This window comes from Acuticoccus yangtzensis (assembly GCF_001927245.1).
Lineage (GTDB): Bacteria > Pseudomonadota > Alphaproteobacteria > Rhizobiales > Amorphaceae > Acuticoccus > Acuticoccus yangtzensis.
In genome coordinates, this window is the sequence record NZ_MJUX01000003.1 from 227,965 (window position 1) to 284,183 (window position 56,219).

56 protein-coding genes and 1 other RNA gene (1 of these 57 running past the window's edge) are annotated in these 56,219 nt (G+C 68.2%); 37 read left to right on the top strand and 20 right to left on the bottom strand.

Annotated features, from left to right (window positions below; all coding sequences use genetic code 11):
* The 3 genes from BIX52_RS10245 to BIX52_RS10255 form a co-directional block, all read right to left on the bottom strand.
* On the bottom strand, window positions 1–385 hold the start of the coding sequence (locus tag BIX52_RS10245) for a chromosome segregation SMC family protein (RefSeq protein WP_075220970.1). Its footprint begins 3,227 nt before the window's first position; 385 of the gene's 3,612 nt are visible here — the first part of the coding sequence; its start codon is at window positions 383–385; its stop codon lies off the left edge, out of view.
* Between the two features lie 167 nt (window positions 386–552).
* On the bottom strand, window positions 553–1,170 hold the full coding sequence (locus tag BIX52_RS10250) for a DsbA family protein (protein ID WP_075220971.1): 618 nt from the start codon (window positions 1,168–1,170) through the stop codon (window positions 553–555).
* Between the two features lie 30 nt (window positions 1,171–1,200).
* Window positions 1,201–1,731, bottom strand: coding sequence for a DUF721 domain-containing protein (locus tag BIX52_RS10255; protein WP_075220972.1), 531 nt, complete (start codon window positions 1,729–1,731; stop codon window positions 1,201–1,203).
* Between the two features lie 510 nt (window positions 1,732–2,241).
* Here BIX52_RS10255 and BIX52_RS10260 point away from each other — a divergent pair.
* The 7 genes from BIX52_RS10260 (at window position 2,242) to BIX52_RS10290 (ending at window position 7,843) form a co-directional block, all read left to right on the top strand.
* Window positions 2,242–3,285 carry an A/G-specific adenine glycosylase gene (locus BIX52_RS10260; RefSeq protein WP_075221195.1) on the top strand — a complete coding sequence of 348 codons (1,044 nt, stop codon included), beginning with the start codon at window positions 2,242–2,244 and terminating at the stop codon, window positions 3,283–3,285.
* A 145-nt stretch (window positions 3,286–3,430) separates the two neighbouring features.
* Window positions 3,431–4,129, top strand: a complete 699-nt coding sequence (locus BIX52_RS10265; protein ID WP_075220973.1) for a metal-dependent hydrolase — start codon at window positions 3,431–3,433, stop codon at window positions 4,127–4,129.
* 64 nt (window positions 4,130–4,193) lie between these two features.
* Window positions 4,194–4,808 carry a LysE family translocator gene (locus BIX52_RS10270; protein ID WP_075220974.1) on the top strand — a complete coding sequence of 205 codons (615 nt, stop codon included), beginning with the start codon at window positions 4,194–4,196 and terminating at the stop codon, window positions 4,806–4,808.
* A 116-nt stretch (window positions 4,809–4,924) separates the two neighbouring features.
* A non-coding RNA gene (gene ssrS / locus BIX52_RS10275) (6S RNA) lies at window positions 4,925–5,083 on the top strand.
* Window positions 5,084–5,572: 489 nt separating this feature from the next.
* Complete coding sequence (gap, locus tag BIX52_RS10280) at window positions 5,573–6,574, top strand: type I glyceraldehyde-3-phosphate dehydrogenase (RefSeq protein WP_075220975.1); 1,002 nt, start codon at window positions 5,573–5,575, stop codon at window positions 6,572–6,574.
* Between the two features lie 200 nt (window positions 6,575–6,774).
* Window positions 6,775–7,344 (top strand): GNAT family N-acetyltransferase, encoded by a 570-nt coding sequence (locus tag BIX52_RS10285; protein ID WP_075220976.1) that lies wholly within the window; start codon window positions 6,775–6,777, stop codon window positions 7,342–7,344.
* A 106-nt stretch (window positions 7,345–7,450) separates the two neighbouring features.
* A complete protein-coding gene (locus BIX52_RS10290) occupies window positions 7,451–7,843 on the top strand; it encodes a RidA family protein (protein WP_171973585.1) in 393 nt (130 codons plus the stop codon).
* A gap of 78 nt (window positions 7,844–7,921) precedes the next feature.
* Here BIX52_RS10290 and BIX52_RS23240 read toward each other — a convergent pair whose 3' ends face one another.
* The gene (locus tag BIX52_RS23240; RefSeq protein WP_170126419.1) at window positions 7,922–9,274 is read right to left on the bottom strand and encodes a reprolysin-like metallopeptidase; all 1,353 of its coding nucleotides are present in this window, start codon (window positions 9,272–9,274) and stop codon (window positions 7,922–7,924) included.
* 214 nt (window positions 9,275–9,488) lie between these two features.
* Window positions 9,489–9,668 carry a CsbD family protein gene (locus BIX52_RS10300; RefSeq protein ID WP_075220979.1) on the bottom strand — a complete coding sequence of 60 codons (180 nt, stop codon included), beginning with the start codon at window positions 9,666–9,668 and terminating at the stop codon, window positions 9,489–9,491.
* A gap of 259 nt (window positions 9,669–9,927) precedes the next feature.
* Between BIX52_RS10300 and BIX52_RS10305 the strand changes: the two genes are divergently transcribed.
* From BIX52_RS10305 to BIX52_RS10350, 10 genes are all read left to right on the top strand, one after another.
* Window positions 9,928–11,130: a phosphoglycerate kinase gene (locus BIX52_RS10305; RefSeq protein WP_075220980.1), complete on the top strand. Its 1,203-nt coding sequence runs from the start codon at window positions 9,928–9,930 to the stop codon at window positions 11,128–11,130.
* 46 nt (window positions 11,131–11,176) lie between these two features.
* Window positions 11,177–12,211 (top strand): class I fructose-bisphosphate aldolase, encoded by a 1,035-nt coding sequence (locus BIX52_RS10310; RefSeq protein ID WP_075220981.1) that lies wholly within the window; start codon window positions 11,177–11,179, stop codon window positions 12,209–12,211.
* A gap of 65 nt (window positions 12,212–12,276) precedes the next feature.
* Window positions 12,277–12,867, top strand: a complete 591-nt coding sequence (locus BIX52_RS10315; RefSeq protein WP_075220982.1) for a thiamine phosphate synthase — start codon at window positions 12,277–12,279, stop codon at window positions 12,865–12,867.
* Between the two features lie 785 nt (window positions 12,868–13,652).
* Window positions 13,653–15,842 (top strand): SEL1-like repeat protein, encoded by a 2,190-nt coding sequence (locus BIX52_RS10320; RefSeq protein WP_075220983.1) that lies wholly within the window; start codon window positions 13,653–13,655, stop codon window positions 15,840–15,842.
* Between the two features lie 205 nt (window positions 15,843–16,047).
* Complete coding sequence (efp, locus tag BIX52_RS10325) at window positions 16,048–16,611, top strand: elongation factor P (RefSeq protein WP_075220984.1); 564 nt, start codon at window positions 16,048–16,050, stop codon at window positions 16,609–16,611.
* Window positions 16,612–16,793: 182 nt separating this feature from the next.
* Complete coding sequence (locus tag BIX52_RS10330) at window positions 16,794–17,825, top strand: LamG-like jellyroll fold domain-containing protein (RefSeq protein WP_157956242.1); 1,032 nt, start codon at window positions 16,794–16,796, stop codon at window positions 17,823–17,825.
* A gap of 183 nt (window positions 17,826–18,008) precedes the next feature.
* A complete protein-coding gene (locus BIX52_RS10335) occupies window positions 18,009–18,977 on the top strand; it encodes a hypothetical protein (protein WP_075220986.1) in 969 nt (322 codons plus the stop codon).
* A gap of 52 nt (window positions 18,978–19,029) precedes the next feature.
* On the top strand, window positions 19,030–19,842 hold the full coding sequence (locus BIX52_RS10340; protein WP_075220987.1) for an inositol monophosphatase family protein: 813 nt from the start codon (window positions 19,030–19,032) through the stop codon (window positions 19,840–19,842).
* 105 nt (window positions 19,843–19,947) lie between these two features.
* Window positions 19,948–20,946, top strand: coding sequence for a flagellar motor protein MotA (locus BIX52_RS10345; protein ID WP_075220988.1), 999 nt, complete (start codon window positions 19,948–19,950; stop codon window positions 20,944–20,946).
* A gap of 25 nt (window positions 20,947–20,971) precedes the next feature.
* Window positions 20,972–21,997: a peptidoglycan -binding protein gene (locus tag BIX52_RS10350; protein WP_075220989.1), complete on the top strand. Its 1,026-nt coding sequence runs from the start codon at window positions 20,972–20,974 to the stop codon at window positions 21,995–21,997.
* A gap of 7 nt (window positions 21,998–22,004) precedes the next feature.
* Here BIX52_RS10350 and BIX52_RS10355 read toward each other — a convergent pair whose 3' ends face one another.
* Both BIX52_RS10355 and BIX52_RS10360 read right to left on the bottom strand, forming a co-directional pair.
* The gene (locus BIX52_RS10355; RefSeq protein WP_139312751.1) at window positions 22,005–22,334 is read right to left on the bottom strand and encodes a DMT family transporter; all 330 of its coding nucleotides are present in this window, start codon (window positions 22,332–22,334) and stop codon (window positions 22,005–22,007) included.
* Between the two features lie 94 nt (window positions 22,335–22,428).
* Window positions 22,429–24,231 carry an ABC transporter transmembrane domain-containing protein gene (locus BIX52_RS10360; RefSeq protein ID WP_075220991.1) on the bottom strand — a complete coding sequence of 601 codons (1,803 nt, stop codon included), beginning with the start codon at window positions 24,229–24,231 and terminating at the stop codon, window positions 22,429–22,431.
* Between the two features lie 180 nt (window positions 24,232–24,411).
* Between BIX52_RS10360 and rpmE the strand changes: the two genes are divergently transcribed.
* Both rpmE and BIX52_RS10370 read left to right on the top strand, forming a co-directional pair.
* A complete protein-coding gene (gene rpmE / locus BIX52_RS10365; RefSeq protein WP_075220992.1) occupies window positions 24,412–24,636 on the top strand; it encodes a 50S ribosomal protein L31 in 225 nt (74 codons plus the stop codon).
* 10 nt (window positions 24,637–24,646) lie between these two features.
* Complete coding sequence (locus BIX52_RS10370; RefSeq protein ID WP_075220993.1) at window positions 24,647–25,141, top strand: metallophosphoesterase family protein; 495 nt, start codon at window positions 24,647–24,649, stop codon at window positions 25,139–25,141.
* Here BIX52_RS10370 and BIX52_RS10375 read toward each other — a convergent pair.
* On the bottom strand, window positions 25,129–25,359 hold the full coding sequence (locus BIX52_RS10375; protein ID WP_075220994.1) for a DUF1127 domain-containing protein: 231 nt from the start codon (window positions 25,357–25,359) through the stop codon (window positions 25,129–25,131). The two genes, BIX52_RS10370 and BIX52_RS10375, sit on opposite strands and share 13 nt — an antisense overlap.
* 123 nt (window positions 25,360–25,482) lie before the next feature.
* On the opposite strand from BIX52_RS10375, the gene BIX52_RS10380 reads away from it, so the two are divergent.
* Window positions 25,483–26,190, top strand: coding sequence for an ArsR/SmtB family transcription factor (locus BIX52_RS10380; RefSeq protein ID WP_075220995.1), 708 nt, complete (start codon window positions 25,483–25,485; stop codon window positions 26,188–26,190).
* Here BIX52_RS10380 and BIX52_RS10385 read toward each other — a convergent pair.
* Together BIX52_RS10385 and acs are read right to left on the bottom strand one after the other, a co-directional pair.
* On the bottom strand, window positions 26,165–27,703 hold the full coding sequence (locus tag BIX52_RS10385; protein WP_075220996.1) for a M10 family metallopeptidase: 1,539 nt from the start codon (window positions 27,701–27,703) through the stop codon (window positions 26,165–26,167). The two genes, BIX52_RS10380 and BIX52_RS10385, sit on opposite strands and share 26 nt — an antisense overlap.
* 129 nt (window positions 27,704–27,832) lie before the next feature.
* Window positions 27,833–29,785, bottom strand: coding sequence for an acetate--CoA ligase (gene acs / locus BIX52_RS10390; RefSeq protein WP_075220997.1), 1,953 nt, complete (start codon window positions 29,783–29,785; stop codon window positions 27,833–27,835).
* A gap of 317 nt (window positions 29,786–30,102) precedes the next feature.
* On the opposite strand from acs, the gene BIX52_RS10395 reads away from it, so the two are divergent.
* From BIX52_RS10395 to BIX52_RS10405, 3 genes are all read left to right on the top strand, one after another.
* Window positions 30,103–31,272 carry a M20 aminoacylase family protein gene (locus BIX52_RS10395; RefSeq protein ID WP_075221196.1) on the top strand — a complete coding sequence of 390 codons (1,170 nt, stop codon included), beginning with the start codon at window positions 30,103–30,105 and terminating at the stop codon, window positions 31,270–31,272.
* 79 nt (window positions 31,273–31,351) lie between these two features.
* A complete protein-coding gene (locus tag BIX52_RS10400) occupies window positions 31,352–31,978 on the top strand; it encodes an HD domain-containing protein (protein WP_075220998.1) in 627 nt (208 codons plus the stop codon).
* Window positions 31,979–32,045: 67 nt separating this feature from the next.
* Window positions 32,046–32,285 (top strand): hypothetical protein, encoded by a 240-nt coding sequence (locus BIX52_RS10405; protein WP_205647797.1) that lies wholly within the window; start codon window positions 32,046–32,048, stop codon window positions 32,283–32,285.
* A gap of 311 nt (window positions 32,286–32,596) precedes the next feature.
* On the opposite strand, the gene BIX52_RS10410 is transcribed toward BIX52_RS10405, so the two are convergent.
* Complete coding sequence (locus BIX52_RS10410; protein WP_075220999.1) at window positions 32,597–33,166, bottom strand: nitroreductase family protein; 570 nt, start codon at window positions 33,164–33,166, stop codon at window positions 32,597–32,599.
* A gap of 156 nt (window positions 33,167–33,322) precedes the next feature.
* Here BIX52_RS10410 and BIX52_RS10415 point away from each other — a divergent pair, with 156 nt between their 5' ends.
* The 5 genes from BIX52_RS10415 (at window position 33,323) to BIX52_RS10435 (ending at window position 36,878) form a co-directional block, all read left to right on the top strand.
* The gene (locus BIX52_RS10415; RefSeq protein ID WP_083660159.1) at window positions 33,323–34,303 is read left to right on the top strand and encodes a hypothetical protein; all 981 of its coding nucleotides are present in this window, start codon (window positions 33,323–33,325) and stop codon (window positions 34,301–34,303) included.
* Window positions 34,304–34,632: 329 nt separating this feature from the next.
* Window positions 34,633–34,848: a DUF3126 family protein gene (locus BIX52_RS10420; protein ID WP_075221000.1), complete on the top strand. Its 216-nt coding sequence runs from the start codon at window positions 34,633–34,635 to the stop codon at window positions 34,846–34,848.
* A gap of 10 nt (window positions 34,849–34,858) precedes the next feature.
* The gene (locus BIX52_RS10425) at window positions 34,859–35,380 is read left to right on the top strand and encodes a gamma carbonic anhydrase family protein (protein ID WP_075221001.1); all 522 of its coding nucleotides are present in this window, start codon (window positions 34,859–34,861) and stop codon (window positions 35,378–35,380) included.
* 276 nt (window positions 35,381–35,656) lie between these two features.
* The gene (locus tag BIX52_RS10430; RefSeq protein ID WP_075221199.1) at window positions 35,657–36,337 is read left to right on the top strand and encodes a rhomboid family intramembrane serine protease; all 681 of its coding nucleotides are present in this window, start codon (window positions 35,657–35,659) and stop codon (window positions 36,335–36,337) included.
* A 112-nt stretch (window positions 36,338–36,449) separates the two neighbouring features.
* Window positions 36,450–36,878: a CBS domain-containing protein gene (locus BIX52_RS10435; RefSeq protein WP_075221002.1), complete on the top strand. Its 429-nt coding sequence runs from the start codon at window positions 36,450–36,452 to the stop codon at window positions 36,876–36,878.
* 33 nt (window positions 36,879–36,911) lie between these two features.
* Here the strand turns inward: BIX52_RS10435 and hisI are convergent, their stop codons facing one another.
* Window positions 36,912–37,322 carry a phosphoribosyl-AMP cyclohydrolase gene (gene hisI / locus BIX52_RS10440; RefSeq protein ID WP_245803167.1) on the bottom strand — a complete coding sequence of 137 codons (411 nt, stop codon included), beginning with the start codon at window positions 37,320–37,322 and terminating at the stop codon, window positions 36,912–36,914.
* Window positions 37,323–37,356: 34 nt separating this feature from the next.
* Between hisI and BIX52_RS10445 the strand changes: the two genes are divergently transcribed.
* Window positions 37,357–37,800: an iron-sulfur cluster assembly scaffold protein gene (locus tag BIX52_RS10445; protein ID WP_075221004.1), complete on the top strand. Its 444-nt coding sequence runs from the start codon at window positions 37,357–37,359 to the stop codon at window positions 37,798–37,800.
* Between the two features lie 77 nt (window positions 37,801–37,877).
* A complete protein-coding gene (yidD, locus tag BIX52_RS10450; RefSeq protein WP_075221005.1) occupies window positions 37,878–38,180 on the top strand; it encodes a membrane protein insertion efficiency factor YidD in 303 nt (100 codons plus the stop codon).
* 71 nt (window positions 38,181–38,251) lie between these two features.
* Here the strand turns inward: yidD and BIX52_RS10455 are convergent, their stop codons facing one another.
* Window positions 38,252–38,773, bottom strand: coding sequence for a hypothetical protein (locus BIX52_RS10455; protein WP_075221006.1), 522 nt, complete (start codon window positions 38,771–38,773; stop codon window positions 38,252–38,254).
* A gap of 824 nt (window positions 38,774–39,597) precedes the next feature.
* Between BIX52_RS10455 and parC the strand changes: the two genes are divergently transcribed.
* Window positions 39,598–41,832: a DNA topoisomerase IV subunit A gene (parC, locus tag BIX52_RS10460; protein WP_075221007.1), complete on the top strand. Its 2,235-nt coding sequence runs from the start codon at window positions 39,598–39,600 to the stop codon at window positions 41,830–41,832.
* Between the two features lie 23 nt (window positions 41,833–41,855).
* On the opposite strand, the gene BIX52_RS10465 is transcribed toward parC, so the two are convergent.
* The 7 genes from BIX52_RS10465 to BIX52_RS10495 all read right to left on the bottom strand — a co-directional run bounded on the left by BIX52_RS10465 (window position 41,856) and on the right by BIX52_RS10495 (window position 49,417).
* Window positions 41,856–42,587, bottom strand: coding sequence for a sulfotransferase family protein (locus tag BIX52_RS10465; protein WP_075221008.1), 732 nt, complete (start codon window positions 42,585–42,587; stop codon window positions 41,856–41,858).
* Between the two features lie 17 nt (window positions 42,588–42,604).
* The gene (locus tag BIX52_RS10470) at window positions 42,605–43,297 is read right to left on the bottom strand and encodes a hypothetical protein (protein ID WP_075221009.1); all 693 of its coding nucleotides are present in this window, start codon (window positions 43,295–43,297) and stop codon (window positions 42,605–42,607) included.
* 118 nt (window positions 43,298–43,415) lie between these two features.
* Window positions 43,416–44,129: an arginyltransferase gene (locus BIX52_RS10475; RefSeq protein WP_075221200.1), complete on the bottom strand. Its 714-nt coding sequence runs from the start codon at window positions 44,127–44,129 to the stop codon at window positions 43,416–43,418.
* Window positions 44,130–44,380: 251 nt separating this feature from the next.
* A complete protein-coding gene (locus BIX52_RS10480; protein ID WP_075221010.1) occupies window positions 44,381–46,186 on the bottom strand; it encodes an SLC13 family permease in 1,806 nt (601 codons plus the stop codon).
* A gap of 190 nt (window positions 46,187–46,376) precedes the next feature.
* Window positions 46,377–47,642, bottom strand: coding sequence for a threonine ammonia-lyase (locus tag BIX52_RS10485; protein ID WP_075221201.1), 1,266 nt, complete (start codon window positions 47,640–47,642; stop codon window positions 46,377–46,379).
* A 7-nt stretch (window positions 47,643–47,649) separates the two neighbouring features.
* Entirely contained in the window at window positions 47,650–48,684 is a 1,035-nt protein-coding gene (gene hemB, locus BIX52_RS10490; protein ID WP_075221011.1) for a porphobilinogen synthase, read from the bottom strand.
* Window positions 48,685–48,781: 97 nt separating this feature from the next.
* Entirely contained in the window at window positions 48,782–49,417 is a 636-nt protein-coding gene (locus BIX52_RS10495; protein WP_075221012.1) for an isochorismatase family protein, read from the bottom strand.
* 138 nt (window positions 49,418–49,555) lie between these two features.
* Here BIX52_RS10495 and BIX52_RS10500 point away from each other — a divergent pair, with 138 nt between their 5' ends.
* The 6 genes from BIX52_RS10500 (at window position 49,556) to BIX52_RS10525 (ending at window position 55,980) form a co-directional block, all read left to right on the top strand.
* Window positions 49,556–50,704, top strand: coding sequence for an acyl-CoA dehydrogenase family protein (locus tag BIX52_RS10500; protein ID WP_075221013.1), 1,149 nt, complete (start codon window positions 49,556–49,558; stop codon window positions 50,702–50,704).
* Window positions 50,701–51,762: an enoyl-CoA hydratase/isomerase family protein gene (locus tag BIX52_RS10505; protein ID WP_075221014.1), complete on the top strand. Its 1,062-nt coding sequence runs from the start codon at window positions 50,701–50,703 to the stop codon at window positions 51,760–51,762. Before BIX52_RS10500 ends, BIX52_RS10505 begins: the two co-directional genes overlap by 4 nt.
* Window positions 51,752–52,852 (top strand): DUF6163 family protein, encoded by a 1,101-nt coding sequence (locus BIX52_RS10510; protein WP_075221015.1) that lies wholly within the window; start codon window positions 51,752–51,754, stop codon window positions 52,850–52,852. The genes BIX52_RS10505 and BIX52_RS10510 overlap by 11 nt, the downstream gene beginning before the upstream one ends.
* 65 nt (window positions 52,853–52,917) lie before the next feature.
* The gene (mmsB, locus tag BIX52_RS10515) at window positions 52,918–53,814 is read left to right on the top strand and encodes a 3-hydroxyisobutyrate dehydrogenase (protein ID WP_075221016.1); all 897 of its coding nucleotides are present in this window, start codon (window positions 52,918–52,920) and stop codon (window positions 53,812–53,814) included.
* 139 nt (window positions 53,815–53,953) lie between these two features.
* A complete protein-coding gene (locus tag BIX52_RS10520; protein ID WP_083548654.1) occupies window positions 53,954–54,472 on the top strand; it encodes a MarR family winged helix-turn-helix transcriptional regulator in 519 nt (172 codons plus the stop codon).
* Window positions 54,473–54,687: 215 nt separating this feature from the next.
* Window positions 54,688–55,980 (top strand): L,D-transpeptidase family protein, encoded by a 1,293-nt coding sequence (locus tag BIX52_RS10525; RefSeq protein WP_083660161.1) that lies wholly within the window; start codon window positions 54,688–54,690, stop codon window positions 55,978–55,980.
* Window positions 55,981–56,219: the final 239 nt, after the last annotated feature.

Genomic DNA, 56,219 nt, shown 5'->3' on the forward strand with positions numbered 1-56,219 from the left:
GCTGCACGTCGCGCGCGCGCACCAGCTTGCCGTTGACGCGGTAGTCCGACCCCACGCCGCGATTGATGCGGCGGGTGACTTCCAGGTGGTCGGCGGTGTTGAGGTCGGCGGGCGCGGTGCGGGCCGAATTGTCGAGGAAGAGGGTGACTTCGGCGGTGTCGCGCGTCGGACGGCGGCCGGACCCGGCGAAGATCACGTCGTCCATGGACGATCCGCGGACGGATTTGTACGACGCCTCGCCCATCACCCAGCGCAGCGCCTCGACGAGGTTCGACTTGCCGCACCCGTTGGGGCCGACGACGCCGGTGAGGCCGGGCTCGATCAAGACGTCGGTCGGTTCGACGAATGATTTGAACCCAATGAGACGCAGACGGTCGAACTTCATCGCACCTGGCTTGTGAGAGGGAGGTCGTGGTTAAGACCTTCCCTCTCAGCCTGCTTGATGAAGCGTTAACAAGTCCCTGAAATTGTTCGTCCCCGGCTCAGAGCGGGCCGGGCCTTGTCCACCGGAGACTGTGGTGGACAAGGGCGGATCACGCCGCGGGCGGGGCTTTACGAATCGATCTTCGCGTCGAGCACGTCGCGCATCGCCTCGATGGTGCGGGTGCCTTCGTACTTCTCGCCGTCGATGAAGAGGGTGGGGGTGCCGGTCACGCCCTCCTGGGTGCCGCGCTCGCGGTTGGCGTAGATGCCCTGCACCACATCGTTGTCGGACAGGCAGGCCTCGAACTCCTCGCGCGAGAAACCGGCCTGCTGGGCGAGGGAGAACATCTTGCCGACCGGATCGTCGTTGGTGGCCCAGAAAGATTGACGCTCGAAGAAGAGGTCGACGATCGGGTAATATTGAGCCGGCTTGCAACGGGCGAGGACGGCGACGGCGAGGCCCAGCCGGTCCAGCGGAAATTCGCGCAGGATGAACTTCACCTTGCCGGTGTCGATGTACTCGGTCTTCAGCTCCTGGAAGGTGCCGGTGTGGAAGGCGGCGCAGTGGGGGCAGGTCATCGACGCATATTCGACGATGGTGACCGGCGCGTCGGCATTGCCGAGGACGATATCCTCGAGCGGTTCGGCGGGCGTGGTCTCCGCGTCCTGCGCGAAGGCGAGGCCGAGCGGCGAGGCGGCCAGCGGCAGGGCAAGCGCCATCGCGGTGAAGTGGCGGCGGGTAATCATGGTGTGATCCTTTGGTGACCGTTGCCCCGTTTATGTGGGCTTGGGTCCCTTTGTAAAACCTCGCGTCTGAACGCTGGCCCCCAGGCGCGACAATGCGGCCTTCAATTTCGGGTGTTCCACGGCGTCGAGCTGCGCGGCGATTTCGGCAGCCAAAGCCTCGTTGCGCGGGGCGGGCGGCGGCGGCACGGGGGCAAGGTAGGCCGGCTCGCGGCGGGCGCGCCCCCGCGTCTGTGTGACGCGCAGGCGGGCGATGGCGGGCCAGCCGATCAGCACGTTGACGCGCTCGATCACCTGCGTGGCGGAGTGTTGCAGGGCGATGGCGGCGGCGGCGTCGGCCAGCACCACGAGGGTGGCGCCGCTCGACTGGTTGTCGAGCTTGGAGCCTTTCGGCCAGACGATCCGCTCGATGCTGGCGGATTTGGCGAAACGGTCGCCGAAGACGTCGGCGGGGTCCAGCATCAACGCGGCGTTGGCGATGCCGCGGCGCCGGCACGCGGGCGTGACGAGCGAGCCGATGAGGTCGGCGAGCGGCCGGGCCTGTCTGTTGATGGTGTACGCCATGAGGGATGGATGCCGCGAATCGGGCGGCGTGACAACTGGCGCGAGCGGGAGGCTGCGGCGGGCGCGAAGAGCGGGGACAGCGGGTGATGTGTCGTGCGCCCGGCGGCGGATGCTCTTGCCAAGTGTGGCCTAGCGTGGTGGCCGGGAGGAATGAAGCCTCCGCGCCGCCCGACTGGACCCGATCCTTCCGTCCGCGCTGCCCCGCGCGCCGCCGTCCGCCGTGAGGCGCGCCGCAAAGCGCGTACGGCGGCGCGGGCGGGGCCCGTCCCGACTGACGGCGATCGTGCGGCGAGCTCCGAGGCTGCGGTGTCCCGATCAGTGGGCGTCCCCCCGCTCACCCCCGAGCCGATCCCACCTGAGCAAGTTGCGCCTGAGCCGGCCACCTCGTGCCCCGTCGCACCTTCGGCAGTCACGCCGAAGGCAATAGTGGCCGCGGCTTCGGTGGCGAAGCCGAAGCGCGGGAGGCCGAAGGCGGTGTTGCCCGAGGCGCCGGGCGAGGTCGGGGCCGAGATGGCGGGGCCGCTTCCGTCACCGGCGACCGGGCGGGCGCTTCTCGCCTGGTACGACGTTCACCGGCGCGACCTGCCGTGGCGGGCGGCACCGGGGGAGGTGAGCGACCCGTACCGCGTGTGGCTGTCGGAAATCATGTTGCAGCAGACGACGGTGGCGGCGGTTCGCTCCTACTATGCCGCCTTCCTGGACCGCTGGCCGCGCGTCAACGATCTCGCCGCCGCCGAGGATGGCGAGGTGATGGCGGCATGGGCCGGGCTCGGCTACTACGCGCGCGCCCGCAATCTGCTCGCCTGCGCCCGCGTCGTCGCGGTGTCCGGCTTCCCGGCGACGCGCGAGGGGCTGCGCGCGCTGCCGGGTGTCGGCGACTATACGTCCGCGGCCATCGCGGCGATCGCATTCGGGGAGCCGGCCGTGGTGGTGGACGGCAACGTGGAGCGCGTTGTGGCGCGGCTGACGCGGCTCGCGCGGCCACCCAAGGCGGCACGGCGCGCGGTGGAGGCGGCGGTGGAGGCGATGCTGCCGGCGGACCGTCCCGGCGACTTCGCCCAGGCGATGATGGACCTCGGCGCCACCATCTGCACGCCAAAGTCCCCCGCCTGCGCCATCTGCCCCCTGCTTCATGACTGCGCGGCCGCCCGGCACGGCGAGGCTGCGGCCTACCCGGTGAAGGCGCCCAAGAAGGCGCGCGCGGTGTGGCGGGGCGCAATGTTCGTTCCCGTGCGGCCGGATGGCACGGTGCTGGTGCGCCGCCGGCCCGAGCGCGGCATGCTGGGCGGCATGGTGGAGGTGTTCGGCTCGCCCTGGGCGGCCGAGATCGGCGACGCGGCGGACCATGCCCCCTTCGCCGCGGCCTGGACCGCGGCCGGGTCCATCACCCACACCTTCACCCACGCCGATCTGACGGTGGATGTCTTCCGCGCCGATGTCGCCGCCGAGACGGCCGCGCCCGCCGGCGGCTGGTGGGCCGACCCCGCGGCGGCGGGTCTGCCGACGGTGATGAAGAAGGCCGTCACCCGCGCTTTGGCGATGGCGGAGGGGTGAGCCGGCGAGCGCCCACGCCGCCCGGCGGACGGGCCATAGGCTCCGGCGTTGTTTTACCACCGGGAAAAGCGCGCTAGGTCGGGGGAAGACGGAGGACATGGGGCGCGGCCCCGGTCCGGCCCGTCCCAACGATCTGGAGGACCCTATGCAACTGACCTGGTACGGCCATGCCACCTTCCGCCTCGACTTCGGCGGGCGCAAGATTCTCGTCGACCCCTTCCTTTCGGGCAATCCGTCCTGGGGCAAGGGCTGGGAAGAGGCGGCCGAGGGCATCGACAACATCCTCCTGACCCACGGCCACGGCGACCATATCGGCGATACGGTGGAGATCGCCAAGAAGACCGGCGCGCTGGTGACGTCCACCTTCGAGGTGTGCAACTTCCTCGGCGGCCAGGGTGTCGAGAAGGTGAACCCCGGCAACCATGGCGGCACGCTCGACATCGGCGGCGTGGCGGTGTCCTTCGTCAACGCCTTCCACTCGTCGGGCATGGATGTGGACGGCTCGCCGGTGTACCTCGGCAACCCGGTCGGCTTCATTCTGGAAGCGCCGGGCGAGAAGACCGTCTACATCATGGGCGACACCGGCATCTTCGGCGACATGGGTCTTTATAACGAGATCTGGGCGCCCAAGGTCGGCATCGTGCCGATCGGCGACCGCTTCACCATGGGCGGCAAGCTGGCCGCGCTCGCCTGCACGAAGTTCTTCGACTTCGACGCGGTGGTGCCTTGCCACTACGCCACCTTCCCGGTGCTGGATCAGACGCCGGAGAAGTTCATTGCGGCGATGGGCTCAAAATCGTCTATCGTGACGGTGCCCGAGAAGGGGACCGCGATCACGCTCTGAACCGTGACGGCGGTGTGAGATGGCGATCGCCCTCTGACGGCGATCGCGCACCGAAGGTGTGCCGATGTTCGACGTCTCGCTACTTCTGACCTACACCGTGGCGGCGGTGGCGATCGTCGTCGTCCCGGGGCCCACGGTGAGCCTCATCATCGCCAACTCGCTGCAACGCGGGGCGATGGCGGGGCTCGCCAACGTTCTGGGCACACAGATCGGCCTCGCCACCATGATCCTCGTCATGGTGGCTGGACTGGACGCCGTGGTGCGTCTGGTGGGCGAGGCGTTCGTCGTGCTGAAGCTCGCCGGGGCGGCCTACCTCATCTATCTCGGCATCAAGCTGATGCGCGGTGACGGGCGGCTCGAGCGGGTCGCGGGTGACCGACGGTCGCTCGGCGGCTATGTGGTTCAGGGATTCTTCGTCATCTGGTCGAACCCCAAGGCGCTGCTCTTTTTCGGTGCCTTCATCCCGCAATTCGTGGACCGGACGGGGCCGGTGGGGCTGCAGGTGGCGGTTCTGGGCGGAATTTTCATGGCCGTGGCGACGGTGTTCGACGCGGCCTATGCGCTGGTCGCCGGGCGGGCCGGTGCGGCGTTGACGCGCACGAGGGTGCGTCTGGCACAGCGCGTTTCGGGCGCGTTTCTGGTCCTGGGAGGCACGGTTCTGGCCTTCTCCCGGCGGTAGCTGGGGCGGGGCGTGCCGGGGTGCCATTCCGCCGCATCGCCGGACGGTGTGAATTGCCGGACCGTCATCTGGGGGATCTTCCCCCGGCCCTTGGGGCGGACTATATTGGGTGTCAGGCGAGGCTGCATGGTGCGTTAGGGCACACTGTATCCCCGGGGCCTTATCGATCCGAACGGGAGCTGTCCCTGTCCTGGCCCGTGGGCTGGGGTACACGGCGCCCACCTACTTTGTAGGCACCCGGGATCGAATCGCTCGACGGCCGATGTGGCTTCGCCCCCCATTTCTTGACGTTTGTCTTGGACCGACTCTAGCACGGCGGGCGCAGAGTTGCGCCCGCACCGTCCTTGTTAAACGGCTTCAGTAGCCGTTTAGGTACTTGCTTATGTGAAGGAGAGCATCCTTCACGTAGTGGTGGAGTTGAATGCAATAGTAAGAGGTCACCACCGCGTAAAGCGCAGCGAGTAGCACGGCTTTCGTCATGGGTTATCTCCTGGCTATAGTTCTCTCCGTCGCTCAGAGATGACTTCGCCCGCTGTGTGCGTCGGTTTCATCTCAAATTAACCGTGACTATTGTGCACGACGCCATTGTGACGCCCACATGACGATTGAATGACGCTGACGGCTTCGTCACGTCGTTCAGCGCCGCCTACACCATTCGCTGAGTTCAGGTTTTTTCTCACGCCTGAGCCGAAGAGCTGATACTTGCTCTTCGCCCGCGTTTGCCTCACATGCCTCTCAACGAATTATTGACTGGAGGGCATCGCATGGCCGTCAAAGTGGCGATCAACGGGTTCGGGCGGATCGGGCGCAACGTTTTGCGCGCGATCATCGAAAGCGGTCGGACCGATATTCAGGTGGTCGCGATCAACGACCTCGGCCCGGTCGAGACCAACGCCCACCTCCTGCGCTACGATTCCGTGCACGGCCGCTTTCCCGCCACCGTCACCGTCGACGGCGACACCATCGACGTCGGCACGGGGCCGATCAAGGTGACCGCCGAGCGTGATCCGAAGGCGCTGCCCTGGGGCGATGTCGATGTCGCGATGGAATGCACCGGCATCTTCACCGACCGCGCCAAGGCCGCGATGCACCTCGAAAACGGCTCCAAGCGCGTGCTCGTGTCGGCCCCCGCGTCGGGTGCGGACAAGACCATCGTCTACGGCGTCAACACCGGCGCGCTGACGAAGGACGACATCGTCGTCTCCAACGCCTCCTGCACGACGAACTGCCTGGCGCCGGTGGCTTACGTCCTCAACAAGTCGTTCGGCATCAAGCGCGGCTTCATGACGACGATCCACTCCTACACCGGCGACCAGCCGACGCTGGACACCATGCACAAGGACCTCTACCGGGCCCGCGCCGCGGCGATGAACCAGATCCCGACCTCCACGGGTGCCGCGAAGGCCGTGGGCCTGGTGCTGCCGGAGCTGAACGGCAAGCTGGACGGCGTGTCGATCCGCGTTCCGACGCCGAACGTGTCGGTGGTGGACCTGACCTTCGAGGCGGCGCGCGACGTGACGGCGGACGAGATCAACACGGCGATCCGCGAGGCGGCGACGGGCGAGTTGAAGGGCATCCTCGGCTTCACCGACGATAAGCTCGTCTCCATGGACTTCAACCACGATGCGCATTCGTCGATCTTCGCGACGCCGGAGACGAAGGTGATGGACGGTAACTTCTGCCGGATCCTGTCCTGGTACGACAACGAGTGGGGCTTCTCGAACCGCATGTCGGATACGGCGGTGGCGCTGGCGAAGTTCATCTGACGCCACGCACCCCTGCTCGCCTGAGCAGGCGGGCGCGGCATTGCGAGGCTCACGGCGAGCGGCGGGGACAAGCGTCCCGCCGCTCGTCGCGTTTTCGGCAACGGGTGTGCCGGCGGGCACAGCGGCGGGCGGCCGGTCCCATCACCTGAGTGCGAACGCAAGCGCCGCACCTATCGGCGCATCACAACGGATGTTTCGCCATGCTCTGCCAACCTTTTCGCCTCGCCACCGCCGCCGACGGGCCGGTCCTCGCCCGTTTCATCATGTGGGCCGGTGAGGGCCTACCGTTCCTCGTTTGGCGCGACCTCGCAAAGCCGGGCGAGGACCCGTGGGATGTCGGCGCGCGCCGCATGGCCGCCAAGGCGGCGGCGGGCGAGGTCGTCGTGGGCGACGTGGACGGGGCCGCTGTGGCCGGGCTGATGGGCTATCCGATCACCCGTGCGGAACCGGTGGACGATCTGCCGCCGCGGTTCCGGCCGCTCCAGGCGCTGGAGAACCGCGCGCTCGGGAGCTGGTACGTGCATGTTCTGGCGACGGTGCCGGAGGCGCGCGGTCAGGGGTGGGGCGGGCGGCTCCTCGATCTCGCCGAGGCGATGGCCGCGCGTCAGGACCTTCGCGCGATGTCGATCATCGTTTCCGACGCCAACCACGGCGCGCGCGCCCTTTACGAGCGCCACGGCTATTGCGAGGTGGCGCGGGAGAGGGCGGTGAAGGACGGCTGGGAGAACCCGGTGCAGGACTGGGTGCTCCTGATGAAGCACCTGACGTGAGGCGGCCGTGATAACGTCACGTCGCCGCTGCGGGCCGCCCCCGGTGCGCTTGCGATGCTGGCCGTGATCGCGCAGCCTTCGACGTCGTTTGGAGGAGAGGCCGCCGATGCCACCTGAGTTCCACTTGTTCGCGAAGGGGCCGCGGCCTGTCGCACCGTTCTCCCATGCGGTCGAGGCCGACGGCTGGGTGATCCTGACAGGCCAGATGCCGACCGACCCCGCCGCGCCCGATGCGCCGCTGCCGGAGGGGATCGACGCGCAAACGCGCCGGGTGATGGACAACCTGGCGCTGATTCTCGGCGAGCTCGGTCTCGACCTCTCCCACGTGGTGCAGTGCCGCGCCTATCTGACCGCGTTCGAGCGAGATTATGGCGCCTTCAACGACGCCTATCAGAGCTACTTCCCGTCCGATCGGCGCCCCGCGCGCACGACTGTGGGCGTGACGGCGCTCGCGGTGGGCGCGCTGGTCGAGGTCGACTGCATCGCGCGGCGCCCGTGAGGCGGGGCGACGATCGATGGATAGGCCGACGCTGTGCGCGGCCCGCCGAATCGGCGTGCATGACGGCCGGTCACCTGTTCAGATGACGCCGAGAAGGTCGTCCAGAGCGACATCGCGCAGGACGACCGTCGTGCCGTCCGTGAAGACGATGTGGGTGCCGTCGGCGCGCTCCGAGAGATCGGCCTCGGACACGCTCTGCCGGTGGCGCACGCTGTTGAGGCTGTCCTGGCTCACGTCGAAGTCGACGATGATGTCGACTCCGTCGTTCGGGGTCGTCACGTAAAGGTCGCGGCCCGGACCGAGGGTGATCAGATCGTCACCGCCGCTGCCGCGCAGGACGTCGTCTCCTGTTCCACCGTCGAGAGTGTCGTTCCCGTCGCCACCATCGAGCGTGTCGCTTCCCGCATCGCCTTCGAGGCGGTCGTCGCCCGCGCCGCCGTTCAGGAGATCGTCGTCGTCGCCGCCGAACAGAGCGTCGTCGCCGGTTGCGCCGATCAGCGTATCGGTGTTGCCGGAGAGGCCCGAGGGGCGGCGGTCGTCACCATACAGCGTGTCGTCTCCTGCGCTGCCGAGGAGCCGGTCGGCTCCGGCGTCGCCCAACAGGAGGTCGTTGCCGCCGTCGCCGAAAAGCTGGTCGTCACCACCTCCGCCCGAGACGGTGTCATGCCCCGTGCCGCCGCGCACGGTATCGTCGGACGGGCCGCCAAACAGCACGTCGTCGCCCGCGGCGCCACCGAGCGCGGACGCTTCGAGCGGTGCGGCGAACTTGTCGTCGCCGGTCGTTCCGCGCATCACCAGAGCGCTGCGACCGGCATTCCATGCGAGTGTGACATCGTCCGAAAGGGCGCGCCCGTAGAGGTGGCGTACGGCGTCGATGTCGATCCAGCCGAGCTCGGTCTGCTCGGCCGTGAAGTTGCGGTACTCGTAGGCCATCACGGTCTGCGCGCGGTCGTCGAGAGCGGCGACGAGCCGGTTCTCGTTTTCGTGCGGGTGGCCGAGTCCGACGGCGTGGCCGATCTCGTGCAGCGCGAGGTCAAAGCTGTTCCCGCTCGGCGACAGGTTGCCCCGCGCGACGTTGTAGACGACGAACTGGGGTGGATACTGGGTCGGATAGTTCGCCCACGACCGTGTGTCGCTGGTGATGGATTGCACGAACTCGATGGTTCCGCCGCTCGGCCGTTCGACGAATTCGATGCCGGCCCAGCGGCTGAATTCGTCGAGGGCGAGGCGGATGTTGCGCTGCACGTCCGAGGCGATGCCTTGGACGCGGTCGCCGCGGGTCAGTCCGCCGATCTCGCTGGGATTTGGAAGTTGGCGCCCCTGCGGGAAACTATAGGTGACGGCGGTGGCGGTGCCGACCGGGGCCTGTAGCCCGTGCCGCGGGTCACCCTCAACTAAAATACCGCGATAATCATCATAGAACGTAGGCATAATAACACGTCTCACATCGAATGCTGCAAACGTGACAGACCGTCCGAGGGGCGACAAGCCGGGTGGTCCGATTATTCGATGTGACGACTGTGTTGGGTCCGCAATGATCCGCCGGAGCCGAGAGACCGGGCACGAAAAAGCCGCCGGTGCGTGATCGCACCGGCGGCCTCGTCATCTTCCGCGGTCCGCCGTGCAGTTGGCGGACGATGCGCGGTTACATCTTGTTGATGGCGCCTTTGACTTCGCCCTTGGCCTTTTCGAGGGAGCCCTTGGCGCGTTGCGCCTCGCCCTCTGCCTCGAGCTCGCGGTCCTTTGTCGCGCGGCCTGCAGCGGCCTTCGCGGAGCCTACGGCGTCGTCGACGTGGCCCTTGGCCTTGTCTTTCATCTCGCCCATGACACAAACCTTTCATTGGCTGTCACGCCGCCTCTTGGCGGTTCGTGTAAAGAATGCGCAAAGCTGCAACCGGGTTCCTCGGGGTGCGGCGGGGTGCGACACCGCGCAGATCGGCATTACCGGATCCGCACGGCCCTGATGGGCCGGGTGCTGACCCTCATTTGACAGCCAAAACCCCTCGGAATTCGTGCAAACCATTTCCTGAACCGCGCAGTTGCGTTTATGAAAGCTGCGGTTTGGATGGAAGCTGGAGGTCCCGTTGTCCGACGCCCGCACCCTCGATGACATTGGAGACGTCGCCGGCAAGCGCGTCCTCGTCCGCGTCGACCTCAATGTGCCGATGAAGGACGGCGCGGTGTCCGACAGCGCCCGCCTCGTCGCCATCAAGCCGACGGTGACCGAACTCGCCGGGAAGGGGGCGAAGGTCATTCTCCTCGCCCACTTCGGGCGGCCGAAGGGTGAGCGGATAGCCGACATGAGCCTGAAGCCTGTGGTGGGCGCGCTGTCCGAGACGCTGGGTCTTCCGGTGTCCTTCGCCGACGACTGCATCGGCGAGGCGGCGGCGACGGCGGTGGCGGCGCTGCCGGACGGCGGCGTCCTGGTGCTGGAAAACACCCGCTACCACAAGGGCGAAGAGAAGAACGACGAGGCCTTCATCGACCAGCTTGCGGCCAACGGCGACCTCTACGTGAACGACGCCTTTTCGGCCGCGCACCGGGCGCATGCGTCCACGGAAGGTCTGGCGCGGCGTCTTCCGGCGTTCGCGGGCCGCTCCATGGAGGCGGAGCTGGCGGCGCTGTCGAAGGCGCTCGGCGCGCCCAAGCGGCCGGTGATGGCGGTGATCGGCGGGGCGAAGGTCTCCACCAAGATCGCGCTTCTGGAAAACCTCGTCACCAAGGTGGATGCGCTGGTGGTGGGCGGCGGCATGGCCAACACCTTCCTGCACGCGCTCGGCATCGACGTCGGCCATTCGCTGAAGGAGGCCGACATGGCCGACACGGCGCGGCGGATCATGACCGCGGCCGAGCGTGCGGGCTGCGCGATCATGCTGCCCAAGGACGCGATCGCGGCGGAGAAGTTCGAGGCGGACGCGCCGAGCATTCACATCGGCGTCGACGAAGGTGTCGACCACGACAAGATGATCCTCGACGTCGGCGGCCGAACGGTGCACGCGATCAACGAGGAGATGGACCACGTCAACACGCTGGTCTGGAACGGTCCGCTGGGCGCGTTCGAGCTGCATCCCTTCGACCGCGGCACCGTGGCGGTGGCCCGTCACGCGGCCAAGCGCACGAAGGCGGGCATGCTGTCGGTGGCCGGCGGCGGCGACACTGTGGCCGCGCTCTCCCATGCGGGCGTGGCGGACGATTTCTCTTATTTGTCGACGGCGGGCGGTGCGTTTTTGGAGTGGCTGGAAGGCAAGCCGCTGCCGGGCGTGGACGCCTTGAAGCCCGGCGAATAAGCGATAAACACTCAATCCGGAATGAAACGCCCTAAAGAGGTTGGACATGAGCGAGACGTTGCAAGAGATCGCAGCGGCCATGATGGCGGACGGTCAGGGAATCCTGGCGGCCGATGAATCGACCGGCACCATCAAGAAGCGCTTCGACTCGATCGGCGTTGAGAACGTCGAGGCGAACCGCCAAGCGTATCGCGAAATGCTGTTCACCGCCGAAGAGGCGATGACGAAATACATTTCCGGCGTGATCCTGTTCGACGAGACGCTGCGCCAGTCGACGCTGGACGGGCGGCGCTTCGCCGACGTCATCAAGGCAGCGGGCGCGGTTCCGGGCATCAAGGTCGACGCCGGTGCCAAGCCGATGGCCGGCTTCCCGGGCGAGAAGGTGACCGAGGGCCTCGACGGTCTGCGCGAGCGGCTGCAGGAATATTACAAGCTCGGCGCCCGCTTCGCGAAGTGGCGTGCGGTGATCGACATCCTGCCGTCTGAGGGTCTGCCGACGATCGGCGCCATCTCCGCCAACGCCCATGCGCTCGCCCGGTATGCGGCGCTGTGCCAGGAGAACGGCATCGTTCCGATCGTCGAGCCGGAAGTCATCATGGATGGCCCGAACTCGCACCACGACATCGACACCAACTACAAGGTCACCGAGGACACGCTGAACATCGTGTTCGACGAGCTCTACAAGCTGCGTGTCGACCTGACGGGCATGATCTTGAAGCCGAACATGGTGGTGCCCGGCCAGAACGGGCCGCAGGTGTCGCCGCAGGAGGTGGCCGAGAGGACCATCGCCTGTCTGAAGGCGACGGTTCCGGCGGCGGTTCCGGGCATCGCCTACCTGTCGGGCGGCCAGTCGGACGAGCTCGCCACCGAGCATCTCGCCATCATGAACAAGATCGGCGGCTTCCCCTGGAAGATGACCTTCTCCTACGGGCGTGCACTTCAGGCGGCGGCGCTGTCGGCCTGGGGCGGCAAGAAGGAGAACGTTGCGGCGGGTCAGGCGGCCTTCACGCACCGTGCGAAGATGAACGGCATGGCCGCGCTCGGCACCTGGTCGGCCGAGGACGAGCGTGAGGCGGCCTGAGGCCGCTCGCGTTCTAGCACCGTCATGGGAGGCGACATGAGACGCGGCCGGAAGGGGAGCGGGCAATGCAAAGGTTGATCCTCTCCGTCCCGGCCGGGACCGAGCCGGCGGCGCTCGCCGCCGCGCTCGAGGCCGGAGATGTCGCCGCCGTGGTGATCGTGGGAGGGCTCACTGAGCCCTCCTCGCTTATCGAGACGGCGCAGGACCGCGGTGCGGCTGCGCTGATTTCGCGCAATCTGGATGAAGGCGGCGCTTCGCCCTGGCTGATCCCCACGGCGGCGGACGGGCTGCATCTGGACGGGGACTTCACGGCGCGCCGCGGCGCTATCGAGGCGCGTCCGGAAGGGATGACGGTGGGCGCCACCGCGGCGAGCCGTCACGAGGCGATGACCCTAGGCGAAGGCGGGTCGGATTATGTATGGTTCGGGACGGTGGATGCCTTGTCGGAGTCCGCTGCCGAGATGGCCTGCTGGTGGCAGGCCCTGTTCGAGGTCCCGGCGGTGCTCGCCGGTCCGGCGGATGATGCGTCCCTGGCCTTGATGATCGCGACACGTGTGGAGTTCATCGCGGTGAATGTATTTCAGTCCAATGCCGACCCGGCAGCGCGGGTCGCGTCGATCGATGCGCTGCTTCGCGAAGGCGCTGTCACCTCGTGAGGGCGGGCCCGCTCGCGCTGGCGCTTGGGCTGGGCCTTGCGTCGGCCGCGGCGCCGGTGGCGGTGCAGCATGTGGCGGCGCAGGACCAGACCGCGCAGGACCAGACCGCGCAGGAGACTGCGCCGCCGGCTGTCGCAGAGCCGCAAGGGGAGGCCGAGGAGCGGCCCGGTCCCCTCGGCCGCATCGGCCGCTTTACCGGACGGATGACGGACCGCGTGACGGGTACCGTGCGCGACCTGGTACCGGCGCTTCCGGGGCTTGGGCCGCGTGAGGAGGAGCCGGCGGGGCCTATGGTTCTGTCCCCGGGAATCGCTCGCCCTCCTGCCGACGCGCCGCCGCCGGCGGACAGCGCGGCGGGAACCGCGCCTCTGCGCCTGACGCCGAGCCCCTCCGCGCCGCTTTCCCCTCAGACCGAGCCCCAACCCGCAGCGCCCGCGACTGCGGCAGCGTCACGCCGGGCGCCGCCGACGCCGGTGCCTGCGCCTCCGACCGCGCGGCCGGAGCCTGCGATCGGTGTGGCGGCCCGGCCCGCTGGCGCCGAACCCAGCGCCGCGACCGACGGCGCCGCAGGGGCGACCGCCGAGGCGGCGGCGCAAAGCGCGGCACCGTCAGCCCCCGACGCCGCCTCAGCGAGCGCGGCGGGTACCGACGATGCGGCCGCAATTGAGGGAGCGGCGCAAGCCGGCGCTGAGCCGGCCGATCCGGCGGACCGCGATGCCGCGGCGAACCCTCTTGTGCCCAGCGACCCGGTGGCTGCGGCACCCGAGCCCGTTCCTACCGCCCCCGTGGCTCTGACTACGCCGGAAGCGACCGAGGACACCGCGCCCACATCGCCGCAGTCGGCCGATGACGACGGCACGACTCCGGCTTCGACCGACCGAGCGGCGACCGACTCGGCCGCATCCAACGGAGCGGCGAGCGAGTCGATCGCGACCGGCACCGCTTCGACTGAGCCCGGCGCAGCCGACCGGGCGGTGACCGGCTCGGCCGAGCCTGATCCCGCGACGGGTGACTTGGCACGGGGCGTACCGGCCGGGGCCGGCGCGGCCTCGGGGCCGGATGATGCCGCAGCCGGGTCCGTTCCGCAGGGCGACGTTCCGGCGACGGCGGCCGCGCTTCCGGCTCCCCCCGCGACCGTTCGCCAGATCATGCCGCGGGGCGACACGCAGACGGTGCCCGGAGGGACGGACGCGGCGGCTTCGGTTGCGTTGCCTGCGCTCCCCGAGGCGGAGGATTTCGACGGCGCGGCCTCGGCCAGGATCGACGCCGAGGCCGACACCGGCGACGGGCTCGACGAAGCCCCGATCCGCGCCACGGCGATGATGCCGGCGGAGGAACCCGGCGAAGACGCGCTTCCGCCGCGCGACGTCGCCGTTCCGGCAGAGGGAGCGGCGAAGGATATTCCGTCCGCCGACGCGCCCGGCGCAGGCCTCGCCGCGGACGAGATCGCCCGCGGGACCACCGCGCCCCTGTCTGCGGACGAGAGCGGCACGGCGGCGACGGTGCGCGGCGAGCGCGGCGGTGTGCCGGAGGAAAGCGCTGCGCCAGGGAAACTTAGCGCCGATGTGGCCGCGGTGGTGGCCGTCCCGGACACGCCGACTGGGGCCGACATGCCCTTGGGCGAAGCGCCCGGCGCGGGCGAAACCTCGCCCGGCGCCGGCGGCGCAGAGCTCGGCGCGGATCGATCCGCAAGCGAAATCCCCGCCGCCGTCGGCGACGAAGCGCCTGATGCAAACGTGGGCGGCGAAGTTGGCATGCCGGCGGCGGAGGTTCCCGCATCTGACAGCGTTGGGGCGCCAACACCGGTCGCCGGAGCGTCAACGGCGGAGGACCCGGTGTCAGGCACCGCGGGTGTGCCCGGCGAGGTCGTAGCCCCGGATGCAGGCGGGCCAGGCGCCGAGGAGACGCGGTCCGTCGCGGTGGTGACGGTGCCAGGTCCTGATTTCTCGGAGTGGCCCGAGGGGGCGCTGGACCAGCCGACGCCGCAGCCGGGCCGGGAAGGTCGCTTCCTGCCGCTGCCGTTCAACTCGCCCCCCGTGGTGCCGCAGCAGGAGGCGCCGGGGGTTGTCGTCTCGGCGGTGTCGCCGTTCGGCGGCGGACCGCGGCAGAGCATCATCGAGCAGCGCCCGAACGGCGACACGGTGACCCTGGCCGACTACGCCTACGGAGCCTATCAGCGCGGGCTCTACAACACCGCCTTCCGCGTGGCGCTGAGGGCGGCGGCCGCGGATCAGGCGTCGGCCGCGGCGCTGATCGGGCGGCTCTATGAGGAGGCGAACGGCGTCGAGCAGGACTTCGCCAAGGCGGCCGGATGGTACGCCGTGGCGGCTGATCAAGGTGACCTCGACGCGCAGACGCGCCTTGCCGGCATGCTTTTGATGGGCCGGGGGGTTCCGCGCGATTCGGTGCGCGCCGCCGCGGCCTTCCGCCGTGCGGCCGCCGCAGGATCCGCCGATGCGGCCCACAGCCTCGCCCTCATGCTCATCAAGGGCGAGGGGGTGGAGGCCGACCTCTCCGAGGCGCTGAGGTACATGCGGCAGGCGGCGGAGGGCGGCAAAATGCAGGCCCAATATGCACTGGCGGTGATGTACGAGGAGGGACGCGGCACTCTGCCGAACGACGCCGAGGCCACCTATTGGTACGGCCGCGCGGCGGAGAGCGGCGACCCAGCGGCCATGCTGACCTATGCGACGCGCATCTTCAGCGGGATCGGCGCCCCGGCGGACGAGGCGGCTGCGGCCTACTATCTCGGCGCTGCGGCGCGCCTCGGCATCCCCTCGGCGATGAACCGTTTCGCGCGGGTGCTGGCCAACGGGCGCGGCATCGCGTCCGACCCGGTGGAGGCCATCAAGTGGCATCTCGTCGCGCGTGAGGCCGGGGTGTCCGACTTCTACCTCGACGGCTACATGGGCGCGGCTTCGGCGCGTGACGTGGCCGAGGCGCGGCGCCGCGCGGCGCTCTTCGTGCGCCGCTGACGCGCGGGCCTGCGGCGGCCGAGGCCGGGGCGGCGGCCCTAAAGTGTGCGGCGGGCGGTGCACCCGCCTTGCTCTTCGCCGCGGGCTGTGGTTTGCGGACGCGGTACGCGCGCGGCGGCTCCCCGCCGCGGCGTTGTCGGCCGTCCCGTGGCGTCACCCGCCCGGCGCGCGGCGTCCCGCGAGAATTCGCCTTTCAGGAACGGTCATGAAGATCAACGGCAACGAAATTCGTCCCGGCAACGTGCTGGAGCATCAGAGCAGCCTCTGGGCGGCGGTGAAGGTTCAGCATGTGAAGCCCGGCAAGGGTGGTGCCTTCGCCCAGGTGGAGCTGAAGAACCTGATCGATGGGCGCAAGCTCAACGAGCGTTTTCGCTCCGCCGATACCGTCGAGCGTGTGCGCCTCGAGCAGAAGGATTTCCAGTACCTCTACAAGCAGGGCGAGCAACTCGTGTTCATGGACAACGACAGCTATGAGCAGATGGAGCTGGCCGAGGACTTCGTCGGTGAGCGCGCGGCTTTCCTGCAGGACGGCATGACCGTCACCGTGGAGATCTGGGAAGAGAAGCCGATCGGCATCACGCTGCCGCAGCATGTGACCTTGGAGATCACCGAGGCCGACGCGGTGGTGAAGGGGCAGACGCAGTCCTCGTCCTACAAGCCCGCGGTGCTGGAGAACGGCGTGAAGGTGATGGTTCCGCCGTTCATCGAGGCGGGCGAGAAGATCATCGTCGACACCGAGGAAATCGCTTACGTGCGCCGCGCCGACTGAACCGGCGCACCGCTTTCGGCGAAGGCGGTGAATGTCACTTAAGATTGCTGAAAAGGCGCGGGTGTCATCTGACATCCGCGCCTTTTTCGTCGCGGTCTTGCCCCATCCGGATAGATGAAAATCGCCTCCACCTCGGCCATGTTGTGAGAAAGGCAGCTATCGAGGCCGGGGACCAGAACCAGATGCAGCCGCCCGCCGTTTTACAGCCAGAGCGTGCAGTGGCGCGAGTTTGTTGCGGGGGCGGTATGACGAGTATTCTTTCCAGCACCATTTCCACGGCGGCATCGTCGGTGTTCGCGACGGCCAATGCACGAAAGGCGGTGATCGGCGGTTCGTCGTCGGCGGACGGTGGCCGGGACGCGCTGGGCCGCGCGATGGTCCCTTCGGCCTTCGGAATACGCTCCGGCAATGCAAGTGACGTGATGGGGCTCGGCGCGGACGCTGAGGCTTTCGCCTCGGCGACGGTGGAGATGTACGACCGCGTCACCGACCTGATGGGGATCATGCGCGCCCAGCAGGAGGGCATTTTGCGCTCGTTCGGCCTCGAGGTGAACCTCGGCGACGTGCCCCTACGAGCGGAGGCCGAACGGGCGGCGAGCGAAGTGACGGCGGCCTATGCGGCGGTGGCCTCCGATCCGTCCGCCGCCGAAGAGACCCCCGCCGAACCGGGCGTGGTCGAGACCGCCACCGATCACTTCATATGGACGCTCGGCGACGCCTTACCGGATTTCTCCGGCGCCCTGCAGTTCGGCGGAGCGATGACGATTTCAGCATCGGTCCAGTTCGACGATCTGGCTGCCGGCGGCTGGCAGCGCGTCTTCGACTTCGGCAACGGTGAAGACGCCGACAACGTGGTGTTGGGACAGGTCGGAACGTCCAGCGACATGACCTTCCAGATCCACCAAGGCGGTCTCGACTACGTGGTGACCGCGCAAAATGCGATCATCGAGGGCGAAAGCGCGGTGTGGACGGCCCGTGTCGACGAGATCGGCGGCATGTCGATCTTCAAGAACGGTCTGTTGTTGGCCTATTCGGGCGGGCTCCTGGGGAGCGCGCTGGCCACGGTCGACCGCGGGTCCAACTTCATCGGAAGCTCCAATTGGGCCGGTCACGAGCCGCTGCACGGCACGGTCCACAGTGTCGAGGTCGCCCACGGCGCGTGGACCAACACCGAAGTGGCCGATTTCGCCGCCGGCGGCGGCATCTTGGTCTGACGTTACACCCACCTCTGAATGACGAACGGCCCGCACAGCTTGGCGTTGCGTTGGGCCGCGAGCACCTCGACTTCACGTTTCTTGCCTGGAAGGCCAGACATGACTTCGTTTATTAGCACTGATCTAATCGGCCGTGCTGCTCATGCGCTTCAAAGTTCACGCGAGGCGGCGGAAGCCCGCGCGGTGATCGTGAGCGCGAAGGGTCAAGCCAAGGGGGTCGGCCGCGCAATCGGCAACGGCCTTCACAAGGTGTCCAAGCCCAAGGGGCAGGTCGACGCGGGCGTTCAGGTGGCCGCGGACGCCGCAAGGTCCGAAGCTACGGCAGCGGCGGCTTTGGCCAAGGAGGCCGAGGAGCAATATGTCCGCGCGGTCGCGATCGTCTCGATCATCCGCACCGAGCAGGCGGGCGTGCTGCGTCTCTTCGATCTTTCCATGATCGACAGCAGCCTGCCGGAAGGCCGCGCCCTCGCCTCGATGCTGGAGGAGGCCGGGCCCGAGGCTCCCGCCGCGACGGGCGGGGCGGGCGCAATATCGTCCGGCGCGGGCGCGGCTGGTCCCGTCTCCAGCGTCGGCGACACCGTCGATCCGGCGGTGATTGCGGAAGGCGACCCCAGGCTGCCGAGCTACAGCTTCGAGAAGCAGTGGCTGGCCGGTGAGGCTGATCCGTCCTTCACCGGCGCCAACCAGATCGGCGGGGCGATGACGATCACCGCGTCGGCGCAGTTCGACGATCTCGGCGGCGGTGCCTGGCAGCGCATTTTCGACTTCGGCGAAGGACAATATAACGGCAACATCATCCTGGGTCAGCACGGCGGGTCTCAGACCGATCTGGTGTTCCAGATCATGGATGGAGGCGCAGTCTATCAGGTCGTCGCCGCCAATGCGCTCGTGGAGGGAGAGCGCGCGGTTTGGACGGCAAGGGTTGAGGCGGACGGAACGATGGCCATCTTCAAGAATGGTGATCTGCTCGTCTCCGGCGCGGGCTTCACGCCGGTAGCTATGGATCGGTCTTCCGGCTATGTCGGCCACTCCAACTGGTCGAGCGACACGCCGCTGATCGGGTCGGTCTACGGCATCGGCATCGACGACGAGGCGCTCACCGACGAAATGATCAAGGATCTCGCCCAGGCGGGCGATCCGTGGCAAAGCTGACCGGCCCGTTCGACGACGTGAAGCGGGCCGCCTGACGAACGACAAGGAACTTATGGCCCGCTCCGCACTCCTCAACGTGATGGTGGCCGCCGCCGACAAGGCCGGCCGCTCCCTCGCCCGTGACTTCGGCGAGGTCGAGAACCTCCAGGTGTCGCGCAAGGGGCCGGCGGATTTCGTCTCCAAGGCCGACATGCGCGCCGAGGAGATCGTCTATCGCGAACTCTCCAAGGCGCGTCCCTCCTACGGTTTCCTCGGCGAAGAGGGGACCGAGGAGAAGGGCGACGGCACCCACCGCTGGATCGTCGACCCGCTCGACGGCACCACCAACTTCCTGCACGGCATTCCGATCTTCGCGGTATCGATCGCTCTGGAGCGGCAGGGCGAGCTCATCGCCGGCGTCGTCTACAACCCAGTGATGGACGAGCTTTACGTGGCCGAGAAGGGTCAGGGCGCGTTCGTCAACGACCGGCGCCTGCGCGTGTCGGCCCGCACGGACCTTGCCGACTGTCTGATCGGCACCGGCCTTCCTTTCCTCGGCCACGGCAACCAGGTGCGCACCCTGTCCGAGCTGCAGCAGCTCTTCGGGTCCATCGCAGGCATCCGCAGACCTGGTGCGGCTGCGCTCGATCTCGCCTGGGTGGCGGCGGGGCGCTATGACGGGTTCTGGGAGCACTCGCTGAAGCCGTGGGACATGGCGGCCGGCATCGTTCTGGTGCGCGAGGCGGGCGGCTTCGTCAGCGACGCGGCGGGGCGCGACAAATTCCTCGACACGGGGTCAGTCGTCGTTGGCAACGAGATCGTTCATCGCCAGCTTCTGAAGATGATTTCCGCGGCGGGCGGGCCGAAGGCGGGGCCGCGCTCATAAGCCGTTCATCCGCGGTGCGCCACACCGCTGTTGAGTGTCGGCGCGTGCGTGCTGGACAGACCGGAGATTTTGCGTTCCCCTTGAGCGCAACGCGAGCGAGGCCCCATGGCGCGCAAGAAGGATCCGTATAAATTGTCCACGCCGCAGGTCTACCTGTGGCGTATGGTACTATTCGTCATCCTCGTCTGCTTTCTCGTCTTCATGGAGTACGAGACGGTGATCGAGGCTTTCATGGCGAACCCGATCCTGAACGGGTTGATCATCGCCGTGGGGGTCTGCGGTATTGTGCTGGCCGTGTTGATGGTGGCCGCGCTGTTCCGCGAAATCGCCTGGGTGAACCGCTTCCGCACCGGCCAGCCGGCGGGGCGGCGACCGCCCGTCCTCCTGGCGCCGATGGCGACCTTGCTGCGCGACGGGGTGGAGGAGACGGTGATGAGCCCCGTCACCATGCGGGCGATGCTGGACACCATCGGGCTGAGGCTGGACGAGAAGCGGGACATCCTGCGCTATCTCATCGGTCTTCTGGTCTTCCTCGGCCTTCTTGGCACCTTCTACGGCCTGCTGCAGACGGTGGGGTCCGTTGGCGCCACGATCCAGTCGCTGGACGTGACGAGCGGCGATTCCTCGGTGATCTTCCAGAACCTGAAGACTGGGCTGGAGGCACCGTTGGTGGGCATGGGGACGGCCTTCTCGTCCTCGCTCTTCGGCCTCACCGGCTCGCTCGTCGTGGGCTTTCTGGACCTCCAGGCGGGCCAGGCGCAGAACCGCTTCTATACCGAGCTGGAAGACTGGCTTTCCACGCTGACCGACATCGTCGACGATATGGAAGCGTCCGGCGTCGGGCAGGCGACGCTGGACCTTCAGCACGCGGTCGACCGGCTGACACAGTTGATGGGGACCATCAATGCGGGCGGGACCGCCGACCGGCAAACCGCGAAGGCGCTGGGGACGCTCGCCGAGGGCATCCAGGCGATCGTGAAGAACACGCGGCGCGAGCAGAAGGTGTTGATCGACTGGGCCGAGGCGCAGGGCGCGCAGAACGAGCGCATCGAAGAGCTTCTGGTGCGCCTCAACCGCGCGCTGGAAGCGGACGAGCGCGCGTGAGCGCTGCGCAGTGACGGGGGCCTGAATGCCGCTCTCCCAACGCCGCCGCGACGTTCGCGCCGACTATTGGCCCGGCTTCGTCGACGCGATGGCGACGCTCCTGCTCGTCATCATCTTCCTCTTGTCGCTGTTCATGCTGTCGCAGTTCTTCCTCAGCCAAGAGCTGTCGGGGCGTGAGACGGCGCTCCAACGGCTGAACGCGCAGATCGCCGAGCTGTCGGACCTCCTCGCCTTGGAGCGGGCGGGCAACACCCAGGCCGAGGACGAGGTGGCGGCGATGTCGGCCAGCCTCAACGCGCTGGTGGAGCAGCGGGACCAGCTTCAGGGCATCGTCGCGGGCGGCGAGGACGCTGGCGCGGCCGCCAACGCCGAAGTGACGGCGCTGCGCCGCGAGCTGGACGAGGAGCGCACGCTCGGCGCCGACGCGCTGTCGCGGGTGGCGCTGTTAAACCAGCAACTGCGGGCGCTGCGCCAGCAGATCGCCGCGCTCGAGGAGGCGCTGGAGGCGTCCGAGAGCCAGGGACGCGAGAGCGAGACGCGGCTTGCCGATCTCGGCCGGCGGCTCAATCTGGCGCTGGCCGAGCGGGTGCAGATCCTCAACCGCTTCCGGTCCGACTTCTTCGGCCGCCTGCGCGAGATTTTGGCCGAGCGGTCGGGGGTGGAGATCGTCGGCGACCGCTTCGTGTTCCAGTCGGAGGTGCTCTTCCCGTCCGGATCGGATGTTCTGAACCCGGCCGGACAGAGCGAGATGGCGACCTTGGCGCGTGAGCTGATCGAGCTGAACACCGAGATCCCGGACGATATCGACTGGGTGTTGAGGGTCGACGGGCACACCGATTCGCGGCCGATCTCGGGCGGGCGCTTCCGTTCCAACTGGGAGCTGTCGGCGGCGCGCGCCATTTCGGTGGTGCAATATCTGATCGCCCAAGGCGTCCCGCCCGAGCGGCTGGTGGCGGCCGGCTTCGGCGAGTTCAACCCGCTCGTCGAGGGGGAGACGCCGGCGGCCTATGAGCGCAACCGGCGCATCGAGCTGAAATTGACGGAGCGCTGAGCCGCGCTCAGTGGCCCGCGCTGGAAAAGACGTTGATGACGACGACGCCGGCGAGGATGAGGCCGATCCCGGCAATGGCGGCGGCGTCCAGCGTCTGGCCGAACCTCAGCCAGGCGATGAGCGAGATGAGCACGATGCCGAGGCCGGACCACACCGCATAGACGATGCCGGTGGGAAGCGTGCGCATGACCACCGCCAGGCTGGCGAAGCAGATCACATATCCGGCGATGGTGATGAGGGTGGGGCCAAGCCGCGTCAGCGTCTCGGAGCGGGACAGGGCGAGCGTTGCGATGACCTCGGCGAGGATGGCGAGGCCGAGAAAGGCGTAGGTTTGCAGCATGGGGAGGGAGTGCGCCGCGCTGCCGTGCGGGTCAATCCACGCCGACCACGCCGCGCTGCGCCTGCGTCCCCGTATCACCCGGCGTGAGGGATCAGGCGGTGAGGGCGGGGGTGCCGAATTGCAGCTCGGCGAGGCGCTGATAGACGCCGTCGCGGGCGATCAGTTCGGCGTGGGTGCCGCTGTCGACGATGGTGCCGCCGTCGAGCACCAGGATACGGTCCGCCTTCACCACGGTCGCCAGCCGGTGGGCGATGACGATGGTGGTGCGGTCCTTCATCAGTGTTTCCAGCGCGGCCTGGATGTGCGCTTCGCTCTCGGCGTCGAGGCTGGAGGTGGCCTCGTCGAGGAGCAGGATCGGCGCGTCCTTCAGGATCGCGCGGGCGATGGCGACGCGCTGGCGCTGCCCGCCCGATAGGGTGATGCCGCGCTCACCCACAACGGTGGCGAACCCTGCGGGCAAATCGTTCGCGAAGCGGTCGACGTAAGCGGCCTTGGCGGCGGCGATGACCTCGGCGTCACTGGCGTCCGGCCGGCCGAGGCGGATGTTGTCGGCGATCGAGGCCGCGAGGATGGTGGTGTCCTGCGGCACCAGGGCGATGTGGGCGCGCAGATCGGCGAGCGCGGTGTCGCGCACGTCGATGTCCTCCACCCGCACCGTCCCGTCGGTGACGTCGTAGGCGCGGCCGATGAGCTGGAAGACCGTGGTCTTGCCTGCGCCGGACGGGCCGACGAGGGCGACCGTCTCGCCCGGCGCCACGGTGAAGGAGACGCCCGAGAGGACGGTGCGGCCGGGCTCGGCAGGGTAGGCGAAGGAGACGTTGTCGAAGGCTACGGCGCCGCTTCCGGGCTTGGGAAGCGGCACGGGGGCGGCGGGCTCGGCGACGTCCGGCACCTCGGCGGCGAGGATGGCGAGGCGTTCCGCGGCGCCCGCGGTCTGGGCGATGTCGCCCCACTGCTGGCTCAGCTCGGAGAGGGCGCCTGCGGCGAAGAGGGCGTAGAGCACGAACTGGCCGAGTGCGCCGGCGGTGATGTTGCCGGCCAGGACCTCGCGCGCACCCATCCACAAGACGCCGACGATGGCCGAGAAGACGATGAAGATGACGACGGCGGTGAGGGCGGCGCGGGCGGCGACGGCGCCTGCGGCGGCGCGGTAGGCTTCGTCCGCCCCGCCGCGATAGCGCGCGTTGGCGCGGCCCTCGGCGCCGAAGGATTGCAGCATGCGCACCGCGCCGATCGCCTCGGTGGCGAAGGCGGAGATTTCGGCGATTTTATCCTGCGCGGCGCGCGAGCGGCGGCGCACCCGGCGACCGACGGCGACCAGCGGCAGGACGAGGACGGGGATGGCGGCGAGCGCGGATCCGGCCAGCGTCGGGCTGGTTGCGACCATCATGCCCATGGCGCCGATGAACATCAGCGTGTTGCGCAGCGCGGTGGAGGCGGTGGAGCCGACCGCGGCCTTGATCTGCGTGGCGTCGGCGGTGAGGCGGGAGACGATCTCGCCCGACAAGGTGCGGTCGAAATAGCCGGATGATAGGGTCATGACGCGGGCGAAGACGTCTGACCTGACGTCGGCGACGATTCGCTCACCCAGCGTGTTGACGAAGTAGAGGCGCGAAGCGGAGGCGATGGCGAGGCAGCCGGCCACCACGATGAGCATCGAGAAATAGGTGTTGATGAAGCCGGCATTTTCGGCGCCGAAGCCGTGGTCGATCATGCGGCGGACGGCCATCGGCACGGCGAGCGTCGTCGCTGTCGCGGCGAGCATGGCAACCAGCGCGGCGGCGAGGCGCCCCTTGTAGCGAAGCGCGTAGGGGACGAGGAAACGCAGCGGTGCGAGGCGTACGCGCTGGCGTCCGGCGGCGGGTGAGGGCGATGTATCTGCGCTGCGCTTCATGGACTTGTCAGAAGCTTCTGAAACGCGCGGAGTCAATGCGGTTTGAGAGCTTGCATCGCCGGGATCAAAGGTTTAGATCCGTGCGGTTTCCCGGGATCGGCGAGGGTGGACGGTAGCGCGGCGTCATGCGGCGCGCTGTGGTTCGCATCGGTATCCCGCCGCAATCCAACGAGGCGAGTTATGAAAAAGGACCTTCACCCGGATTATCACGCGGTTACCGTCGTGATGACCGACGGCACCGAGTATGTCACGCGTTCCTGCGCGGGCTCGGCTGGCGACCGCATCAATCTGGACATCGACCCGCGCACCCATCCGGCGTGGACCGGCGGTCAGCAGACGCTGCTCGACCGCGGCGGCCGCATCTCGCGCTTCAAGAACAAGTTCAAGGGCATTCCGGGCGCGTAAGCCGCTCGCGATGGTCGTCGACCCGGTGGCGGTGGCCGCCGGGCCGATCCTCGGTGTCATATCCGATACCCATGGGCTGCTCCGGCCGGAAGCGCTGGAGCGGCTTTTTGGCGTTTGTTACATCGTTCATGCAGGCGACGTCGGCGGGCCGGACAGGCGCGAGGGCGATATTTTGGCGCGCCTCGCCGCCATCGCTCCGGTGACGGCGGTGCGCGGGAACGTCGACCGCGACGGACCGCCGGCCGCGCTGCCGCACGATGTGGTGGTGGAGGTGGCCGGCCGGCGCATCTATGTGGTGCACGATATTGCCGATGCCGCTCCGCCGGAAGGCGTGGACCTCGTCGTGACCGGTCACAGCCACAAGGTGGCGGTGGTGGAGAAAAGCGGCGCCGTTTGGCTGAACCCCGGCAGCGCGGGGCCGCGGCGGTTCAAGCTGCCGGTGACGCTGGCGACGGTGCCGCTGGACGCCACGCCGCTGGTGCCGCGGATCCATCATCTGGTGTGACGGGGGCGCAGTGCCGTCCGCTGCGAGGGGGCGGCGTCACCGTCGAGCTCGGCCATGCGCGCCGCGGGGATGTCCCAGAAGGTGCGGCGCGCCTCATGGTCGATGGCGGCGCGGCTCAGGCCGAGATCGGTGGCGATGTGCGGGTCGAGGCTCGCGAGGTGGCGGCGTTCGGCGGCCACGCGCAGCGCAAGCGCGAGGCGGTGCAGAATCGGTGGCATGACGACCGTCCTTTCATGTGACGGATCAGCTCTAGGCGCCGCGGCCGCGGCGATGCTTCGCCCCCGGCCGAAGCGTTGGCCTGGCCGATGGGGTAGGGTGGCGGCTCATCTGAGGAGCGCCCGATGGCCGAAGGACCCGACATTGCCCGTATCGCCGCGCTGATCGGCGACCCCGCGCGCGCTGCGATCCTGAACGCGCTGATGGGTGGGCATGCGCTGACCGCGAGCGAGCTGGCGCGCGAGGCGGGGGTGAGCCCGCAGACCGCCTCCGGCCATCTGTCGCAGCTCCACGACGGCGGGCTTCTGGCGCTGCGCAAGCAGGGGCGGCACCGCTACTTTAGCCTCGTCGGCGATGAGGTGGCGGCGTTGCTCGAGGCGCTGGACGGTCTGGCGGCGGGGAGCGGCCACCTGCGCACGCGGCCAGGTCCGCGCGATGCGGCGTTGAGGAAGGCGCGGGTCTGCTACAACCACCTCGCCGGCGAATTCGCGGTGCAGATGTTCGACAGCCTCGTCGCGCGCGGGGCGATCGACCTTTCGGCGGGCGCGGCGCTGACCGGGGTGAACGACGGTGTGTTCGGCGACCTCGGCGTAGATGTGGCTGCGTTGCGGGCCGGTCGTCCGGTGGTCGTGCGCGAATGCCTGGACTGGAGCATGCGCCGTTCGCATCTGGCGGGCAGCCTGGGCCGGGCGATCATGACGCGCCTTCTCGAACTCGGCTGGGCGAGGCGCACCCACGGAACGCGCCTCGTCACATTCACACCGGAGGGCGAGCGCCGGTTTTGCCAGGCGTTCCCGGCGGGGCCGATCACAGAATCAGCGTGTCTTCGGTGAAAAGGCTCGCCGCGACGTCGATGAACAGCACCCGCGCGCCGTCGAGCTGAAGGACCGTACCGGCGCGGTCCGTCTCGGCGAGGGCGGTGACGGACGCGACATCCTCCAGGCCGAAGGCGGAGAGGTCGAGCATGTCGCGCGCTGTGAAGTCGGTGATCGTGGCGCGGCCGTCGTCCTCGGTGATGACGAAGGTGTCGCGTCCGGCCCCGCCGGTCAGCGTATCGGGGCCGAGGCTGCCGATCAGCGTGTCGTTGCCGCTGCCGCCGTCGATGCCGTCGAAGGAGAGGCCGCCGTAGAGGTAATCGTCGCCGCCGTGGCCGAAGATCACGTTGTCGCCGCGGTTGCCTTCGATGACGTTGTCGGCCTCGTTGCCCTCCGCGTCCAGGTGGCGGCGGCCGAAGAGGGAGATGTTCTCGACGTGCGGCTGATCGGCCAGGCTGATGTCGATGCGGCTGGTGCGGATCGTGTCGTTGCCGCCGCCGCGCCCCTCGCTCACCGTGTCGCCCACGCGGTCGACGATGTAGATGTCGTCGCCCTGGCCGCCTGCCATGGCGTCGGACCCGGCACCGCCGTTCAGCCGGTTGTCAGCGGTGTTGCCGATGAGGGTGTCGTCGCCGCTGCCGCCGATCGCGTTCTCGATGACGACGCCGTTGGCGATGGTGAAGCCACCGTGCACGCCGTCGACGTAGGAGACGAAGCCGCCGCCGCCTTCGGCCGCTTTGAGCGAGGCCATGCGCAGGTCGATCGTCGCGGCCCGGCTGCCGCTGTGGACGATCATGTCGAGACCGCCGGTGTCCCAGATCGCGGCGTAGCCGGTGCCCGGCTCGTCGCTGCCGGGGAGGGTGTAGGTGTTGCGCCCGGCGCCGGTGGTGGGGTTGGCGCCGTACATCTGCTGCAGCACGGCGATGTCGATGGGGGACGGGGTGAGGTTCCACCCGTAAGCCGCGCTGTCCGGCCCGCCGGCGGGGTTCTCCGGCCAGCCGTCGTTGTAGGTCATCACGGTGTAGATGCCCTGGTCGAGGCCGTCCCCGTCCGGGTCGATCGCCGGGATCTGGGTGGAGAGGCCGGTCGCGTCGAACGGATGGTCGAGGCCGAGGCCGTGGCCGAACTCGTGCAGGAAGATGGTGAAGGTGTAGGCGCCGGGATCGAGCAGGCCGCTGCCGGGGCCGCCCCAGTCGAAGAAGGTGTTGAACCAGGCGAGGCCCTGATCGTCCCCCAGATCGGGGTCGGGCAGGTTCATGAAGCCGAGCGAGCCGAATTCGGAGGCGGACTTGGTGAGTTTGAATTCGGCTTCGGTGGCGTCGTCCGTGATGGAGAAGGTGACGTTCGCGAAGCTCGAATAGGTGGCGAGCGCGCTCATCACCTGGGCTTGCTCGTAGGCCGTCCATTCGCCCTGATTGGTGACGAAGTCGAACGTCTCGCCGTCGTGGGCGAAGTAGACGGCGACGTGGCCGCCCTCCACCGCGAGGCCGGTATAGATGGACGACAGGACGGGGTTGTCGGCGGCGGACATAGTGATCTCGGCTAATTAGGCTCCGAGAGTCTATTTCATGGCGTGGCCGTTGCGGCAACCCAGGCTGTCCGTGCGCGGCCGCTCGTGACCGCACGTCGGGGCCGCCATCGTGGCGGCCCCGGTTTGCGCTCAGGCGTCGGCTTTGCGGTTCTGGCGGTTCTCGATGAGCTCGTCGACCACGCCGGGTTCGGCGAGGGTCGAGGTGTCGCCCAGCGCGCCGAAATCGTCCTCGGCGATCTTGCGCAGGATGCGGCGCATGATCTTGCCGGAGCGCGTCTTGGGAAGGCCCGGCGCCCACTGGATGAGGTCCGGCTTGGCGATCGGCCCGATCTCGGAGCGCACGAAGTCGCTGAGTTCCTTCTTCAAGGCGTCGGTCGGCTCGCGGTCGCCCATCAGGGTGACGTAGCAGTAGATGCCCTGGCCCTTGAGGTCGTGCGGGTAGCCGACGACCGCGGCTTCGGACACCGCCTCGTGGGCGACGAGGGCCGATTCGATCTCGGCGGTGCCCATGCGGTGGCCGGAGACGTTGATCACGTCGTCGACGCGGCCGGTGATCCAGTAGTAGCCGTCAGCGTCACGCCGGCAGCCGTCGCCGGTGAAGTAGGTGCCCGGATATTGCTGGAAGTAGGTGTCCATGAACCTCTGGTGGTCGCCCCAGACGGTGCGCATCTGGCCGGGCCAGGAATCCTTGATGACAAGGACGCCCTCGGCCGCGCCCTCGATCTCCTCGCCGCTGGTGGGGTCGAGGATGGCCGGGGAGACGCCGAAGAAGGGCGTGGTGGCCGATCCCGGCTTCATCGGCGTGGCGCCGGGGAGGTTGGTGATGAGGTGGCCGCCGGTTTCGGTCTGCCACCAGGTGTCGACCACGGGGCAGCGCTTGTTGCCGACCACTTCATAGTACCAGCGCCAGGCTTCCGGGTTGATCGGCTCGCCGACGGTGCCGAGGATCCTGAGCGAGGAGAGGTCGTGCTTCTTCACCAGCTCCTCGCCCTTGCCCATGAGGGCGCGGATGGCGGTGGGGGCGGTATAGAAGGTGTTGACCTTGTGCTTGGCGCAGACGGCCCAGAAGCGGCCCGCGTCGGGGTAGGTGGGAACGCCCTCGAACATCAGCGTGATGGCGCCGTTGGCGAGGGGGCCGTAGACGATGTAGGTGTGGCCGGTGACCCAGCCGACGTCGGCGGTGCACCAGTAGACCTCGCCCGGCTTGTAGTCGAACGTGATCTGATGCGTGATCGACGCGAACACCATGTAGCCGCCGGTGGTATGGACGACGCCCTTGGGTCTCCCGGTCGAGCCTGACGTATAGAGGATGAAGAGCGGGTCTTCGGCGTTCATCTCCACCGGCTTGCACTCGGCCGGGACCTTCGCCTCCATGTCGCTGAGCCACACGTCGCGACCTTCGGTCCAGGCGACATCCTGTCCGGTGCGCTTGACGACGAGGCACTTCACGGAGGCGTCGCAGGCTTTCAGCGCGGTGTCGGCATTGGCCTTGAGGGCGGTGACGCGGCCGCCGCGGGGCGCGCCGTCGGCGGTGACGACGACTTTGGCGCCGCAGTCGATGATGCGGTTGGAAAGGCTATCGGGAGAGAAGCCGGCGAACACGACGGAGTGGATGGCGCCGATCCGCGCGCAGGCGAGCATGGCATAGGCCGCCTCGGGGATCATCGGCAGATAGATGACGACGCGGTCGCCCTTCTCGACGCCCAGCTCTTTCAGAACGTTGGCGAATTTGCAGACCCGCTCGTAGACCTCGCGGTAGGTGATCGCCTGGGCCGGCGCGTCGGGATCGTCGGGCTCGAACAGGATGGCGGTCTGGTCGCCGCGGGTGTCGAGGTGCCGGTCGAGGCAATTGGCGCAGGCGTTGAGGGTGCCGTCCTCGAACCATTTGATGGAGACGTTGCCGTAGGAATAGTCGACGTTCTTGACCGTCTTGAACGGCTTGATCCAGTCGATGCGCTTGCCTTCCTGGGCCCAGAAGGCCTCGGGGCTTTCGACGGACGTGGCGTACATCTCGGCATATTTGTCGGCGTCGACGTAGGCGTCCTTGGCGATGGCGGCGGGAACCGGAATTGTGTCGCTCATGGGCGTTCCTCCACTCATTTGTGTTGGCCTCTTCGGGCGCTGTGGGCCGCTGCTCCGGCGTCCCTTGACGGGGAATATGGCGCGGGGGCGGCAGCGACCACAACGCCTGTTGGCGGCCGGACGGGGGCGGGCGCCGATTTTCGTAAGGCGCGGCCCGTCATGCAGTATTGCGTCCTCCTGTTTAACTGGGGCCGGATGTTGCGCGGCGCCAGTCGCAAATGGTGGTGGCGCTGTGCAAATCGCGCCGGTCGGCGCGTGCGCTGGCGCCGGGATTGCAGCTGTGGTTCAACAGGGTGCCCCGTCCTGTGGAGCTTTCCATGCCGATCGTGAACCGCTTTGCCGAGCTTGCCGAGGAGATCACCGGCTGGCGCCGTGACCTGCACGCCTTTCCCGAGCTCGGCTATGACACGGTGCGCACGGCGGGCATCGTGGCCGAGAAGCTCCGCGCCTTCGGCTGCGACGAGGTGGTGACGGGGATCGGCCGCACCGGTGTCGTGGGGGTCATCCGCGGCGCGGCGGAGGGGCCGGTGATCGGACTGAGGGCGGACATGGACGCGCTGCCGATCCTGGAGAAGACCGGGCGCGACTACGCCTCGAAGACGGACGGGAAGATGCACGCGTGCGGCCATGACGGGCACACGGCGATGCTCCTCGGCGCCGCGAAATATCTCGCCGAAACGCGCAACTTCGCCGGCACAGTGGTGGTGATCTTCCAGCCCGCCGAGGAGGGTGGTGCAGGCGCCAAGGCGATGCTGGACGACGGTCTGTTCGAGCGTTTCGGGGTCGAGCGGATCTACGGGATGCACAATTGGCCGGGTTATCCGGTCGGCAAGTTCATGGTGTGCACGGGGGCTCTGATGGCCTCGGCGGACCGCTTCACCATCACCGTCGACGGGACGGACGGGCATGCGGCGCGCCCTCATCTGGCGTCCGATCCGATCGTTGCCGGGGCGGCGATCGTGACCGCGGTGCAGTCGATCGTCGGCCGCAACGTGGACCCGCTGGACGCGGCGGTGGTTTCGGTGACGACGTTCCATGCCGGGACGGCGGACAACATCATTCCGCGCACGGCGACGCTGACGGGTACGGTGCGCACGCTGCAGCCCGCGGTGCGCGATCTCGTGGAGGAGAGGCTCGGCGCGGTGGTGGCGCAGGTGGGTGCGGCCTACGGCGTGTCGGCGGTGCTGAAGTATAGCCGGGATTATCCGGTGCTGATGAACCCGCACGACGAGGCGGTCTTCGCCGGAGACGTCGCCGCCAAGGTGGTGGGCGAGGCGAACGTGGACCGCGACATGGTGCCGACGATGGGCGGCGAGGACTTCGCCTTCATGCTGCAGGCGCGGCCGGGCGCGTTCATCTTCGCCGGGGTGGGCGAGGATGTCGCCAATCTCCACAACGAGAACTATGACTTCAACGACGATCTGATTCCGTTCGGCTGCTCCTACTGGACGCAGCTTGTGGAAAGTGCACTGCCGAGGGCAAGTTAGACCGACGACGGGGCCGGATCGCGGCCGATGATGAGGGGGCTGTCCGGCCGGAGCCGGGCGACCGAAGGCGGAGGATGCCGTGGAGACGGTCAAGTTCAAGCGGATGGCCGAGGGCGACAAGGAAGATTACGTCTTCCTGGAGGAGCACGAGCGCGCGGCGGCGGCGTCGGTGTGCGACCGGCTCTATGCGGGGCTGATGTCGCTGGACAGCGCGGAGTCCGGCTACCGGGTCAGCCGGCTGGAGCACTCGGTGCAGTCCGCCACGCGCGCTTTTCGCGACGGGGCCGACGAGGATTGGGTGATCGCCGCGCTGCTGCACGACATCGGCGATGTCTACGCGCCTTATAACCACGACGAGTTCGCGGCGGCCGTGTTGCGGCCATATGTGCGCGAGCAATGCACCTGGGTGGTGGCGCACCACGGCCTGTTCCAGCGCTATTATTATGCACATCACTTTGGCGGTGACCGGAACGCGCGCAAGCGGCACGAGGGTCACCCCTTCTACGACGATGCGGTGGCCTTCTGCGAGCGGTGGGACCAGGCCTCGTTCGATCCGGACTATGAGAGCCTGCCGCTGGAGAGCTTCCGGCCGATGATGGAGTCTGTGTTTGCGCGCGAGCCCTATCACCCGCGTGTCATCGCGACGGGCGTGCGCCGGCCGCTGGTGGACCCGCAGAACGCCGCGCGACGCCGCTCGGGCGAATAGGCGGGACGCGGAGGCGGCTGCCGAGGGCGATCCCGCGGCGGAGATCGGCCACAATGGCGGGCCGCCCTTGGAGCATCGCCCGCCATGGGGCGACCACCTCCACACCTTCTTCGCCTGGCGTGCGGCGCATGCGCGGCAGAAGGCGCCGCCCGCCTCGCGCGCGGTGCTGATAATGCGTGTGCGAAACGCCGCCGCGCTCGGCCTGACCTACGATGAATATGCCCGTGAGATCGTCGAGCGCGGCCGGCACCTCAGCGCGGCCGACGCTGCGCGCGTGGCCGAGATCAAGGCGGCCCGGCGCGGCTGACGGGGCGGGGCGGCCGATGGGCCGGGTCCATCCGCGCCGGCGCGCCGCTGGCATAGCTGGCTGGGATGGGGCTTCAGTGGCACTCGTGGATTGGCCTGCGATGTCTGAAAGTTCAGTCCGGGCCAACATCCGTACGGCCTCGCACAAGCCGCCTGTGGCATCGTCGCAACATCGAAGTGCAATCCGCATGAGCGGGGACACGGGTGACGATGATTGTCCACAGATTGGGGACGGGTGCGGTCGGCGCGCCGGTCCCGCAGGCACGCAACCGGCGGTCGGCGCCAGTTCGGATGGCGCGAAAAGCCGGCCGCTCAAGCGGGCTTTGGGGCGAACCGCGTGGTGATGGCGGCCATGTCCGGGCGGTCTCGCTCGGTGGGCGTCATCTGCGGCGTGCCGATGTGGATAAACCCCGCGACCTTTTCGCCCGGTTCGACGCCGAGACCGGCGAGCACATCGCGATCATAAGCGATCCACTCGGTCAGCCACTGCGCGCTGTAGCCGAAGGCGTAGGCCGCGTGGACGAGGTTCAGGCAGACGGCGCCGGCCGAGAGGATCTGCTCCCATTCGGGGATCTTGACGTGCGGTCCGGCGGTGCTGACCACGGCGACGACGAGCGGCGCGCGGGTGAAGCGGGCACGCTCTTCCATAAGGTCGCGTTGGGGGTCCTTCCGCTCGGCGACGCTGGCGACCACCTCGCCCGCCGCCTCTCGCGCCGCGCCCTCGAATACAATAAAGCGCCAGGGCGCGAGCTTCCCGTGATCGGGGACACGTGCGGCGATCCTCAGCATTTCATCAAGCGTCGCTTGCTCGGGGCTTGGGGAATCGAGGAAGGTTGCCGCTGTGGTCCTCCGCGTTGCCAAATAGTCACGCATCTCGCGCATTTTGTGGACTCCTGACTTGGTTTGAGCGCTTTACACTCAATGACCCGTGATCGTTGCAATAGGGTATCAACCACGTCAGAGGTTAATGGGCTCGGGATGACCGGGCCGGGTCGCGTCATGGCGCGGCCCGCAACCAGAACGATCGAGGGACGGCCGATGATACGTTGGACAGCAATTGCGATCATTGCGCTGGCCGCTGCTCCCTCCGTCGCCGCTGCCAAGGTCCCGATCCCGAAGATGAATCCCGGGCGAGCGGCGGCCTCGCCCGATCCCCAGTCCGCCTTCAACAGGCTGATGGGGGGCGAGGCCTACACCTCCTCTTCCGTCAGCGCCTACGCCCCGTCCGGCCCCAGCGCCGGCGAACTGAGACCCGACCTCGGCGGCGAAGTCGCCCTCTATCTGGTCGGCAAACTGTCCGAGAATTCCGGCCCGGTCGGATCGGGCATCACCTGGCGCGTTTACCGCGACGGGCCCACCGTATCGGGACAGCTCCCGCTGGTGGAGAAGGCGCAGGGCGGCGACCTCGAGCTTCGACTGGAGCCGGGCCGCTATGTGGTCCACGCCACCTACGGCCGCGCGGCCGTCTCGCGCACCATCGACCTCTTCAAGCCGGTGACCTCGGAGACGATGGTCCTCAATGCCGGTGGCCTGCAACTCGCCGCCGTGCTCGACGAAAGCGAGCAGCCGGTGTCGCAGAATGTCGACTTTCAGCTCTACATGGTCGAGGAGGACGAGCGCGTTCTCATCGGCGACATCCGCGCCGGGGCCATCGCCCGCCTCCCCGCAGGCGTCTATCACGTGGTCAGCCGTTATGGCGGCATCAATGCGGTGCGCAGCGCCGATGTCACCGTGGACGCCGGCAAGCTCACCCGTGTTTCGCTGCGTCACGCCGCCGGCACGGTTCGGCTGAAGCTGGTGCGTGACAATGGGGGTGAGGCGCTCGCGAACACCGCGTGGACCGTCTATAGCGGTGACGGTGAGGCGATCTACGAGCGCGTCGGCGCCCACGCCAACGTCACGCTCGCCGCCGGCACCTACGAGGTCGTGGCCCAGCACCGCGACATCGAATTCCGCCGTTCCTTCACCGTGAAGTCCGGTGAAGAGGCTGACGTGGTGGTTCGCGCCACGCGGCTCTGAGGCACGGGTTCCGACGCGCCTGCGGCTTGAACCTCTTCTCCGATGCGGTCCGGCGAGGCAACGGCCCCGGACCACTGGGGTGCTGACCCTGTCGCACCTGCCTTCACTCCTGTTCCTGACGACTTGATCCGTGCGGGCTCGGTGGCGAACATTGATTTCGCGTACCGTTCATCACGCTCGTGCGCCGTTTGGTGAGGAGTGCGGAGCGTGAACGGGGCGAGATCGTTGCCGCTCGGGTGTTGATCGCACCGCCGCCTTGGGGCAGCGTGCGCCCGACGCCCGCCGGGGAGGGTCCTTCCCGGCCACGACGCACAATTCAGGAGAGTCCGGTGAAAAAGACCGAGATGGCGAAGGTTGAAGCCTATATGCGCCGCGTGTTCGGCAATGAGACGATCGAGATTAGGCCGCAGCCCCGCAAAGAAGACTCGGCCGAAGTCTATATCAAAGGCGAGTTCATCGGCGTTCTCTACCGGGATGAGGACGAGGGTGAACTGTCCTGGAACTTCACGATGGCGATCTTGGAAATGGACGTCGAAGGCGCCTGAGGGCCATCCGGTGCCGGTCTATCGGCTGGACGGGATCGCGCCCGACATCCACCCCGACACGTGGATCGCGCCGACGGCGGTGCTGATCGGCAGGGTGCGACTGAGGGCGGGCGCCTCGGTCTGGTATGGTGCCGTGCTGCGCGGCGACAACGAGTGGATCGAGGTCGGCGCCGGCAGCAATGTGCAGGACAATGCGGTATGCCACACGTCGATGGGCGCGCCGCTGACCATCGGCGCAGGGGTGACGGTGGGGCATAAGGTGATGCTGCACGGCTGCACCATCGGCGATGGCGCGCTGATCGGCATGAACGCCGTCGTCCTCGACCATGCGGTGGTGGGGGAGGCGGCGCTGGTGGGGGCGCAGGCGCTGGTGGCGGAGGGGAAGACGATCCCGCCGCGGACGCTCGCCTTGGGTGCTCCCGCGCGCCCGGTGCGGCCGCTGACGCAGGCCGATCTGGCCGGGCTCGAGCGGGCGGCGACCGGCTACGTCGCCAACTGGCGGCATTTCGAGCAAGGTTGCGAAGAGGTTTGAGCACCTTAATTCGTCATCCATGACATTTGACGCAGCGGCTGATGCCGCCTTGCCGGCCGAGGTTCCGACTGCACGATGAGTCACATTCCGCGCATTCCGCCGCAGACCGGCGCCGCGCGCCCCACCGACGGTCCTTCCGGTCCAGCTCCCGAGGCGGATCATGCGGCGAGCGCCGGGGGACTGCGCGCGGACGCGTCGCCTTCTGAGCGACGGGGCGGCGGCGGGCCGCATGGGCCGCATGGGCCGGCGCCCGGGGATGGGCGCGAGCCGGTGCTGATGCTTCCCGGCGCCGTAGTGGCCATGGTGGCGCTCATCACGCTGGTGCACTTCGCCCGCTCGTTTCTCTCGCCTGAGCGGGACGTCGTCGTTCAGCTCTGGTTCGCCTTCATCCCAGCGCGCTACGTGGCGGGATTCTTTCCCTTCCCCGGCGGGATCGCGGCCGACGTGTGGACCTTCGTCACCTATGCGCTGCTCCACGGGTCGTGGGTTCATCTGATCACCAATGCGGTATGGCTGGTGGCCTTCGGCAGCGCCGTGTCGCGGCGCTTCGGCGCCGTGCGCTTCTGGGTCTTCTCGGCGGTGGCGGCTGCGGGTGGCGCGGCGCTCCATCTGGCGCTTCACATGGGCGACCCGATCCCCGTCGTCGGCGCTTCGGCGGCGATTGCCGGGCAGATGGCGGCGGCGGCGCGTTTCGTGTTCGACGCGGGGGGGCCGATGGTGCTGCGCCGCGGCGGGACCGACGACAGGGCCTTCAAGCGTCCGGCGGCGAGCCTTGCCGACACCTTCCGCAATCGGAGCGCGCTCCTTTTCATCGTCATCTGGTTCGGCATCAACCTGGCGGTTGGGTTGGGCTCTTCGGTGTCGGGCGGTCAGGCGATCGCCTGGGAGGCGCACATCGGCGGGTTCCTGGTGGGGCTGCTGTTGTTTCGCATCTTCGACCCTGTACCGCCGCGTTAAGCTACAGATGCGCGCCCTATCCGTTGGTCGATGAGCGCGAAACGCAGGCTGGTCATCCCCTTAAAATTGTGTTTCGCTCCGTTGTCTGGCCGATCGGGGGAGGCAAATAGAGATGACGGTAAAGGCGATCCTTAAGGAGAAGGGCGGCAACGTCTTCTCCATGTCTCCGGATGCGACTTTGGCAGAGGTTGCTCAAGAGCTTTCTAAACACAAAGTTGGCGCATTGCTGATCATGGATGGCGATCAACTGGTCGGCATCTTGTCGGAGCGTGATATCGTGCGCCACATCGCCTCGGCCGGGGCCGAGGCTTTGAAGGTGACCGCATCGTCCGTCATGACCAAGAGCGTGCAGACGGCAAGTCCCGACGATCTGGTCGACGACGTGATGCAGCGCATGACGAGTTCGCGATTTCGGCACATGCCGGTGGTGGAGAGCGGCAAGGTGGCCGGGCTCATCTCCATCGGCGACGTGGTGAAGGTGAAGATCGAGCAGGCGATCCGTGAGCGGGATCAGATTCGCGATTATATCCTGTCCACCTGACAGGGGAGCGGTGGGGCTGGCGTGCGTCGTGGGTCAGTCCGCGCGGGTGAGCGTTCCGTCCGCGCCCACCGCGCGGTAGAAGCACGTGCGCGCGCCGGTGTGGCAGGCACCACCGTCACCGCCGACGGTGACGCGTAGGATGACCGCGTCCTGGTCGCAGTCGACGAGGATGCGCTTCACGGTCTGGATCTGGCCCGAGGTCTCGCCTTTCTTCCACTGCGCCTTGCGGGACCGGCTGTAGTAGTGCGCCTCGCCGGTCGCAAGGGTCGCGGCCAGCGCTTCGGCGTTCATGTGGGCGAGCATGAGGATGTCTCCGCTGGAATCGTCGACCGCGACGGCGGTCACGAGCCCATCGGCGCCGAACTTGGGGCGGAAGACGGAGCCGCGTTCCTGCTCTTTCGCGTCGGGAGATGGCGGTTGGAGGCTGTTGGAGACAGGTGCCACGACATATATCCTCATGTGACCGGGGAGAGCCGTTATGCTGACAGACCTCTACAACGACAAGATCCTGGGCTTCGCCGCGAATATCGAGCGGGTCGGCAGGCTGGACAAGCCGGATGCCAGTGCCACCCATCGCTCGCGCCTGTGCGGCAGCCAGGTCACCGTCGACCTGACGATGAAGGATGGCCGCGTGGCCGACTTCGCCCACGAGGTGAAGGCGTGTGCGCTCGGCCAGGCCTCGTCGTCGATCATGGCGCGCCACGTGATCGGCGCCACGGTGGAGGAGCTCGAAACCGTGCACGACCAGATGGAGGCGATGCTGAAAGAGGGCGCTCCGCCGCCGACGGGCGAGCGCTGGGAGGAGCTGAAATATCTGGAGCCGGTGCGCGAGCACAAGTCGCGCCACGCCTCCACCATGCTGACCTTCGGTGCCACGCTGGAGGCCGCGCGAAAGGCCGCGGCGCTGGCGGAAGCGGCGTGAGGTGGCGTCTTCGGCCGTGAGACGCAGCGCGGGACAGCCCGTGAGGCGGAGCGGGGCCGCGTGAAAGGCGGCGGCGCGTGAGGCCGGTGGCCGCAGGGCTGCGCGGCATCTTCTACGTCTACCGGGTGTTCCTGTCGCCGTTCATGGGGCGGCAATGCCGCTATCTGCCGACCTGCTCGCACTATGGTGACGAAGCCGTCCGCCGGTATGGAGCGTGGACCGGGGGATGGCTGACCTTGGCGCGCATCCTGCGCTGCAACCCGTGGGGCCCTGCGGGGTTCGACCCCGTGCCCGATCTGCCGCCTGACGCCGCCCGCCGACCATGGCGTTATGCCAGATGGACCGGGCGGCACATGGACCCCGCGACCCGGCTGGACTGAGGCGGTGCCGCTTCGGCACCGCCATCGGCCCTCTGGTCGCGGCGACTTCGCTGCGGCGGCCGGGGAACGGCTCAGGTCAGCGGGCAGTCGGTCACATCGAGCAGGATGCCGACGCGGCTCGACATGTCGTAGGCGAGGCCTTCGAGGTTCACGTAGAGGGTGCGGCCGGAGAGGGTGATGTTGTCGTCAGCGATTGGGAGCGTCGTGGCCGCCGCGTCCACCCGCGCGCCGTTGAAGACGAGACAGTCGGGCGTGAAGGAGAGGACGTATCCGTTGAATTCGGCCGGTGCGATGTCTCCGGGGGGCGAGGGAGAAAAGTTGATGTCGATGCGGCTGGGGCCGATGTCGACGAGGACCGGGACCACGTCGAGCCCGTTCTGCACACCCTCCGGGACGAGGCCGAACTCGATCGAGTCGGAGATCGCCGCGGTGTGGATGGCGCCTTGGTAGAGGGGCGCTGACGGATCGTCGTAGGCGAGGACGCTGAAGGCGGCTGTGCGGCCGACGAGCGAGTCGGCGGCGGCGGGGCCGGAGGCGGGCAGGGCGAGCGCCGCAAGGGCGGTGACGAGGCCGGCAGTCAGTCGAAACGCCATTCGATCTCCATCGCGGCAAGGCTTGTGAACGGCGCATGCGACCGGACCGGCCTCGGCCGAACGGCCGATGGTGCTGGCCTCACGTTCGGCCAGGCCGGACGGCGCATCCGTGCCGCCGCTCACACGTGCGCTCGACGGAAACGAACCGTGGGCGGTCCCAACGGGACATCACTCTCGACACGCTTTTTCACCGATGGGTGAGATTACCATCCCGAAGGAGCGGGTGCCACCGTTCGGGTGATGTCTCCGGTCGGCTGATGTCACCAGTCGGCTGATGTCGATCGGCGCCCTCGCGGGGAGAGCGCCCTGAGGGGGACGGCGGCGCGGCGTTCCGCGCCGACGATAGCGCGTCGGATACTTGGCGTCGCCGCTCGAGATGAGCCTTTCTCATCCCGAGCGCGCGCGGCGAGGCTCAGCGCTGATGGCGCGCGATGTTCGCCTGTTCACGCGGCGGCGCCAGGAGGGCCATCGCGGCGTAGAAGGCGCGGCGCAGGGCGGGGGAGGTGGCAAGGTACATGATCACTGGTGGACACTCTGTTTCGTGGTTCGGCGTCGGTGCGGCGCCACGCCCTATGACATGGGCGATAGCGTTGTGGTTGTGCACCACGATGAGGCGATGGCTGCCTTTCTCCTGTGCATAGCGGGGCACGATGAGGCAGGCAGCACCGCGAGACCTGGCCTATCCTGCCGGAATTGCTGGCGCGGGTGTGGATCGCAGGGATGAACGCCCGCCGCCCCTGTGAGCGCGGCCGTGCAAGGTGTAGGACAGCGTCATGCTCGGCGCGCACCCTGCCGCCGATCCCGCGTTGTAACGAGGACCCGCGTTGAGCGACGACGACACACCCGTTGACCTGAAGGCGGCGCTGGAAGAGCGCTACCTCGCCTACGCGCTGTCGACGATCATGCACCGCGCGCTGCCGGATGTGCGCGACGGGATGAAGCCCGTGCACCGCCGCCTGCTGTTTGCCATGCGCCAACTGCGGCTCGACCCTGGACAGGCGTTCAAGAAGTCGGCCCGCGTGGTGGGCGACGTGATCGGCAAATATCACCCGCACGGCGACACGGCGGTGTACGACGCGCTGGTGCGTCTCGCCCAGGATTTTGCCGTGCGCTACCCGCTGGTGGACGGGCAAGGCAACTTCGGCACCGTGGATGGCGATAGCGCGGCGGCGATGCGTTATACCGAAGCGCGCATGACCGACGTCGCCCGCCTGCTGATGGACGGGCTGGACGAGGACGCGGTGGATTTCCGCGACACCTATGACGGGTCCGAGCGCGAGCCGGTGGTGCTGCCGGGCGGCTTTCCGAACCTCCTCGCCAACGGCTCGGCGGGCATCGCGGTCGGCATGGCGACGAACGTTCCGCCGCACAACGCGGCCGAGATCGCCGACGCGGCGCTGCACCTCATCAAGCACCCGAACGCCAAGCTGGAGACGATCTTCGACCCGGACAACGGCCCCATCAAAGGGCCGGACTTCCCGACCGGTGGCGTGATCGTGGAAAGCGCCGGGTCGATGGCGGAGGCCTATCGCACGGGACGCGGCGGCTTCCGCACCCGCGCGCGGTGGGAGACGGAGGACCTTGGGCGCGGCGTCTGGCAGATCGTCGTCACCGAGATCCCCTATCAGGTGCAGAAATCGCGGCTGATCGAGCGGATCGCCGAGCTGTTGGACCAGAAGAAGCTGCCGCTTTTGGCCGACGTGCGCGATGAGAGCGCCGAGGACATCCGCGTCGTCCTGGAGCCGCGCTCCAAGACGGTCGACGCTGCGCTTCTGATGGAGAGCCTCTTCCGCGTCACGGACCTGGAATCGCGCATCTCGCTCAACATGAACGTGCTCATGGGCGGGCAGGTGCCGCGGGTGATCGGCCTGATCGAGGCGATCCAGGCGTGGCTGAAGCACCTGAAGGAGGTGGCGGTGCGCCGGGCCACCCACCGGCTCGGCAAGGTCGTCCACCGGCTGGAGATTCTGGACGGTTTTCTGATCGTCTACCTCGACCTCGACCGGGTGATCGCGATCATCCGCTACAAGGACCACCCGAAGGAAGAGCTGATCAAGGCCTTCACGCTGTCGGATGTGCAGGCCGAGGCGATCCTGAACATGCGTCTGCGCTCGCTGCGTAAGCTGGAAGAGATGGAGATCCGCCAGGAGCACGAGAACCTCACCGCGGAGCGGGCCGAGCTGGAATCGCTGATCGGCTCGGACGAGCTGCAGTGGAAGAAGGTCGCCGGCTCCGTGCGCGAGGTGAAGAAGCTCTTCGGGCAGGACACCAAGCTCGGCAAGCGGCGGACCACCTTCGGCGAGGCGCCGAGCGCGATCTCGGCGGACATCGTGGCCGAAGCGATGATCGAGCGCGAGCCGATCACGGTGGTGCTGTCGGCGAAAGGCTGGGTGCGCGCGCTGAAGGGGCACACCGAGGAGTTCGACAAGCTCGCCTTCCGTCAGGACGACGAGATGGGCTCGTGGTTCCACGCCCAGACGACCGACAAGCTCCTGATCCTCACAACGGACGGGCGCGTCTATACGCTGGGCGCTGACAAGCTGCCTGGCGGGCGCGGCCATGGCGAGCCTCTGCGGCTGATCCTGGAGCTGCCGGGCGGGGTCGAGATCGCGTCCATGTTCGTCTACGAGCAGGGGTCGCAGTGGCTCATCGTCTCTCAGGTCGGGCGCGGCTTCATCGTGGTGGCGGATGATCTGATCGGCACCACCAAGCGGGGCCGTGCGGTGATGTCGCCGGCGGACAAGGACATCGCGATGGCCATCGTGCGGGCCGATGGCGACCATGTCGCGGTGATCGGCGAGAACCGCAAGCTGCTCGTCTTCCCGATCGAGCAGGTGCCGACTTTGGCGCGCGGGCGCGGCGTGCGGCTGCAGCGCTACAAGGACGGCGGCCTCAGCGACATCAAGACCTTCAAGGCGGCGGACGGGCTGACCTGGCGTGACACGGCCGGGCGCGAGCATCGCCGCACCATGGACGACCTCACGGATTGGCGGGGCGAGCGGGCTTCCGCCGGGCGGATGGCACCGCAGGGCGTGCCGCGGTCGAACAAGTTCGGCTGAGGCGCTGAACGGCCGGCGCGGCCTCAATAAGGGGCGTCGGCGCGGGCGGTGAGGTCGGCGAAAAACGCGGCGTCGTGGTGGCGGAAGGTCGAGACGTCGCGCTCGCCCGAGATGCCGCGGGCGGCCTGAACCTTCTCGACACCGTTGACGTAGGTGGCGGCCTTCACCCGCTTCGCGGCGCGCCGCAGTTGCGGTGCCAGCTCTCCCATGCCGTAGAGGTCCAGCACCTTGCGAGCCTCGGTGACGGGATCGTTCACCAGGTCCTCGTAGGCGATGAGGATGCGGCCCGCACGCTCCGGCGCGACCCAGCGGGCCATGAAGCCTCGATAGCGGGGCAGCATTTCCTCGGCATAGGCGCGGAAGGCGGCGGCGGTGTCGGTAGACCCGGCATCGCGCACCGTCATCTCGTATTGCGAGATCGTCGACGGCAGGAAGGCGCGGTACTGCACGACGAGGCCGACGCCCGCGGGCACCTCGGCCTTGAGGTCGAAGTCGTGCTGCTTGGACATGTGGATGAGGCCGGTGCGGCTGCAGGGGAAGCGGCCGCAGCAGGGCGCGTCCGGCCCGCGGCGGGGCACGTAGGCCTCGCAATAGCCGAACAGCGGGCCGAAGGTGCCCTGCAGCAGCCGCACCAGGAGATGATGGCCCGAGCGCGGCCAGCTTACATTGGCGACGTAGGGGAGCGGCGTGGCGGGGTAGTAGCCGGGCGCCTTGCGGGTGTGGAGGGCCGCGTTCTGGCGGATGCGGAAGATCATGGCTGGGGCGCGAGGGCTCAGGGCGTGTCCTCGCCCACTTTGGCGGCGAGGGTGCGGAAGAAGCCGGGATCGTAGAAGCGAAAAGCGGTGACGTCGCGCCGGTCGGCGATGCCGGCCCCCGACAGGCGTTGGGTCTTGCCGTTTTCGTAGCGCAGGGCGTCGATCGTGGTGATGACCTCCTCAATGCGTGCGGCGTAGTCCGGCGCGTCGAACAGGGCGAGCACGTCGCGCATGGCGGCGGCGGGATCGGCAGTGAAGTCCTCGTAGCGCAAGACGAGGCGGTTGGTGCGCGGGCTCGTCACCCACTTGTCGACGAAGCGGGAATAGAGGCCCGCCTGGGAGCGGGCGAAGGACTGGAAGCTTTCGGCCGTGTCGGTAACGGGTGAGCCGGTGGCGAGCGCCTGCTCGAAATGAGAGACGACGGACGGCACGAAGGCGCGGTATTGTACGATGAGGCGGTGGTGGCGCGGCAACTCGGCATCGAGGGTGAGGTCGTGCTGCTTGGTCATGTGGACGCGGCCGCGGCGCACACATGGAAAGGCTCCGCAGCAGGGCGTGTCCTCCTGGCGCCTCGGCCTATAATATTCGCAGTAGCCGAACAGGCCCTCGAAGGTTTCGAGCAGGATGCGCGATAGCAGCACATGGCCCGAGCGCGGCCAGCTGACGTTGGCGACGTAGGGCAGGCGGCGGGACGGGAAAAACCCAGGCACCCCTTTTTCCTCGCGCGGGACGTAGCGCGGCGGAGCCTTTTGAGAAGCCGGTCTCGCCTCGGAGACGGCGCGGCGGGGTGTCTCGGTCATCGAACCGTCGCGTTTGGGGCCGGGAAGATCAGGTGCGGACCCAACCTTTGGTGCTGAGGCGCTCTTGCGGCTGGAACCTCGTCTTATAGGCCATCTTGTCCGATCCATCGACCCAGTAGCCGAGGTAGACGTAAGGCAGGCCCATCGCCTTGGCGCGCACGAGGTGGTCAAGGATCATGAAGGTGCCGAGCGAGCCGTAGGGGCCTTCGGGTTCGTAGAAGGAATAGACCATCGACAGGCCGTCGGACAGGACGTCGGTCAAGGCGGAGGCGATGAGCGGGCCGCGGGTGCGTCCGCCCGGCTCGCGATATTCGAAGATGCGCGTGTCGACGTGGGTGTCTTCGACCATCATCGCGTAGTCGAGCACGGTCATATCGGCCATGCCGCCGTCGGCGTGGCGGGCGTCGAGATAGGCGCGGAAGACGCTGTATTGTTCCGACGAGGGGAGCGGCGGACGCTCGCGCCGTTCGAGGTGCGAATTGTCGCGCCAGACGCGCTTGAGGGAGCGGGTCCACTCGAACTCGTCGACGACGACGCGCACGGAGACGCAGGCGCGGCACCCCTCGCACGCCGGGCGATAGGCGATGTTCTGGGACCGGCGGAAGCCGCCTTGGGTGAGGACGTCGTTCAAGGCGTCGGCCCGGTCGCCGACGAGGTGGGTGAAGACTTTGCGCTCGAACCGCTCGGGCAGGTAGGGGCAGGGCGAGGGCGCGGTGAGGTAGAATTGCGGATGTTCGGACAGGCGGCGGACGGTGACGCGGCGGCGCGGCCGTGCCGGAACGTCCCGCTCGATATCGGCGGCGGCGTCCTGGTCGAATCTGTCGTTCGACTTCACCATGGGTCTAAGCGGGCCTCCGCACTACCGTTGGATCCGCCCGCATCATCGGCAAAGCGGTCCTCAACACGCGATCGTCCTGACACTGCCGTCTGCGTCCCCGAGGTGCGTGATCCGCGATGGCGCGGGATCGTCGCCGGAACGGGGCGCGGGCGGCATCAGATACCGTACCACCACGGACCGATGATCGTGAACGCGCCCCACAGTAGCAAGACGAGCGGACCGCCGGCGATGAGAAAATCCCGGTAACGATAATGGCCGGGTCCCATCACGAGAAGGTTCGTCTGATACGCCACGGGGGTCGCGAACGACGCATTGGCCGCAAGGATAACTGTGACGACGAAGGGTTCCGCCGGCAAGCCCAAGCTTGAGGCGATTCCGATGGCGATCGGCGTGAAGAGCACGGCCGCGGCATTGTTCGTCATGATGTTGGTGGTCAGCGCGATGAGGATGAAGAGCGCGGACATGACGACGGCGGGCGGCGCGCCGGAGAGGACGCCGAGCATGAGGTGGGCGATCTCGGCCGCGCCGCCGGTGGCGGTGAGCGCGGTGGACGAGGCGATGGCCGAGGCGATGAGCATGATGATGCGCCCGTCGATGACGCGGGCGGCCTGGCGCGTGTTGAGGCAGCGCGTGGCGAGCATCGCGAAGGCGCCCAGCATCGCCGCGGCGGCGATCGGCATGATTCCGCTCGCCGCAGCCGCGACCACGCAGAGGAAGATCGCGAGTGCCACGGGGGCGCGGCGGCGGGCCGGAACGTCGGCCGCGGTCCAGTCGATGAGGAGAACGTCGCGGTTGCCGCGCAGCTCCTCGATCGCCTTGCGCGGGCCGGCGAAGAGGAGGACGTCACCCGCCTCCATACGGATATCCACCATCGGCATGCGCGGCATGCGCGAGCGGCGCTCGATGGCGAGGACGATGCAGCCGACCTCGCCGCGGAAGCCGGACTGGGCGACGGTACGGCCGATGAGCCGCGAGCCGGGCGCGACGATCGCCTCGGCGAGGGTGACGACGCCGAGCGGCTTCTCGTCGGTCGTCTCGCCGGCCATGACGGCGCCCTTGTGGGAGAGGGCGCGCTCCAGAGCGGGGCGGGTGGCGGCGACGATGACGATGTCGCCGGGCTGCAGCTTGACCCCCTCGAAGGGCGGCAGGTGGGGCCGCTCGCCGCGCTGGACCAGCCGCACCGTCATGTCCTGAAGCTGGGGGAACATGCCGTGCTTGCTCTCGGCCCCCACGAGGGGATGGCCGGCGCGGATCGGGATCTCGGCGATGAACTGCTTGCCGCCCTGGGCGCGCATGGCCTCGGCCATGGTGCGCGTCTCACGCAGGAGGAGGGGCATGATGCCGAGGACGTAAGGCAGGCCGATGCCGGCCACCATCAGCGCGACGGGCGTGAAGGAGAAGAAGTCGAGGTCCACGGCACCGGCGTCGCGCGCGACGTTGGCGGCGAGGAGGTTGGTGGACGAGCCGATCAGCGTCGTCATGCCGCCGAGGATGGTGACGAAGGAGAGCGGCATGAGGAAGCGCGAACCGCTTGACTTCAGCGCCGAGGCGAGGGTGGCGATGATGGGGATGAACATCACCACCACGGGGGTGTTGTTGAGGAAGGCCGAGAGCGCGGCGATGGAGATGAAGGTGACGCAGATGCCGAGGGCGCCGTGTTTCACCACCCAGCCGACAAGGAGGTGGGCGGGGCGCTCCAACGCATCGGTATGGAAGAGGCCCTGACCGACGACGAGCAGGCAGACGATGGTGATGAGGCCGGAATTGGCGAAACCGGAGATGATTTCGTTGAGGCCGAACGGCTCATCGCGCGTCGGCAGGCCGATGACCGCGAACATGGCGATATACGCCGCGAGCACGCCGAGGCTGATGGCCTCGATGGAATAGCGCTCGGTGGCGTAGAGGATGGTGGACGCGGCGATGACGAGGATCGTCCCCATCATCGCGATATCGGCTTCCATCTATCGGGCGGCTCGCATCATGACTGTATCACCGGCGGTTTTGGCGCACGGGGCGCCCCTTCGTCAAAGGCTGCGTTGGGAAGATCCTTATCCGGCTGCGGATAAGGGCCGAGCGTTGCCGGGATGCGTCGTCGGAGGCGGCGCACCCCTGTGGGCAGGTTGAGGCGGGGGTGATCGGCGGCGCGCGGGGTCAGAAGCGACCGTCGATGGTTTCGGTGAGGCGGACGGTGAGGCCGGCCTCCTCGACAGCGGCGATCACGCGGGCGGTGTGGGCGTCGTCGCGGGTTTCGATGGTGAGGCGGATGCCGGTTTCGCGCGCGAGGTGGGTGAGGGCGAGGCGATTGTGGGTGACCTCGAGGATGTTGCCGCCCGCGCGCCCGACCGCGGACGTGATGCGGCCGAGGAGGCCGGGCTCGTCCGGATAGTCGGACTCGATGGCGATGATGCGTTTCTCGCGCGTCAGCTCGCGCACCATGATGGAGGCGGCCATGCGCGGGTCGATGTTGCCGCCGCACAGGACGAGGCCGACTGTCTTGCCGCGAAAGAGGTCCGGTTCGGCCAGCATGGCGGCGAGCCCGGCCGCGCCCGCGCCCTCGGCCATCGCCTTCTGCAGCGTCAGGTAGGCGTTGACGGCGCGTTCCAGGGTCGGCTCGTCCACCAGGATCACCCGTTCGACGAGGGCGGCGATGATGGGGAGGGTGAGCGCGCCGATGGACTTGACGGCGATGCCCTCGGCGATCGTCGACCCGCCGCAGTGGCCGGGCTCTCCCCGCAGCGCGGCGTAGGCGGAGGGGTAGAGTGCGGCTTCCACGCCGATGATGCGGATGTCGGGCTTGATCGCCTTGGCGGCGGTGGCGATGCCGGAGATGAGGCCGCCGCCGCCGATGGGGACGACGAGGATGTCGAGCTCCGGCACCTCGGCCAGCATCTCGAAGCCGATGGTGCCCTGGCCGCAGACGATGCGCGGATCGTCGTAGGGGTGGATGAGGAGGCGGCCCTCTTCGGCGGCGATCTCAGCGCAGCGGGTGGCGCTTTCGGCGATGGTTTCGCCGGCGAGGACGACGCGGGCGCCGTGGCCCTCGGTGGCGGCGACCTTCACGAAGGGGGTGCGCTCGGGCATGACGATGACCGAAGAGATGCCGAGGCGGCCGGCGTGGTAGGCGACGGCCTGGGCGTGGTTGCCGGCGGACATGGCGATGACGCCGGCGCGCCGCTCGTCCTCGGTCAGCGAGACGAGTTTGTTGTAGGCGCCGCGTTCCTTGAAGGAGGCGGTCGGCTGCAGGTTCTCGTACTTCACGAAGACGTTGGCGCCGGTCAGCTTGGACAGGCGCGGTGCGGCGAGGCAGGGGGTCTTGAGGGCGACGCCTTCGAGGCGGCGGGCCGCCTCGCGGATCGTGTCCGCGGTGATCGCCTCGGGACCGGGGGCGGGAGAGGGCGACGGCGCCGGAGCGTCCACGCGGGGCCTAACCGGCGGCGAGGCGGCGCGCCGCACGGGGCGCGTGGTAGGTGAGGATGCCGTCGGCCCCGGCGCGCTTGAAGGCCATGAGGCTTTCCATCATCGCCTTTTCGCCGTCGATCCAGCCGTTGGCGGCGGCGGCCTCGATCATCGCATACTCGCCGGACACCATGTAGGCGAAGGTGGGGACGGAGAAGCGTTCGCGCACCCGGCGTACGACGTCGAGGTAAGGCATGCCGGGCTTCACCATGACCATGTCGGCGGCTTCGGCGAGGTCGAGCTCGACTTCGCGCAGCGCCTCGTCGGTGTTGGCGGGGTCGAGTTGGTAGGTGCGCTTGTCGCCCTTCAGCGCGCCGGATGCGCCGACCGCGTCGCGGAAGGGGCCGTAGAAGGCGGAGGCGAACTTGGCGGCGTAGGCCATGATCAGGACGTTTTCGTGCCCCGCCTGGTCGAGCGCGGTGCGGATGGCGCCGATGCGCCCGTCCATCATGTCGGACGGGGCGATGATGTGGCAGCCGGCTTCGACCTGGGTGAGCGTCTGGCGGATGAGGGCTTCGACGGTGACGTCGTTGACGATCTCGTCGCCGACCATAATGCCGTCGTGGCCGTGGGAGGTGTAGGGGTCGAGGGCGACGTCGGTCATGATGCCGACGGAGGGGGCGCGGCGGGCGATTTCGCGGCAGGAGCGGCAGACGAGGTTGTCGCCGTTGTAGGCCTCGGTGCCGGCTTCGTCGCGCTTGTCCATCGTCGTGTAGGGGAAGAGGGCGATGGCGGGGATGCCGAGTTCGGCGGCTTCCTCGGCCGCGGCGCCGATCTCGTCAACCGACAGGCGGAAGACGCCGGGCATGGAGGGGATCGGCTCGCGGTGGGCGGTGCCTTCGGTGACGAACATCGGCCAGATGAGATCGTCCACCGTCAACGTGTTCTCGCGCACCAGGCGGCGCGACCAGTCTGCCCGGCGGGTGCGGCGCATGCGGCGGCCCTTGAGGACGCCTGCGACGTCCACGGGGTTGCCGGCAAGCGTGCGGTGGTCGATGTCCATCGGTGGTCTCCCTGTCGCGGCCGATCTTAGCGGATCGCAGGGCGCCGCGTAAACGAGACTTGCGTGGCGGCGCGACAGGGGCCGGACGGGGGCGTGGTCAGTGCGTGTTGCGGCCGCGCCATTCCTCGATCTGGCCGAGCACGGTGGCAAGGTCGGTCACGTCGACGTAGCGGCGGCCGATGTCGCGCAGGTTGTCGTGATGCGGGCCTTCCTCGATGTCGCCGACGCAGTCTTCCGGGACGATGGTCCGGTAGCGGTGGGAGAAGGAATCGATGGCGCTGGCGCGGATGCAGCCGGACGTGTTGCAGCCGGTGATGATGACGGTGTCGACGCGCTCCTTGGCGAAATAGTCGGCGACGCCGGTGCTGAAGAAGATCGACGGCCCCTTCTTGGTGACGGCGACATCATAGGCGGGGTCGTAGATGCGCGGGTCGATGGCGGTCGACGGGTGGTCGTGGCGGAAGGTGTCGCGCACGGCGGTGATCTTCCAGTGCGGCATCTCCCGCTCGTTGAGGTAGGAGGTGTTGCAGGTGGCGACGGGGATGCCGGCGGCGCGGGCCGTCTTCAGCAGCGTCGCCGTGTTTTCGAGGGCGCGCATCACGAGGGGCGCGCCGCCGAGGGGATATTGCGGGTCGGTGAAGCCGATCTGGAAATCGACGACGACGATTCCGGGCTTGTCGCCGAAGCCGACAGGGATCTCGCCGTAGCTGCGGTTGGCGTAATCGTCGCTCATGACTGTGTCGTTGCTCCGTTGCTTTCCTTTGGGAAAAGCAATTGGGATGCCATCCGGGCCGCGCGGTCAACGATGCGGCCCCGACGATCCGATTGACGGATGGGGCCGGGCCGCGCTTGGTGGACGGCGGGAGGACGTATGGATTTCGACCTGACTGAAGAGCAGGCTTCCATCAAGGACATGGCGGCCGATTTCGCACGCGAACAGATGGCGCCGTTCGCGGCCGACTGGGACCGTGACAACACCTTTCCCGTCGACGTGTTGCGGGCGGGGGCGGCGCTGGGCTTCGGCGGCATCGTCGTCGGCGAGGCGCACGGCGGCTCTGGCCTGACCCGGCTGGACGGCGCGATCATCTTCGAGGAGCTGTCGCGGGCGTGTCCGTCGACGGCGGCCTATATCTCGATCCACAACATGGTGGCGGCGCTGATCGACAGGTTCGGCAGCGCGGCGCAGAAGGCGGCCTATCTGCCGGACCTTTGCTCCATGGCGACCTTTTCCAGCTACTGCCTGACCGAGCCGGGCGCCGGGTCCGACGCCGCATCGCTGCGCACCAGGGCGGTGCGCGATGGCGACAGCTATGTGATCGACGGGGCGAAGGCGTTCATTTCCGGCGGCGGGCGGTCGGATCTCTACCTCGTCATGGCGCGGACGGGGGGCGAGGGGGCGGGCGGTATTTCGGCCTTCCTGGTGCCTGCCGGAACACCGGGCCTGTCCTTCGGCGCGCAAGAGCAGAAGCTCGGCTGGCACTCGCAGCCGACGGCGGCGGTGAGCTTCGACGGGGTGCGCGTTCCGGCGGAGAACCGGCTGGGCGCGGAGGGCGAGGGCTTCAAGATCGCCATGGCCGGGCTCGACGGGGGGCGGCTCAATATCGGCGCGTGCTCGCTGGGGGCGGCGGCCGAGGCGCTGACGCTGGCGGCGGCGTACATGAAGGAGCGGCGCCAGTTCGGCAAACCGCTGGAGGCCTTCCAGGCACTGCAGTTCCGCCTCGCGGACATGGCGACAGGGCTGGAGGCGGCGCGGCTCCTCCTCCACAAGGCGGCGTCGGCGGTGGACCGCGGCGCGCCAGATGCGACGGCGCTGGCGGCAATGGCGAAGCGTCTCGCGACGGACACCGGGTTCCAGATCGTCAACGATGCCCTTCAGCTTCATGGCGGGTACGGTTATTTGCGGGATTATCCGCTGGAGCGGCTGCTGCGCGATCTGCGCGTTCACCAGATTTTGGAAGGCACCAACGAGATCATGCGCCTCATCATTGCCCGCCACATGCTGAAGGCCTCGAACGGATGAGCGATATCCTGTTCGAGACGGTCGGCCGCACCGGCCTCGTGACGCTGAACCGCCCGAAGGCGCTGAACGCCTTGACCGAGCCGATGATGGCCGCCCTCGGCGAGGCGCTGGACGAGTGGGCGCGGGACGACCGTGTCGAGCGGGTGGCGGTACGCGGCGACGGGCCGAAGGCGTTCTGCGCGGGTGGCGACATCCGCTCCGTCTACGAGCGGCGGGCGGGGTCGATCGACTTCTTCGCCACCGAGTATCGGACCAACCACCGCATCGCGACCTTTCCGAAGCCCTATGTCGCGCTGATCCACGGGGTGTGCATGGGGGGCGGCGTCGGCCTTTCCGCTCACGGGCCGATCCGCGTGGCGAACGAGACGTTGACCTTCGCGATGCCGGAGACGGCGATCGGCCTGTTCCCGGACGTCGGCGCGACGCATCTGTTGTCACGCATGGAGGACGAGGCGGGGATGTGGCTGGGGCTGACCGGGCACCGCATCAAGCTCGCCGAGGCGGTGGCCGCGGGATATGTGACGCATCCGGTGGAGGGATCGCTGGATGCGGTGCTGGACCGGGTTGCGCACGCGCGAACGCTGGAGCCGGCGCTGGACGAGATGACGGTGGAGACCGACCCGATGCCGGCCGAGACGCGCAAGGTTATGGCGAAGGCGTTCGGCGCGCCCACGCTGGCGGCGGTGATGGAGCGATTGGCGGACATGAGCGCCGACGACGAGTTCGCCAAGGTGGCGTTCGACGAAATGGCGCTCAGGTCGCCGACCTCGATGGCGGTGACGTTCGAGCAGATCCGCCGCGCGGCCGATCTCGACCCAGCGGGTGTGCTGGAGATGGACTTTGCCATCGTCTCGCGCATTCTCGACGGGCACGACCTTTATGAAGGGATCCGCGCCGTGCTGATCGACAAGGACAATGCGCCGAAGTGGGATCCGGCGGAGATCGACAAGGTGGAGAAGAGCGCGGTGGCGGCGCATTTCGTGACCGGACCGCATGGGCGGCTCGGTCTCGGTGAGACGAAGAGCGCGGGCGGGAGGGGGGCGGTGCATGCCTCCTGAGGACCCGCGCGATCCGGGCGGCAAAGGCCCGTCCAACCCGTCGCCCCCCGCCAAGGCGCGGACGCCCGCGAAGGCGCCGCCGAAGGCGAAGGCGCCGAGCAACGATGCCGGATCGGCCGAGGACCGGCCGCGCGGCCTGATGCGATCCACCGCCAAGGCACCGGAGGGCGGGACACCCGGCGGTGCCGCGAAGGACGGCGCGGCGGGCGCAGGAACATCCGGCGCAGGTGGGGCGGCCGGCGGTGCGCCGCGGACGGCGGCACCGCGCGCGGCGGAGGCGGGCGCACCGCGGCAGGCGCTGGCGCTTCCGGCCCCCGGCGGGGCGGCTCCCGCAGGCGCCGCGACGGCGCCGCGAACGCCTGCGAAGACCACCGCACCGAAGGCAGCCTCCGGCAGCGCCGCGGCACAGCAGCAGGCACAGCAGCCGGAGCCGAAAGGGGCGCCGGGACGCACCCAGCTTCCGGCGCGGATCGACGATCAGGCCGCGTCGGCCGAGGCGAAGGCTCAGCTTCCGGCCAAGGCGGGTGTCGGTGCGGGCGCGGGTGCGGGCACGGGGGACGCGCGCGCCGCTCCGGCGCGCCCTGCGGCTCGTGCGGCAGGCAAGCCCGCGCGAGAGACGCGGCCGCCGCGCCGTACCGTTTCGCGCACGGCGCCGCTGTCGCTGGCGGCCATTCACGCGGCGATGGCGGGGCACAAGGAGGGCCGCGACCGGCTCGGCATCCTCACCGATCTCGTTGTGCGGGTGAGCGCGGTGGCCTGGCTCATCGGCGCCGTCGTCGTGTGGACCACGCTCATCGGCTACCAGTCGGCGGCGATCGAGGCGAGCTGGCATTCGCCGAGCGGGCCGTGGATCTCGACCTCGGTCGCAGCGGTGGTGATGCCGGTGATCTCCGTCGGGCTGTGGCTGGCGGGATCGTGGGGCGTCGTCCTGTGGGGCAGCGCCGTGCTGGCGGCGCTGGTGTTCACAATCATTGCGCCGGGCTCGGTGCCGTTCGGGCCGGTGGCGCTGGCGGCCAACATCGTCGCCTTGGCGCTGGCGGCCGGGCTCGTGTGCTTCAGGGCGTGGAGCGAGCGGGACGCGCACGCCTGACGGCGCAGCGGGCAAGCGGAACCATCAGAAAAGGACGGTGCCTCGGGCGCCGCAGGGGAGGAACTATGGCAAAGATCGCCTTCATCGGCCTCGGGAATATGGGCGGGCCGATGGCGAAGAACCTCGTGGCGGCCGGTCACGACGTGACGGGCTTCGACCTGTTCGCGGACGCGCGGCTGCACTTCGCCCAAGGCGGCGGCCGGGCGGCGGAGACATTGGAGGCCGCGGTCATCGGCGCCGAAGTGGTGGTGACGATGCTGCCCGCCGGCCGCCATGTCGCCGATGTGGTGGCGGGCGAGGCGGGGGTCCTTTCCTTCGCGGCGCCGGGGACCCTCCTCATCGACTGCTCCACCATCGACGTCGCGACGTCGCGCGAGGTGGCGGAGAAGGCCGCACAGAAGGGCGTCGCGATGATCGATGCGCCCGTGTCCGGCGGTGTGACGGGTGCTGCCGCGGGAACCTTGACCTTCATGGTCGGCGGGCCGGACGAGGCGTTTACCCGCGCGCGGCCGCTGCTGGAGGTGATGGGCAAGACGATCGTCCACACCGGCGCGGCGGGGGCCGGGCAGGCGGCCAAGGTCTGCAACAACATGATCCTCGGCATTTCGATGATCGCCGTCAGCGAGGCCTTCAATCTTGCCGATGCGCTGGGGCTGGACCGGCAGAAGCTGTTCGACGTGTCGTCCACCGCGTCCGGCCAATGCTGGGCGTTGACGTCCTACTGTCCGGTGCCGGGGCCGGTGCCGACCTCGCCCGCCAACCGGGACTATCAGCCGGGTTTCACGGCGGCGATGATGCTGAAGGACCTGAACCTTGCCCGTGACGCCGCCGAAACGACCGGGACGGCGGTGCCGCTCGGCGGCGCGGCGCAGGCGGTCTACGAGGCGTTTTGCGCCGCTGGGGGGGACGCGACGGACTTCTCCGGAGTCATTCGCCATCTGCGCGGCGAGGGCGGCTCCTGAGCCGCCGCACCATGTGACGTAAAAGCCACGTCGATTGCGTTCACCATTGGTTAAGGCTGCGACTTAAGATCCGCTTTAGCGCATGGGGCCAACCTCGCGGAAAAGCGCCCGAATGGGCCGATAACCAAGAGGCAGACCCATGAACTTTGTGGTGCGGCAGACGGAATGTGACAGGGTGATGGATGCCCCTGTCACCCCACGCGGAAGTGATGCGTACGTGGAGGCGATCCGGCTCATCGAGCGTGCGCACCGAAGGTTTCTCGACGTGGTGAAGGACGAGCTCGACCGTGTCGGTCGGGACGAGATCAACAACGTGCAGGCGGTCCTCCTGCACAATCTGGGCGAGGAGGAGCTGACCCCCTCCGAGCTGAAGACTCGCGGCTATTATCTCGGCTCCAACGTCTCCTACAATCTGAAGAAGCTGAACGAGCTCGGCTATCTGCAGCAGCGAAAGTCCAACCGGGACCGGCGCACGGTGCGCATCTCGGTGACCGAGAAGGGCGCCGAGGTCGCCGGCCTGGTCGACAACCTGATCAACCGGCATCTGCAGTCGCTGGGGCCGATCGGCGGGGTGGATGCCGCGCAGCTCGGCGAGGCGACGCAGACCTTGCGGCGGCTGGACCGGTTTTGGAAGGACCAGGTGCTTTACCGTCTCTAAGGCGGGCGGGCTTGCTGTGACCTGTTGTCACCGGGCGCCCTGATCAGGCGCCGGGTGATCGCGGAGAGGCCGGTTTGCGGACACATCGGGGCTGTTCACCAACGCGTGAACGGCCCCGATCCACGTCCGGCTCCCCGCACGTAACGTTGTTCCTTTACCTTTTTGGTGGTACCGGCACAGAAGTTTGGCGAGTATGGGGGGGTCGAGTGACCATTTTGCCACGTCGTTCCACCGGCGCCCGCTGGGGTGTCCTCGGGTTGGGCTTTGCGGTGCTGGCGGCACTTGCCGTGCCGGCATCGGCGCAGGATATCGGTCAGAGCCCGCTCGCCGCTTTGCAGGACTACAAGCACCAGGCCGAGTGGTCGGACAGGTTCGATGCGACCCTGCCCGAGGTCCGTTCGGTCAATTCGCAGCTTCCGACATTGTCGCCTCAAGCGCTGGGGCGGATGCAGGTGGCGATCGAGCAATATCGCACCATCGCGGCCTCCGGCGGATGGCCCCAGGTGAACTCGCCGCGCACGGCTCTGCAGCTTGGGGCGCGCGATTCCAACGTGCCGGTGCTGCGCCAGCGCCTCGCGATCACCGGTGATCTTCAGGACCGGGGCGGGCGGCAGGACGTTTACGATTCCTACGTCGCGGCGGCGGTTCGCCGGTTCCAGATGCGCCACGGCCTGCCGGCGAGCGGCATTCTCGACGCGCCGACCTTGATGGCGATGAACGTCCCCGTTCATGTGCGCCTGCGCCAGTTGGAGACGAACTTCAACCGCATCCAGGAGAAGGCGAACGCGGGGCTCGGCGACCGCTATGTTCTCGTCAACATCCCTGCGGCGGAGATCGAGGCGGTGGAGAACGGAATGGTCCGCTCCCGCCACACCGCGGTGGTGGGCAAGGTGGACCGGCCGAGCCCGATCCTCACCTCGCGGGTGCATGAGATCAACTTCAACCCCTATTGGACGGTGCCGGTGTCGATCGTGCGGCGCGATCTGATCCCGAAGATGCAGCAGGATCCGTCCTACCTCGCGAACCAGAAGATCCGCATTTACAAGTGGGGCGACGAGTCACGCGAATATTCGTACAACGAGATCGACTGGTACACGGATGAAGCGGTGGATTACATGTTCCGCCAAGATCCGGGCGAGTTGAATTCGCTGGGGACGGTGAAGATCAACTTCCATAACCAGCACCAGGTCTATCTGCACGACACGCCGCAGAAGGGTCTCTTCGGCGAGGGTGCGCGGTTCCACTCGTCGGGCTGCGTGCGGGTGCAGAATGTGCGCGAGCTGATCACGTGGCTGTTGGCGCCGAACGGGTGGACGCGGGCGCAGGTGGACCAGGTCATCCGCTCGGGCGAGCGGCTGGACGTGCCGACCGACCTGAAGACGCCGATCATGTTCGCCTACATCACCGCCTGGGTGAATGCGGACGGCGTCGTCCACTTCCGCGACGACATCTACAACATGGACGGTGCGGCGACGGCCTCCCTCGGCGGCGGCGCCACCTACCAGTAATCGCGCGACATTCGGATCGAGAGGCGGCGGGGCACCGGGTGTCCCGCCGTTTTCGTGTCCGGGATCTCGCGACACGGTCACAGCGCGCGTGCGTGACTTCTATGCGGATAGCGTATGGTCTGGTCATTGCGTGCGAAGCGCACGGTCACTATGGTCCGCGCGCGCGTCACCGCGCGGCCGCCAGCGCGACGGGACGGGCCGCGGCGACACGCCCCTGCCGCCCGTCCGATCCGACGCCA

Bases quoted from the DNA above. Each gene is read 5' to 3' on its own strand.
- BIX52_RS10315 (WP_075220982.1), top strand. From the start codon at position 12,277: ATGCAAAGGTTGATCCTCTCCGTCCCGGCCGGGACCGAGCCGGCGGCG.
- BIX52_RS10260 (WP_075221195.1), top strand. From the start codon at position 2,242: ATGGCGGGGCCGCTTCCGTCACCGGCGACCGGGCGGGCGCTTCTCGCC.
- BIX52_RS10410 (WP_075220999.1), bottom strand. From the start codon at position 33,166: ATGCGCGAGATGCGTGACTATTTGGCAACGCGGAGGACCACAGCGGCA.
- BIX52_RS10445 (WP_075221004.1), top strand. From the start codon at position 37,357: ATGCTGACAGACCTCTACAACGACAAGATCCTGGGCTTCGCCGCGAAT.
- BIX52_RS10255 (WP_075220972.1), bottom strand. From the start codon at position 1,731: ATGGCGTACACCATCAACAGACAGGCCCGGCCGCTCGCCGACCTCATC.
- BIX52_RS10435 (WP_075221002.1), top strand. From the start codon at position 36,450: ATGACGGTAAAGGCGATCCTTAAGGAGAAGGGCGGCAACGTCTTCTCC.
- gap (WP_075220975.1), top strand. From the start codon at position 5,573: ATGGCCGTCAAAGTGGCGATCAACGGGTTCGGGCGGATCGGGCGCAAC.
- BIX52_RS10290 (WP_171973585.1), top strand. From the start codon at position 7,451: ATGCCACCTGAGTTCCACTTGTTCGCGAAGGGGCCGCGGCCTGTCGCA.
- BIX52_RS10370 (WP_075220993.1), top strand. From the start codon at position 24,647: ATGGTCGTCGACCCGGTGGCGGTGGCCGCCGGGCCGATCCTCGGTGTC.
- BIX52_RS10270 (WP_075220974.1), top strand. From the start codon at position 4,194: ATGTTCGACGTCTCGCTACTTCTGACCTACACCGTGGCGGCGGTGGCG.
- BIX52_RS10500 (WP_075221013.1), top strand. From the start codon at position 49,556: ATGGATTTCGACCTGACTGAAGAGCAGGCTTCCATCAAGGACATGGCG.
- BIX52_RS10380 (WP_075220995.1), top strand. From the start codon at position 25,483: ATGGCCGAAGGACCCGACATTGCCCGTATCGCCGCGCTGATCGGCGAC.
- BIX52_RS10465 (WP_075221008.1), bottom strand. From the start codon at position 42,587: ATGATCTTCCGCATCCGCCAGAACGCGGCCCTCCACACCCGCAAGGCG.
- BIX52_RS10510 (WP_075221015.1), top strand. From the start codon at position 51,752: ATGCCTCCTGAGGACCCGCGCGATCCGGGCGGCAAAGGCCCGTCCAAC.
- BIX52_RS10310 (WP_075220981.1), top strand. From the start codon at position 11,177: ATGAGCGAGACGTTGCAAGAGATCGCAGCGGCCATGATGGCGGACGGT.
- BIX52_RS10250 (WP_075220971.1), bottom strand. From the start codon at position 1,170: ATGATTACCCGCCGCCACTTCACCGCGATGGCGCTTGCCCTGCCGCTG.
- BIX52_RS10520 (WP_083548654.1), top strand. From the start codon at position 53,954: ATGAACTTTGTGGTGCGGCAGACGGAATGTGACAGGGTGATGGATGCC.
- BIX52_RS10385 (WP_075220996.1), bottom strand. From the start codon at position 27,703: ATGTCCGCCGCCGACAACCCCGTCCTGTCGTCCATCTATACCGGCCTC.
- BIX52_RS10395 (WP_075221196.1), top strand. From the start codon at position 30,103: ATGCCGATCGTGAACCGCTTTGCCGAGCTTGCCGAGGAGATCACCGGC.
- BIX52_RS23240 (WP_170126419.1), bottom strand. From the start codon at position 9,274: ATGCCTACGTTCTATGATGATTATCGCGGTATTTTAGTTGAGGGTGAC.
- BIX52_RS10350 (WP_075220989.1), top strand. From the start codon at position 20,972: ATGCCGCTCTCCCAACGCCGCCGCGACGTTCGCGCCGACTATTGGCCC.
- BIX52_RS10330 (WP_157956242.1), top strand. From the start codon at position 16,794: ATGCAGCCGCCCGCCGTTTTACAGCCAGAGCGTGCAGTGGCGCGAGTT.
- BIX52_RS10265 (WP_075220973.1), top strand. From the start codon at position 3,431: ATGCAACTGACCTGGTACGGCCATGCCACCTTCCGCCTCGACTTCGGC.
- BIX52_RS10505 (WP_075221014.1), top strand. From the start codon at position 50,701: ATGAGCGATATCCTGTTCGAGACGGTCGGCCGCACCGGCCTCGTGACG.
- BIX52_RS10300 (WP_075220979.1), bottom strand. From the start codon at position 9,668: ATGGGCGAGATGAAAGACAAGGCCAAGGGCCACGTCGACGACGCCGTA.
- BIX52_RS10430 (WP_075221199.1), top strand. From the start codon at position 35,657: ATGCTTCCCGGCGCCGTAGTGGCCATGGTGGCGCTCATCACGCTGGTG.
- BIX52_RS10495 (WP_075221012.1), bottom strand. From the start codon at position 49,417: ATGAGCGACGATTACGCCAACCGCAGCTACGGCGAGATCCCTGTCGGC.
- acs (WP_075220997.1), bottom strand. From the start codon at position 29,785: ATGAGCGACACAATTCCGGTTCCCGCCGCCATCGCCAAGGACGCCTAC.
- BIX52_RS10480 (WP_075221010.1), bottom strand. From the start codon at position 46,186: ATGGAAGCCGATATCGCGATGATGGGGACGATCCTCGTCATCGCCGCG.
- BIX52_RS10360 (WP_075220991.1), bottom strand. From the start codon at position 24,231: ATGAAGCGCAGCGCAGATACATCGCCCTCACCCGCCGCCGGACGCCAG.
- hemB (WP_075221011.1), bottom strand. From the start codon at position 48,684: ATGGACATCGACCACCGCACGCTTGCCGGCAACCCCGTGGACGTCGCA.
- efp (WP_075220984.1), top strand. From the start codon at position 16,048: ATGAAGATCAACGGCAACGAAATTCGTCCCGGCAACGTGCTGGAGCAT.
- BIX52_RS10340 (WP_075220987.1), top strand. From the start codon at position 19,030: ATGGCCCGCTCCGCACTCCTCAACGTGATGGTGGCCGCCGCCGACAAG.
- mmsB (WP_075221016.1), top strand. From the start codon at position 52,918: ATGGCAAAGATCGCCTTCATCGGCCTCGGGAATATGGGCGGGCCGATG.
- BIX52_RS10375 (WP_075220994.1), bottom strand. From the start codon at position 25,359: ATGCCACCGATTCTGCACCGCCTCGCGCTTGCGCTGCGCGTGGCCGCC.
- BIX52_RS10415 (WP_083660159.1), top strand. From the start codon at position 33,323: ATGATACGTTGGACAGCAATTGCGATCATTGCGCTGGCCGCTGCTCCC.
- BIX52_RS10345 (WP_075220988.1), top strand. From the start codon at position 19,948: ATGGCGCGCAAGAAGGATCCGTATAAATTGTCCACGCCGCAGGTCTAC.
- BIX52_RS10285 (WP_075220976.1), top strand. From the start codon at position 6,775: ATGCTCTGCCAACCTTTTCGCCTCGCCACCGCCGCCGACGGGCCGGTC.
- rpmE (WP_075220992.1), top strand. From the start codon at position 24,412: ATGAAAAAGGACCTTCACCCGGATTATCACGCGGTTACCGTCGTGATG.
- BIX52_RS10455 (WP_075221006.1), bottom strand. From the start codon at position 38,773: ATGGCGTTTCGACTGACTGCCGGCCTCGTCACCGCCCTTGCGGCGCTC.